The organism is Paenibacillus pabuli NBRC 13638 (genome assembly GCF_001514495.1).
GTDB classification, from domain to species: Bacteria; Bacillota; Bacilli; order Paenibacillales; family Paenibacillaceae; genus Paenibacillus; species Paenibacillus pabuli.
Genome location: NZ_BCNM01000001.1, coordinates 57,672 through 115,342, shown reverse-complemented (window position 1 = coordinate 115,342; position 57,671 = coordinate 57,672). Strand labels below are relative to the sequence as shown.

The following is a 57,671-nucleotide window of genomic DNA, read 5'->3' as shown; positions in this document are numbered from 1 at the left end:
GCTTTGCCTTCCAACTTCTTAGGGAACCCTGATGGGGAATAAGGAAATTCGAAGACAGCTTCTGTTGCATATAGCTCCATCCACTCGTCCAGGTCTCCATCCAGTAGCAATTGAGTAAATCCGTGCATAATACGTTGTGGCATATCATTACCATCTTCCATCTGATAAGAATGCGTCATATTCACTTCCTCCTTCGGTTTGCTCTGTGTTCATTTTCCAGACTGATCAGTCTAAAATAGTGAAAAAATAAACGCCCTAAGCGTTCATTTTCAAAAATCCACACGAATCCTTGCACATATCCTGCCATCATTTCATAACACTTAATGTTGTACGCACCAGCTCCCGCAGCACTTCTGTACTGGCACCGCTCTTGGCCGTGAAGGTCAATGACAGGCGGGAATAATTCAGAAAACGGGCAATACCGGGCAATTCATCCTCGGCATGGTTAAATTCACCGTTTTCATGCCCATGGATAAGCGCCGCAAGAAAAATATCTTCCATTCGCTTGTTGTTGGCTTGAATAAAGTCGGCAATTTCATGATTTTGAGGTGCCTGTTCAACGGCGCTATTGATGATAAAACATTCGTTGCGACGCTCCTCGTCCGTCAATACATTAACGGCTTCGTTGAAAAGCTGTTCCATCCCCTGCCGCACATTGGTGCATTCATTCAACAGCCGAATACTCGCCTCTGTTTTCTGCAGAATATAAAATTTAAGGGCAGAGACAAATAAATCATGCTTGGTTCCATACGTGTCGTACAAACTTTGTCGTGCAATACCAAGCTCATTCAGCAGGACGGTCAACGAGGTACCCTCATAACCGTAGGCTCCGAATACAGCCGTGGCTTTCCTTAACACACTTTCGGTGTCAAACTCCTTGGCTCTTCCCAATTGAAGACCTCACCTCCCTCTGGATTAAGAAAAGAATACACTTTCCAGACTGATCAGTCAAGAAAATAAATGCTTTGATTTTTGGCAAAGTGGTATAATGACAATAGAAACTGAATGATACCATTCAACATGAAGATCATGCCAACATATATAAGGAGTGGAGCGATATGTATATTCAAATTACAGATTTGGCTGCTGCCAGATTGACTAAAAGCCTGAATGATCAGCCCGGTTATTTCAAAGTGATCTATGATCTGGAAGGCTGCGGCTGTAACGGAATTATTGCCATTTTGATCGTGGATCAACCCGAAGCTCTGGATGTACAAATGGAAACCAATCTGGTGCCGTTCTACGTTGATCCGAAGCAACAGTTAAACCTGGAGCAGCACATGAAGCTGGACACGGAACCCAACTATCCTTCCTTCAAATTAAGCAGTGACTCCGGTGTACTCAGCAGTAATATTCGCGTTCGGGATGCACGTGCAGTGACTGCTGGAAGTTCTGATCAATCTGTTACATGCGAGCTGTAATCCGCAGTTTCGTAGTTTTGAAATGCTGAAGATTTGATTTGCTCTAGGTACACACGAAGACTTTGCACAAAGGTTGCAGAGTCTTTTTTCATTCTCTTTTTCATGTTCTTTTCCTCGACATACCATCAAAGCTATGAATCTCGCAAACTTTGTTTACAACTCGGAAACAATTGGAGAACCTATGGATATAATCCTCTAGTATACTCGGTATATAACAAAGCACGAGATTGATATAATCCGAGGAGGAACATCCATCATGAAATCTTTTACACGCAAATCCATCGTATCGACGATACTTATAGGTTCAGTTGTAGCGGGCTCAGCATTTACAACACTGCCCTTTACGATGAATATGAACCCGGTCGCATCCGCAGCTGCCAACTCCAGTTTCACTCAATTTCTGCATGAAAATGCTCCAGGTCGTACGATTAAAACGAGTGGCGGTCTGGCAACGGTAACAAATCTATCAAGCACGGTTGTGCTTGTGAATAAAAAGAGAAACTTGCCTTCTACCTATGCCCCTCAGGATCTGGTTGTTCCTAACATTCCATTTAGCTTCTCCGGCTCCAGTCCGAAAAAGCAAATGCGTAAAGTGGCTGCAACAGCGATTGAGAAATTGTTCGCGGCTGCCAAAAAAGATGGTATTGATCTCAAAGCCGTGTCTGGCTATCGCTCGTATGCTACACAAAAATCTATTTTTGACCGTAATGCAAGTATTAAAGGCGAAGCTGTTGCCAACAAAACCAGTGCTCGTCCTGGTCAAAGTGAACATCAAACCGGTCTTGCCATGGATATCTCCAGTGCATCGGCAGGATATGATTTACAGCAAAGCTTTGGAAACACCAAGGAAGGCAAATGGCTGAAAGCCAATGCGCCTAAATACGGATTTATCATTCGTTATGGCAAGGATCAAGAGAAATTGACAGGATACTCCTATGAGCCATGGCATGTGCGTTATGTCGGTGTATATATTGCTGGCGAAATTACGAGCCAGAAACTTACCCTCGAACAATACCTGGAGCGCGCCAAATAATAACAGGAATCTGTAATACCAAAACCATTCTTCTGTTCTGATGACCATAGTATTTAAAAAAAGCAAACTGAACGATACAGGACGGGGCCCAATGTCGGATCCCGTCCTGTATCGTTCATATCTACAACAGTTGCAGCGGCGGCAGCAATGGACATCCGTTTTTACAGCCTGCCCAATCTCCACAACAATGTAGTGGTTTTCCAAATCGAGAAGATTAGGATCAGCTCAAACACGTTGGTTAATGCTCCACTTTCAAACGGCAGTGGGATTAACTGCCCGACAAATAACAGTGTAGTCCCAACAAACATCCATTTCCCTTTTAGTTTTAAAAATATGATTAAGCCCACGAACAAGAGTATCATTCCAACAATGATAACCATAATAGGCGGACCTTGATGACCTTCTGCCATATATCTCAGCACCCCATACTCTTCTATTGGCGTGAGATGTTTCACCTCGTATAAAGTAAAGCTTATAATCTGGTAAATAACAAGGCCTACCGTTATCAGCCATGCTGCCACATTCGTTATATTGTTCTTTGCAAACTTGATACCTGAGCTCCGCAAGATCTGGTAGCTAACAAGGACAAGGAGAGGGGTAGCAAAAGCATGTAGCCAGAACCGAAGACTACTGAGGGCCAATAGCCGTTCTCCCTCCCCGATCAGATGACCCGCAGCAATAATTCCATTATCATAGGCTAGGCTGAGCGATACGATAAGCTGAAAAACGGAATATGGGAGCCACTGCTTCCTTTGGGTTACATCGACGCTCATCCGAATGACAAGGATCAGATAAACAAGAGTAAGAGCGAAATATATCCATACATCCAAGTTACTCCACCATCCCAATATCCAGCCCTAAAAGGCGGTTGATAAGAAAGCACACAGGACTGTTATACTGTATCAACAACTATTGCTCTTTACGTTTTATTTCTTTATAAAATCTACACGAATCGAACTGAAGATCATATATAACAGACTTATTGTTTGCTATTTATCTTTGCGATCCATTTCTCTACAGCAAGAACAACCTTTTTTAATTGCTCCTTCTCTTCAATGGCCGGATCATTATCCCCTTTTTGTTTTCCGTATGAACCGAATTGTCCATGGTTTCCTCCCTCTACACTGACATACAAGGTGTCTGCAGGTAAATTGGTTTTGGCACTTTCCCAAGCTTCTCTATCAAGAACGCCATCTGCTGTACCTGTAATTTGTAAAACAGATAGGTCTGTATCTTTTATTGATCCGGTCTCATCCGCATAAGAAGCCAGGAAAAACACACCCTCAAGCTGCTCACTGTGCTCCGAAGCATATCTTGCTGCAAACGAACCACCTAAAGAGTGTCCCCCAATCACAAATGATTCGTCGGGGTGTTCTTCCAGAAAAGAGTCAGCTTTATTTTGACCAAAAATGGCTAGATTCAGCGGCATTTCTGCAATGTAAACACGATGTCCCCGTTCAGCCAGTTCCCTGGCAAAGGGAGAGTAGCCTTCCGGTTCTACCAGACCCCCAGGATAAAAAATAATATTCGGTTCAATGACCTTCCCGGGTAGAGGCTCAAATTTGTAACCGTTCTTGACCTCTGTTACTTTGACTTGATTATCGCTCTGGAACGCAATCTCCGCCTGATTGGAAGGGCTGTAGGTTATTGAATTGAGATATACGAAAAAGCCAATGATAACAATCACGATGAACAAACATGCCCATAACAGCCGTTTGGTCCATTTATTTTTTCTCTTTGTTTTTTCCAAAGTTATGCCCCCTTTTCAAAAATAAAATAAATCCTATAAAAATTATTATCATTAAATAACTGAGCCGTTTTAATAATGTATATTCTTCAACTCCTATTCATCAGCTCGTTTTTTGTTTATCATTGTACTGTTGCTTCGTTCTTTATAAATTATATTTACCGGTAAGTAAAATTACAAGGCTTATCTTGTTCTATGGATTAATTATCATAAAATATTCACGGGGGTACTGATCATGAATACAGATTCACAACGCTCACCAGGAAGACCGAAACAAGCAGAAGATGATTTACCCGTACAGGAAATCATTCTTCAAACGGCCGCCAAACTGTTCATGGAGCTTGGATATGAGCCCGTGTCACTTCAGCAAATTGCTAAAGCTTGCAATGTATCTAAACCATCCATTTATTATCACTTCACCAGCAAATCGGAACTTTTTAAGATCGCGGTTACGACCATGTTTCAAAATGTGCACCGAGTTACGTCACGTTTATTAAGAGAAGCAGACCATCTGGAAACAGGACTGTTAAATGTGGCAGAAGCCAGATTAGCTAATCCTCACGCGGAGATTGAAACAATGCTCAGAGATGCGGAGAGACATTTAAGCAAGGAACAGATCGAGGAAATTAGAGCAGCGGAAAATAAAATTTATGTAGAGCTGGCTGACTATTTTGAAGATGCGATGGATCATAACATTCTTCGAAGAAAAAATCCCATGCTTCTTGCACAAACTTTCTCAACCATGATGGTCATTGGTCATAAGGAAGATACATTAAGAAAACAGGATTCCACGCTACATTTAGGCAGGGAGATCGTCGAAATTTTTTTACGAGGTACGTTAGAGGAATAACTGGCTTAAAGGCAAAGGAACCTAAGACACGTTATATTGAAATTCAGGGCCGTTATCACGTCTTATTGGGGAGATTCCAGGAAATAACGTGTCTGGGGTCCCTTACAACTTAAAAGAGTCCTAAGGGCCGAATGAGATGTCCTGTGTTCCATAGAAAAGAAAAGAGCATGCTCATGGCCTCTGATTTCTCCTTATTGACCTACGATTTTCTGAATACCATGGGCAGTCTCTTTAAGCTTTCCGTTCCGACCCAGGAACCAGCTCCAGCAAGAAGTGCATTATGAAAAAAATAGAGGGCAACATTGTACGCGATCGTACCGAGGACCATCTCCACGACCAAAAAACGTTTCAGTGTAGAGGATTCAATGACATATACCTGAAATTCCTGCCTGGACTTTCCAGCCCTATACCTTGTGATAAGTGTTTTCATGAATCACCTCTCCTGTTTTATGTTATCGTATGGCAAGGAGATCTTGTCTTATTCAAAAATAATACTTACATAAAGTAACTAAGCGTGTTATAGTCAGTTGATAGAACATACATAAGCGAGGGAAATTACATGAGTGAACTGGAGAACCTGGTCAAAAATCGTAGATCGGCCGTTATTTTCGAAGAAGGCATTGAGATTACGGAGTCGGAACTGCAAGAGATGTTTGCCCTGAACAAATTCGCACCTTCTGCCTTTAATCTGCAACACACCCACTATCTTGTGCTTACCGACGCCAAGCAAAAAGAAAAAGTTTATGAAGCTTCCCAGCAATACAAAGTTAAAACCGCCTCTGCCGTCATTGTCGTATTGGGCGATGTCAACGCTCACCATCATATTCGTACCATTAACGAGGGCCTGCTGAATCTCGGCGCACTTACTCCGTTTCAATACGAACAGGAATCACAAAATGTTACCGAATTTTACGAAACACGTGGAAGGTTCTTCCAACGCGAAGATGCCATTCGTAATGCCAGCCTGTCGGCCATGCAATTGATGCTGATCGCTCAAGATCGTGGTTGGGATACCTGCCCCATGATTGGTTTCGACGCTGAAGAGCTGCAACGAACATTGGATATTCCAGACCATTATGTACCCGCCATGCTGATTACGATCGGCAAAAAGTCGGAAGCCAAGCAGCGTCCACGCGGATACCGCAAACCGATTAACGAATATGTCAGCTTCAACAAAATGCAGGCTGAATAACTGAAAGCTGTAAACCAAAAAGCCACGATTTCGTGGCTTTTTGGTTTGAACAGGTTTATCCTATCCCTTAATACGTTTCATAAATAAGGTCCTCCGATATTTCAAATGTGTTGTCAAACGACGCATACACACATAGTCGTCCGGCAGGCGTATTGCCCGCGTCATACCCTACTCAAAAACGGCCACCTTTCTGAAAATCCACGTCAGCCAAAAGCAATTCATTCACATTACGGGTATCCAGCTCGGTTAGATGATTATGATTGCACCGGATTTCTAGCTATCACTGAAAATAGACTTAAAGTCCTACGATCTCTCTTTTCCCAAAAATACATATGAATATTTTTTTATACCATGATAGCATTCGAGATGTATCCTATAACCGTAACGAAAGGAATGAACACCAATGGAAATTCACATGGAAAACCTGCCAACATCCCGGCTTGCTTATGTACGACAAGTAGGTCCGTACGGTCCCGCCAACAGCCAAGCGATGGAAACATTAAAGTCCTGGGCAAGATCCAAAAGCCTGCTTACAAGGTCGACCATCTTGTTCGGCATTCCGCAGGATAACCCGGAAACCACCCTCCCCTCTCAATGCAGGTATGATGCTTGTATTGTCATATCGGAGGATTACTGCCTGGATAAGTCGACTCCCCAACTTGAAGAAGCTGAACTTCCTGGCGGGCAATATCTGGTTTGCAAAGTCAAACATACAGCAGAAGATGTGAAGCAAGCCTGGACCGAGATTTTCCCGTATTTGCAGAGCAATGGTTATATCCTGGACAACAAACCTATTTTGGAAAGGTATGCAGGTGATCTCCTTCTTCTGGATTTTGCGAAATATGTGTACCCATTAAGCTGCTATAATCATTCAAAGTCAAAGTTGTGGATGCCAAACACAAAAAAGGTGACTTCAACGTTGAAGTCACCTTTTTTTTGCTTGTTGCCTTGTTTTTACCAATTAAAATGTCCAGTTTCCTTTGCGGAATACAGGTTCGACTGTACCATCCTGCAGTTCACCATCGATGTCCAGCTCAGCGGAACCGATCATGAAGTCCACATGGGTCAGGCTGACATTGCATTCATGTTTCAGCAATTCCTCGTTAGACATCGTTGTACCATCCTTCATGTTGAATGGATATGCACTACCGACGGCCAAATGGCAGGATGCATTCTCGTCAATACCGGTATTATAGAAAATACGATTCAAGTTGGAAATTGGGGAATCATGCGGCACCAAAGCCACTTCACCAAGATAACGCGCCCCTTCATCGGTGGCAAACAGGTTTTTCAGATGCTCTTCACCCGAAGCTGCTGTAAAAGCAACGACCTGTCCATCCTTGAACGTAATTCTCATCTGGTCTACGAGCTGTCCATTCAGGTTCAGCGGCATCGTGCTGCTGACGAATCCGTTGACTCCGCTGCGCTTCGGCATCGTAAATACTTCTTCTGTCGGCATGTTCGCAACGGTATACACACCTTGCTTGTTTTCTCCACCGCCGCCACCCCAGATATGGTTGTTCACGAGTTCGATTTTTAAATCAGTTCCGGGTGCACGATAGTGCAGGCTTTTATAGTTTTTCTTGTTCAGCAAATCACTCATGGCATTCAGGGTGTCCAGATGTTTTTTCCAGTTCTGTACAGCGTCTCCGCCATCGACACGGTTCATTTTGAAGATGGTTTCCCACATGACGTGAATACGATCTTCCTCTGGAATGTCAGCAAACACTTTGTTCGCCCAGGCCTTGGTTGGCGCTTTGATCAGACACCAGCTAATCTCGTGGTTACGCGTATATTTCGAATATCCGCGTCGTGCATGAGCGGCAGCCTTGGTTGCACGCGAAACGTTGTCGGCATTGATGCCTTTGTATAATTCAGGGTCTGGAACTTTGATTGTCAGGGTTGCGCCGCCCGCTTCTGCAAACTTTTCCATCATGTCCGCCTTCCAGGCTGGATAATAATCGAAGCTGTCATCAGATCCATGTTCAAAACGACTGCGTGTAATATCATCGTCATCGAAATCAACCTGTACATACTTGGCACCAGCTGCATACGCCTTTTGCACGATCAAACGGGTGAATTCCAATGTCTCGATAGGAGCCGTCACGAGCAGATCCTGTCCCTTCTGAATATTTACGCCGACTTTAACAACCAGCTCTGCGTATTGTTCCAACGACTTCTCAAAGGTTTGTTCAAAATTACTCATGATTGTGTTCACTCCTGATTCATATTTAACTGACTATTGCTGCACAAGGATTTGAGATCTGCCGAGTGGCCGTTACAGTGAAGGATCGTTCTTTCGATCGCCGTTGTCTCCAAATTTTCTTGATTGTCTTTTCAAATGTTAAAATTCGGAGACAAATGCGAGCGCTTCGCTGCTACAGAATCGATTCCTTTCCCTTCACTACTTATGCTGATATTTCCAACTATTTGTTTAAACGCAATCATTTAAGCCTTGCGTTTTTCTTGCTCACGCAGCTCAATCCGGCGAATTTTACCGGAGTTTGTTTTCGGCAGATCAGCTACAAACTCGATTTTGCGTGGATATTTGTAAGGTGCCGTCCACGACTTCACATGGCTTTGCAATTCCCGGACCAGTTCTGGTGAAGCCAGAGACCCGTCTCTCAGCACAACAAAAGCTTTCACTACATTACCGCGAATTTCATCGGGACTTGCAACGACGGCACATTCCTTCACGGCAGCGTGCTTCATCAGCGCTTCTTCCACCTCGAACGGTCCAATCGTGTATCCCGAACTAATAATGATATCATCACTGCGACCTTCAAACCAGAAATATCCTTCTTCATCTTTACGTGCGCGGTCACCTGTTACAAAATAATCCCCGCGCTGATTCGCTTCCTTTCGGCCCTCATCCTGATAATAAGCACGGAACAAGGCTGGCATGTCCTTATGCACTGCGATATCTCCTACTTCACCAGCAGGTACAGGTTGTCCTTCTTCGTTGATGATCTCTATGAGGCCCGGTGTAATCGACTGCCCCATCGATCCGATTCGTACAGGAGCATCTTTCAAGCTGCCAATCAGCAGCGTGCTCTCGGTTTGTCCATATCCGTCCCGGATCGTTAGGTCGAAGTGACGCTGGAAAATTTCAATCACTTCCTGATTCAACGGCTCACCGGCAGACACAGCGCTGCGCAGTGCAGACAGATCATGCTGACCAAGATCGTCTGCTTTGGCCATTAAACGATACTCCGTTGGCGTACAGCATAGAACGTTGATCTGGTGCTCCTGCATCAGTTCCAGATAACGTTTGGGTTGGAATGATCCATTATAAACGAGTCCAGTCGCCCCTCTTCCAAGTACGGACAGAAAGGGACTCCAGATCCATTTTTGCCATCCAGGCGCTGCCGTGGCCCAGACCGTATCCGATGGCTGAATATCCAGCCACAACGATGATGCAATCCGCAAATGGGCATATCCCCACCCATGGCTATGTACTACCCCTTTTGGATTCCCGGTCGTACCGGAGGTATATGCGAGAATGGCCATATCGTCTCGATGTGTTTCCACCGCAGCCATCTCATCGGATTGGCCTTGCATTAACTGTTGTACGTTGATCCAGTCTTCTCCAGGTACACTATCATCACCATTTGGTGATGCAACGATGCGGTGTGCCAATGCTGGCAGATCTGCATCTATTTTTTCAACTTCAGCGGTTGTCTCGGACCAGACAATGACAGCCCGTGCCTCGGAATGCCGAAGACGATACTCCAAATCTTTCGCACGCAGCATCTCGGAAGAAGGAATAACCGCAATGCCCAGTTTTAGGCAGGCAATATAAATAACGTAGGCAATAATCCGGCGTGGTACCATGACCAGCACCCGGTCGCCCTTCACCAAACCAAGATCACGCAAGCCTCCCGCAAGACGATTTGCCTGCTTGAATAACTCACCATATGTGATCTCTTCCAATTCTTTATGATCGCTCAGCCATCGAAGTGCAACCCGATCCGACGGATGATTCTCCATCTCGGATGTCAGGTTGTAGGTTTCAGGCGAAATCCACTGTTGGAAATTCAAATGGAGCCTCTCCTTCATATTTCAAATGTAAAGCATCTATATATTATACCCTAAATCCTAGGACCTGGTGCTATGATATAAAATTGTTTACGAAAAAAATAAACATCGGTCAATAAAAATGACCTCATCAGGAATGCCTTATTATATATAGGACTTGATATATTCAACAAAAAAAAGATGTCTTCCCCACGATCAGGAAGACACCTTTTAATTTTTCTACTATCTATAACCGATTAATTTCAACTCAACATGCTATAAAGTTCACTGTACGTTCCCAAATCGTATTCCTCTAATTACAAGTTACCAAGCATAGTTCCCTATACCCTCCAAAATGCTTTCGATCTCATTAAGCTCGTCCGTCGTTAGTTCGGGGGCCTGAAGGGCAGCTACGTTTTCTTCGATCTGGGACACACGGCTTGCGCCGATCAGAGCAGAAGTAACTCGGTTACCACGCAAAATCCAGTTTAGCGCCAATTGGGAGATCGTTTGACCTCTTCGCTCGGCAACCGACTGAAGTGCTTCGAACTTTGCGATCCGTTCGTCCGAATAAGCTTCTTTTTTCAGATTGCCTGTTGGATTGGTGCGCTCTTCCTTGATCTTGTCCACATATTTATTCGTCAACTGACCGCGGCCAAGCGGACAAAATGCAATCGATCCTACACCGTGCTCATCCAGCACTTCTTGCAGCCCATCTTCGATCCAGCGATGCAGCATCGAGTAGTTGGGTTGATGAACCAGACAAGGTGTCCCTAGACCACGTAAAATAGTAACGGCTTCTTTGGTCTGTGCGGCATCATAGTTAGATAAACCTACATACAGAGCTTTGCCCTGTCTAACGATATGATCCAGCGCAGTCATCGTTTCTTCGAGCGGTGTCTCCGGATCTGGACGATGATGATAGAAAATATCTACGTAATCCAGTCCCATACGACTGAGACTTTGGTCCAGACTGGCAATCAGGTTTTTGCGGGAACCCCATTCGCCGTAAGGACCGTTCCACATATGATACCCTGCCTTGGTTGAGATGAGCAATTCATCACGGTAAGGACGCAGATGTTTTTTGAGAATGACACCGAAATTCTCTTCGGCTGATCCTGGAGGTGGCCCATAATTGTTGGCCAGATCGAAATGGTTAATCCCCAGATCAAATGCGCGCAGGATCATCTCTTCCTGGATATCCAGATTGCGGTTTCCACCGAAGTTCTGCCATAAGCCAAGCGCAATTTGCGGCAGCTTGATTCCGGTTTTGCCAGAGCGTGCATACTTCATTTCACTGTATCGTTGTTCACGCGCAGTATAGGGCATCGTTAATCTCTCTTTTCCTGTAAAGTTATTGAACACCCTTTCATCTTAGACATTTTCCATACAAAACGATATGGCATTTCACTATAACGATATGGAAAAATGATTGTTATCTTTATCAGCCTATATTCATAAAACGATTCCTTTTTCGCTTTTATATGTTAAAATGCAAGATGAAACAACTTCATAACAGGAGTGAATAACCTTGATTACGTATATGTGCAAAAACAATCACTCTCAGGAACTGCAGCTCCTTCATTACGGTACAGAAGCTTGTGCGCCCGGTCACCACTTCGGTCCGGCCATGCGGGACTATTACAAAATCCATTACATTTTGGACGGCAAAGGTACCTTCGAAGTCGGAGGCAAAAAAGTTACGCTGCGCAAAGGACAGGGATTCCTCATCGTCCCCCATTCAGTTGTTCATTATGAAGCCGATCAGAATGACCCGTGGGAGTATAGCTGGGTTGCTTTCCAAGGAAGTAACTGCCCTTCGTTATTGCAGCAGGCTTGTCTATCTGAGCACCATCCGATCTTTGAGCTGGGTAATGATGATGAGATGCGCTCCTGTCTGCATCGTATGATCAACTCTCGCAATACGCATAAAGGCTGGGAGGTCAGCATGACAGGATTGCTGTTTCAGTTTTTCTCCATCTTGATTGATCAGGCCAATGAGGACAGCCCCATATCAGTCCAGGACTACACGAAAGAAACCTATGTCACTCAGGTGATGGACTTCATTGAGATCAATTATGCCAATACCATAACGGTACAGTCCATTGCATCTCATGTTGGGTTGCAGCGAAGTTACCTGTGCTCCCTCTTCAAAGACAAAATGGGTACCAGTATTCAGTCTTATCTGGTCAATTATCGAATGCGCAGGGCGGCTGAATTGACGCTGGACCCGGCCCTGACCATTGGGGATATCTCCCGTTCCGTTGGATATGCCGATCAGCTGCTCTTCTCCAAAATGTTCAAAAAGGTGATGGGCGAAGCCCCCACCTATTATCGCAAACACAAAACAGCACCCTCCCATTTATGCAGCTAATGGGAAAGTGCTGTTTTTGTATTTTGTCATACAGAATATAATGGACTGTAGATCTCAGGGTTCATTCTGTTCTGCTTTTCTTTTCTTTTCCGCATTATACCTGCTCCTGCATAGTCACGCCTACCACCTGTACTTTAATTTCATTCACCATTATACCGGTCAATTGTTCCACAGCTTGCTGCACATTATGTTGAAGTTCCTGGCAGACTTCATGCATTTTGCTGCCATACTGAACATTGATACGCAGCTGGATGGATGCCTGATCATCTTTAATCGCTACGTCAATCCCTTTTTGCAGGCTCTTTCCGCTGATGCTCTTGGCAATGCCTTCGGTTAAACCAACGGACATGGAAGATATCCCTTCGGTAGCCTGGGCTGCCATGCCGACAATTTTGGATACGACATCATTGGAAATATGAATGGTGCCCATTTGAACAGATTGTGGCTCAATATACTCAGGTTCAGTGTATGGTTGTGGGATGATTTCAGACATGATCTCCACTCCTTTTATATATGTTATAAATGTTTAAGCGTTCTGCCATTTGTCCTTGAAGAACAGCTGGTAGATTCGAACCAAAATAATTTTAACGATCATGTAGACAGGGATGATAATCAGAATGGCAATAATACCGCCCAGATCCCCTGCACCCAGCACCAATATAATGGTGGTAAGCGGGTGAATATCGAGTTTTTTGCCGAAGACATACGGAGCAACCAGATTATCCTGAATTTGCTGTGCTACCAGAATAATAATGAGTGACCAGATCGCAACAGAAGGGGATACCACCAGTCCCATAATGACAATAGGAACCGAAGACAGGATCGCCCCGATAAACGGAACAAAGTTCATAATGACCGCAATTAGGGTTAACAGCAGTGCATATGGGAGACCGATGATCAGGAAACCGATATACATCAGCAAGCCCAGAGCCAGATTTACGAGAACTCGCCCCACGATAAAGCCGCTTAACGCCTGATCCATTTCAAGCACCACTTCACGGCTGTCTTTTTGGAAACGTTTTGGTGCAATATGAACGAGCTTACGACCGAATTTCTCTCCTTGCTTCAGCATATAGAACAAAATGATCGGGAAAGTGAACAGGACGATCGCAAAGCTTGATATGATGGAGAAGAATCCACTCACATAGTTTGTTACAAAGGTGAAGCCTTTGTTAATGTAATCTGTAATCTGCGAAAACGGGGTCGATCCTTCCGGGAACAAAGCTGTAATGGCACCGTTCTGTTCCAGTTCTTTGAGCTGTACACTCAGTGAATTGATCAGATTCGGAGCGTTATCGACCAGGTTAATCACCTGTTCACGTAAAGAAGGCCATAATCCTATAATAAACAGGGCAAACAGTACACCAAACACCAGATAGATCAGTAAAATGCTCAGTGTGCGATTGAGCTTCTTTTTCTCCATATAATTGACGAGCGGGCGTAGCAGGTAATAAAAAAATACGGACAGCATCATCGGCACGGTAATAACCGTAAGCATGGTCACGATCGGTTGGAAAATAAAGCTGATACGTGATAATAGATAGATATTGATCAATACCAGTGCCAGCGCAATGCTGAAACGTACAAACGAATTTACTTTGAACAAAAAGTTTCCCCTCCACTTAACCTCTTCTATGTCAACCTTATCTCTTATGTCGGTTCTTTATTTCGGAATCTGTATAGTGAATACGGTTGTCTCTCGCCCGCTCCGGGAAAGCGTTAATCGTCCACCCATCTTCTCGGTGTTCCGCCGCGCAATCGCAAGTCCAAGTCCAGTTCCTCCGGTTCCCGTCCGTGCCTCATCCCCTCGAACAAATGGATCAAAGATGGTTGACCACAGCTCCTGAGGAATACCCACCCCGGTATCAGCGACCTCAATGTTCACATGGGTGTCCAGTGGAATTAATTCCACGCGAAGCTCCGTACCCCGCGGGTTGTAGGACAAAGCATTGGTAATCAGGTTCTGAATCACTCTGGACAAGAGCTCCGGGTCATACCTTGCGTAGATCTCCTCATCTGGGACAAGTACATGAAGGGCAAAATGGTTTTGCTCAATCTCCCCATACGTATCGGCCATGATCTCACGTACAAACTCGCCAATTTCCCGCTGCTGAATATGCATTCGGAAATCAGGTGAATCCACTTTGAGTAATTCCAGCATATTCTGAATCATGCGTGCGACCTGAACGGATTTGTTGTAGATATACCCCAGATATCGCTGCTGCCTGTCCTTGTCTTCCCCGCGCCCTTCCACTAAAGCCTGGGCGTATCCCTGAATACTGGTGATCGGAGTCTTGAGGTCATGTGACAGGTCCACAATCAATCGCTGTTTGCTTTCTTCGGCGTATCGTTTCTCCGCAGATGTATTCTCAATGACGTCCGCCATATAATTAAACGTTTCGCCAATCTGGACAAATTCCCTCTCTGCCGAGATGGACATACGGGTGCTATAATTCCCCTGGATCATCTGGGTAAGACCTGACGAGAGAATACTGAGCGGCTTTTTGATTCGCCGGGCAACCCAATAGCTATATACGAATATCAGCAGCAAGACCAATCCAATTCCCATCATAATGTAATAGGATAACGGATGCTTCAAATTGGTAATCAGCTGATTATCATTAATCCGCACACTGACCAGGTCACGCGGAATCTTTAGTAGAACGTACTCCCCACTTCCCTCTGTCGCAAGCGGACTAATAGAGTAATAGTATGGCTGGTCATTACGGTTTTCGAGTCCCGCATATAGCTCGGCTTCAGTATATTGAGTGAACGTATCCTGCTTATCCCCGATATAACGAATGACCCTACGATCCGCATTCAGCACTTCAATCCAACCTCCGCTGTCCTTGAGCCGCTGGATTTCGGTATTATCGGCCCCACGGGAGCTGCCGGATAGCCATTCGTTCTCCAGTTCTGTCACATACACATGTGCCTCCACATTCAGATCGGGATCAACCACCTGATCCGAGATTCGAAAATCGACCACATCCAGATTAATGATAATGTACACGATCAATACCAGTAGCAACAAAAAGAAGTTGAACAGCAAAAAGTCCAGGGTCAGGGACGTTTGCAACAGTCGCTTTTCTCTAGCTTTCCATGGGCGCTTCAATTTTGTATCCCAGTCCCCTTATCGTTTTTAAATATTCCGGTTGCCTGGAGTCACGCTCGATCTTCTCCCGAATGTTGCTGATATGTACCATTATCGTGCTGTCCTCATGCGCGTAATAATCACCCCAGACGGCTTCGTATATTTTTTTGCGAGTGAAGACCCGACCTGGCTGCTCCAGCAGAAGCTCCACGATTTTATATTCTGTAGAGGTCAACGTCACAGGCCTCCCCGAGCGAAAAAGAATGCATTGGGATCGATCAAGCACAAGCTCACCCAGAGTCAAATGTACCTCTTGGGCAGCAGGCACTTCCGGTGCGTCGAATTGATTCACCCTTCTGAGCAAAGCTTCCACTCTGGCGACAATCTCCAACGGATTAAATGGCTTGGAGATATAATCATCAGCACCCAGTCCAAGTCCAAGGATTTTGTCATGATCCTGGCTCTTGGCTGACAGGAACAGAACAGGCATATGGTGTGTGGACCTGATTTGTTTGATTAACTGAAGTCCATCCATCACAGGCATCATAATATCCAGTATGACCAGATCGATCTGGCTCGAACGGATACACTCTAGTGCATCTACTCCATTAACGGCTGTCACAATGTTATAATCCTTCTCCAGATACAGCTGGAGCAGTTCCACAATTTCGGGTTCGTCATCTGCAATTAGTAGTGTGTATCTCATGCGAATCCTCTCATTCCTGTTTCAATCATTCCGTTTGCTATTGTTCACATCTCTATACGTTACTACTATATACTACGTCTCTTAATTCAATCTAAATCATTTCTAAAGATAACCTAAATAAAAAGCCCGGGCATCAGGCCAGAGCTTTAAATCCGAACCCCAATAAACAACGTTTCATACGTTTATTCATGGCTCGCTGCGTAACCATGGTTCAACCCGTGCATATAGTCGGTCCTTGTCATATTGCACATACTGACTCGCCCGGTTGCGTACCGGATCACCGGCATAGAAACGTTCATACAGATCATGTCTGGCTCCGAGCGGACTTCCCGTAAGCTCCCAGGCGAGTTGGAATAATCGAATCTTCTCCGGTGCCTGCATCGTTACGCCTCCAAGATATTTGTTCATCATGGAGCTGAGACTTCCTTCAAGCTCGAGCTTCCCGGAAGGGATCTGAATAAGGCCACCTGCGGCAATGGTCTTCAAAATCTCTACAGCGCGTGGGTAATAACGGTTTCCCAGATTCCGGGCTGTTTCGATATATTTGAAGGATGGAAGCCAGTTACCATGAACATCCGGTGCAGCTTGTGCCTCGGAAGCGATGATGAGTCCTTCAATCGTCTGCATCTGACTGATCATCTCCCCTAGCTGTTCCTGGACGTTAAGGAAGGAATCTACTCCAATTTCCTTGGCGATCGAAGACGTAATGGCTGTAATGAATTCCAGCTTCGAATGCAGCCGTATAATGCTCTGATGATAGGCCAGGCTGGAAGATGCTGCGTTGCAGCGGATCTGCCATACCGCTTCCGGATTATTATGTAACAGTACACGCTCCCAAGGTACGAATACGTCGTCAAAAAATAAAACGGCATCCATCTCATCATACTGCATACTGAGCGGATGAGCGGTAGCTGAATCCGGTGTCGCAAAAGATTCTCTACATATCATATGTAATCCTGGACTTCCCGCTGCAACAATAACCATATGCGCCAGCTCCGGGCGATGCCCAGGAATACGCTGGATCGGATATGCAATGATATCATCCGCATATGGAGCAGCAGTTGCCACCATCTTGGCACCACGGATCACAACGCCCTCTGTATTCGTGCTAATGATTCGAAGCATCGCATCTTCATCTTCCCCTACAGGAAGAGAGCGATTGATCTGCGGATCACGCTGGACAATGGTCAGGAACGCATCCTTTCGTTTTGCTTCATCATAATAGGCAGCGATCTTGCCCGCATATGCCGGGTCATGTGCTGCCATCTCGTCCCGTGTGGCGTACCAACCCGTCAGACGGGAGCGGGCGTAATCCGAGAGACGGCTCATTACCCCGTAGGTGCGATCAGACCACAATCGAAAGGCTGCTGCCCTGTTGCTGATCTCCTGAGCATTGCGGGGTACTCGAAAGGCTTGGTGTGCATATCCACCCGTCGGCTCATCCCAATATGCAACAATTTCTCTCGTGTCCGAATCATCCACCAGATTGAACAAACGTTCAACCGTTTGCAAGGTTCCCCGGAAGGCAGGATGCTCCGTTACGCGAATAATTTCTCCATCAAGCCATACCTTCCGTTCGTCATTCAACCGTTGCAGATACGCTTGTCCACGAGACATCGTTATGCTCAAAGTAATCCTCCTTCTCGGCTAACAGGCTATGAAGTTCAATATACTAATCTTTTAAAACGAAAGTCATGTCACAACGATACAGATTGTATCTATTGAAATAGTACTTTGCTTTGGAGGAAAAAGTCAACAAACACCGAACCCCCGGTTCGGTGTTTGTATATTAGACCAATTTGGCATACATATTGCGCAGATAGCGCCAGCGTACCAACAGGAAGAACAGAATCTGCATCGATGCAAATACCAGGAATATGCGCAAAGTATAGCCCATGACAGAGAAATCAACCAATTGTTGCAATGCGACAAATGCAACGGAGCTGTGGATAATAGCTAATGCTATTGGCAGGAAAAACATTAATACCAACTGTCTGGTCACGATGTTGCGAAGCTCCGGTCGACTCAGTCCCATCTTGCCAATCATGCGGTACTGCTCTTCGTCCCGTTCCAGATCCGCATATAATCGGAAGTAGGTAAAACTTGCAGCAAAGGTAAAAAAGACGATGCCAATCAATCCACTCAGAATAAGGATAATTCCATTGGTTTGTTTGGAATTAAGCCAATCCAGCACGAGAGCGCTGATCGTGAAGTAGCCCTTATTTCTCGAGTCATTTTGAATGGATTCGATCAGATCAGGTGCAAAACGACGCGTCCCCATCCAATCGGCCACAACAAATTGGGTCATTTTATTGAAATAAAAATTTTCATCCGCTTCGATTTCATTCTTAAATTGTTGATTCATCTTATCGTACAGGTCATTGGACACCACATAAACGTCCGTTCTTGACTCAACCGGTATGACGATATCGGTTCCAGGTGTCGTTAATCGCACCTTTTCTTGAGTTTCTCCAACCCACAATTCGATATCTTCCTGAGGGGAACCCTGCCCGGCCTGTGCACGTAACGCCTTGCGACTCGTCAGATTACCCGGGCTCATAAATGAGTCGTTGCCATTCTCCAAAGTCCGCTCTTTGTAACCAAGTGCCTTGGCAAGATGATTATACTCGCTGAGTTTGATGATATAGTTGCCCTCGTTATCAAACAGCGGAATGTAACTTCCTTTCTGGTAAGGAACTTCGTTATCAATCAAGGTCTCTTCGATTTCCCTGATATTACGTTCTGTACTTGGCGAACTCCATGAATTTTGATAAGTAAACGCATATGGATTCGCCATGGATGACAAGCCCGGATCAGCAATCGCCAGCATTGTGCCAATTCCCGTAAAGGCGGAGGCCGAGATCACACTTACCATAAAAAACATGACCGCATTATCTTTCATTCGATAGGCAAGTTCGGACAGGAACAGCAGATTCGTTTTTCGAAAAAACAAACGCTCACTTCTTTTGAGTGCCCGAATGACATACACACTGAGCTGGGTAAACAACAGATAGGTACCCACAATGACCACAACAACGCTGCCCAACAGCAGCGGGAAGGAAAATGCCACCCATACAAAGGCAAAGACGCCCGCATACCCACCTCCAATGAGTATGACGGAGAGCAGTGCTAATAGACGAGAAGCCTTAGGCTCCGGTTTCGGTTTTTCTTCCGATTTCACAAGGTCAATCAATGATCCTTTTCGCATTAAAAGGGATGACGACAGTGCAACCACAACAAACAGCAGCAAAAATGCACCGACAGTAAGTGCGATAGCCTTTACTGGAAAATAAAATCGGAGGCTGTTTTCCACAGCCAGCATGGAACCGCAGATCAGCAAGATGAGCTTGGCAAAGATCAGTCCCAATCCGACCCCTGCCACAATGGCAGCAAGTCCGATACACATGTTTTCCATAAATAAGAGGCGGTTCATCTGTTTACGGGTCATGCCGATGATTTGAAATATGCCAAATTCTTTTTTACGTGTCTTGAGAAATGAACCTACGGAATAGAGCAGAAACAGGAACGAAAAGATAAAAATAATGATCTCCGCAATCAGAAACCCCTGATTCGCAAGCAAGGTCACTGTACTGCTTGAACCTTTCAGTCCCTCCTTCAGATCCGGGTGGAACAAGAGCAGCGCATACGTAAAAAAGATCATGACCGAAAACGTACTGCTCAGAAAATGGGCCAGATAAATGCGTTTGTTCCGAACGACATTATTAATGGCGAACTGGCGAAAATTCATGTCCCGATCCTCCCATCAGGGATAACACGTTGATGATCCGCTGATAGAACGTCGATCGGCTATCTCCATAATGAATTTCGTTGTACAGTCTTCCATCCTTAATAAATACAACCCGGCTGCAATAACTCGCAGCAACAGCATCATGAGTGACCAGCAGCATGGTGGCCCGATCTTCCTGGTTACGGCGTTCCAGTATCTCCATCACATCACGGGCTGCCTTCGAATCAAGATTTCCTGTAGGTTCATCCGCCAGCACCAGCTTGGGGGAATGGATCAGGGCCCGTGCGATTGCTGTCCGCTGAGCTTGCCCTCCGGAGATTTCATAGGTGCGTTTATCCAGAAGAGCTGCGATGCCAAGCTTCTCAGCCAGTCGGCCAACCCGATCATTCATCTCCTCAACAGATACTCCGTCGAGGGTAAGTGGCAGGACAATATTTTCTTTTACCGTGAGTGTATTCAGCAAGTTAAAGGACTGAAACACAAACCCCAGCTCTCTCCGTCTGAACAAGGCCAGTTCATCATGATTCAGTTCAAACGGGTTCTTTCCTGCAATCTGCAATTCACCGGAAGTAGGGTGGTCAATGGTCGAAATCATGTTCAGCAACGTGGTTTTGCCGCTGCCGGATGGACCCATGATGCCAACGAATTCTCCCTCCTGAATACTGAGATCAATACCTGACAAGGCTTCGTAAGACACGACTCCTTTATAAATTTTGCTAATCTGTTTCACTGAACATATCTCCATAGATAGATGACTCCTTTTAGGCTTCGAATTTGAATTAAAATAAGTTTGGATGAATTCCTCTGCAAATGGATGATGCTGCTTCCTTCCTTACTTTCTGACTTCATTCTATCGAAGTTTCGACTGTTCTCCTATGGATTAACCTTTCATCTTCATGACATTATTGTAAGGTTGCCAAAGTTTACATCCTCTCGTTGACCATGTCTTATTCTTGTATGTAGAAAATGAGAAAGACGCTGATCCCTGTCAAAGGAACCAGACGTCTTCTCATTCCGCCCCGCATTATGCTGCTTTATGTTCAGGTTTCAAATGTAATGGTTACGGTTGTACCTTCTCCATGAATCGATGTTAGATCAATGCGGTGGTTCATTCGTGTAAGTACATCCTTCACAATGTACAAGCCCATGCCCGTGGATTCCTTAAAGTGACGTCCATTCTCCCCGGTGAAAAAAGGCTGGAAGACGCGGTTGAGATCCGACTTGGGAATGCCTACCCCATGGTCTTTCACTTCAAGGATGATCGACCGTGCGGATTCGTAAGCCTGAATGTGGACCTTTTGTCCATCCCCTCCGGAAGAGTACTTGATTGCATTGGACAGCAGCTGTACGAGGACAAAACGAATCCACTTGGCATCCGACTGTACCGTTAACGCAGAGTCAATCCGCATCTCGGGATATACGTGATTACGAATGAAGAAACGTTTCAGTTCATGAATTGCTTCTTCCCCAGCAAGCTTGAGCGATACTGGTTCCACACTGAAATCCTGTTCAAATGTTTCCAGCCTCGCCATGTACAACACGGTTTCCAGTCCTCGTCTCATCTGGTCTGCTTCCTCTCGAATACTGATGAAACGAGGGTCTTCATCTTCCTGATCTTCCACCGTCAGTTCAATGACGGACAATGGCGTCTTCATCTGATGAACCCATTGATTCATAAATGTCAGGTATTCCTGTTGACGCTGTTCCAGACGATGCAAATGACCATGATAATGACCATACTGTGAATCCAGCAGTTTTGCCAATGCCTGCGGTAAGGGCGCGGGCTCATTCAGTGGAACGAATTCTTTGAGATCATTCATTCGCTGGGACATCCGCGCATAAAACATGCGATGGGACAAATACCGATAAACGAGATACCCTGCGTACAGACATAACCCCAGTGATACAGCATAGGCGGCCGTTAACCAGTGATCATAGCCATCGTACCAGAAGACCGCAACAACAGTAAGCAGCACTACGATCACCCAACAGGTCAATACGACATGTTCCTTGATAAACAATTTCATGCCTGTGACGAAGCCTTCCAATTGCTGTTGAGTCGATAACCGGAACCTCGAACCGTTTCCAGTGCATCCGTAATTCCCAACTCAGTCAGTCGTTTACGCACTCGGGTTACATTAACGCTAAGTGTATTGTCATCTACAAAGGAATCATCCCACAGCTTTTCCAAAATGGTTTCACGGCTGACAAGCTTCGGACTGCGACGCAGCAGCGTCTCCAGCAAAATGGTTTCTTTCTTGGTTAGCTGTATCTTGCGGTCACCCAGCTCCATCTCCAATCTTTCCAGATAAACCGTCAGTCCATCCAGTTCAACTTTGCGTTCTTCATGACGTACAGCGTAATCTCCATATACCCGGCGCAGCTGACTTCGGATTTTGGCCATGACAATTTCATGCTCAAACGGCTTTGTGATATAATCGTCCGCACCGTTCTCAAGCGCCATGACCTGATCCATTTTGCCACTACGGGCCGAAATGAATATGATTGGGCATGTGGAGATGGAGCGAATCTGACGACACCAGTAGAATCCATCGTAACTTGGCAAGTTGATATCCAGCAGCACGACATGTGGCTTGATTTGTTCAAACTGTTGAACGACCTGCTCAAAATCTTCAACCGAAACGGCTCTGTCACCATATCGCTCGATATGCGACTTAAGCAGACCTGCAATCTTCGGATCATCTTCTACAATCATTATGGTATACATAAAAAAAGGTCTCACCTCTTACCTGTAATAATGGAATATGCGTTTCTTGTTCCAAAATCATAACACAGGTAGGGACTATCGGGCATCGGCCTGCTTGCGCCAATCCAGAATGTCAGCGTTCAACTGCTTCAGATTTCCTGACGGCTGCTCCTCATCAGACAAGTTATACTTCTGCTTCAAAGCCAGAATTCGATATGCACTTTCATTAATTCGGGATTCCGAAATCTTCCCTGACTTCACCGCGCTCATCAGCGTATCAAAAATGGTCTTGGCACTCTCATAACTGTGAGCTACCAGCAGAATATCGCTCCCGGCCTGTACCGTCGCAACCGCTGCGTCGTCCAGTTTGTAGTTTTTGGCAATGGCGCCCATGCTCAGATCATCTGTGATAACCACACCATCATACTTGAACTTTCCGCGCAAATGCTGACCAATAATGACGTCCGACAAGGAGGCCGGATGATCGGGATCAAGCTTTGGAAACAGAATATGGGCTACCATAACCGCTTCAACCTGTTCCTTGACCGCATCTTCGAACGGAATCCACTCCAGCTGAGCGAGTTGCTTTTCTGTTTTGTTGACGACAGGCAGATCCAAGTGGGAGTCCACTGACGTGTCTCCATGGCCGGGAAAATGTTTCACGACCGGAATTATCCCTTCACTTCGCAGCCCTTTCATCTCGGCTATACCCATTCGGGATACCAGATCGGCTGAACTGCCAAATGAACGATCCCCAATGACCGGGTTTTTCGGATTACTGTTCACATCCAGCACCGGGGCAAAGTCAACGTTAAAACCTACAAGTTTTATCTGACGGGCCAGCAATTCCCCCATCGTTTCAGCCAGATCAGCATCCTTCGTCTTGCCGACTTTTCTATTGGAAGGTATGGTTTCTACCGTTTCAGGCATGCGGCTAACTTTGCCGCCTTCCTGGTCCACACTCATGAAAATTGGAACCGGATTGGAACGATTCGCATCCTTAATGGATTGTACGAACTTTGCAGTCCCTTGAAGGGTCGAGACATTATTCGCATAGAAAATAATCCCTCCCACTTTCTGATCCGTGATCATCTGTTTCGCTTGAGCATCCAAAGTGGTCCCTTGAACACCTGCCAGGATCATCTGTCCAATCTTCTCATCCAAAGACAATTGGTCGAGCTGCGCTTGTAACGAATCTTTCTCTTCCTGCGGAGGCACTGTATTCTGTTGATCATCCTGATCATTAGCTCCTCCGTTTGAACTCGCATCTGTATCCGTTCCGGCTTGATGCTCCCCCTGCTCTGACGTGTGCGACGTGGATGGCCCTGTAGTTGATCCGGCGTTCGAGTCTGCGGATGAGGAAGGCTTTTGTGACGGCCCACATGCGGATAAGAGCAGGACTACTCCCAATAGCAGCAGCAACAATTGAAGCGTGTTTATGTGTTTGTTTTTTGAATGGTGACTATGGATGTACAAGGATGGTCATCCTCCTTAAGCGTTGTTTTCATTCAGGTTGAATGTGGTTCAGGCCTAACCTTATCATAAGGTACTTCATTTTCAAAATGGAGACGGATCGAGTACAACTTCTGAAGGTACAGTCTGAAGTACGAAAAATAATTTCCTTTTTCAGGGTAGAATGTGGTACTTCATGGTGTTATTACACTGGGCGTGTGTGATGGGTTGGGGAAGAGGAAAAAGATTAGCGGTGCGATAAATGATTTTCTATTGTGAATTTTTCATATATTGAAATTATTTCTATAGGGAGGTGAAAAAGCCGCCTTTCGGCGGCCTCAAGTTTGTTTTCAGTTTTCGTTGCCGTTGGCATTTGTTCTTATGAATCGCCCTTAAAGTTCTCTTAATAGAGGTTTTTTAATACCTCTGTTGTGAAAGGAACCAGTTCGGACTGGCGTCCTTCGCGAACTTTGTTCGGCCATTCCGGATCACTCAGGAGCACACGCCCCAATGCGATCAGATCAAATTCGTTATTTTCCATTTTCTCGTTCAATTGATCCAGATGAGCGTCACCCGTTCCCTGGTTCTCGCTTGCTCTGTCAACGAATTCGGCTTCAAGCCCTACCGACCCAACGGAGATTGCTGGTTTTCCACTTATTTTCTGTGTCCAGCCTGCAAGATTCAACTCAGACCCTTCAAATTCCGGCAGCCAGAATCTTCGTGTAGAGCAATGGAAAATATCCACACCGGCAGCCGTCAAGGGAGCAAGGAACTGCTCCAGTTGTTCTGGTGTCTCCACCAGACGTGCGTCATAGTTCCCCATCTTCCATTGGGAGAAACGAAGCACAATTGGGAAATCAGGACCTACAGCAGTGCGACACGCTTCAATCACCTCGACGGCAAAACGCGTGCGCTGTGACAGATCGCCCCCGTATTTATCCGTACGACGATTGGTGTGTTCCCAGAAGAATTGATCAATCAGGTAGCCATGGGCCCCGTGAAGCTCAATACCATCAAACCCGATGCGCTGCGCATCTGCTGCTGCTTGGGCAAACGCCTGGATAAGACCCTTGATCTCGCCTTCCGTCAATGGTTCTCTCTCCGGTTCACCTGCCATGCTTAGTCCCGATGGACCTACCGGCTCAGCTTCTGCATTCGGCAGATCGCCCGAACGACGGGCTGTGCCCACATGCCACAATTGAGGCATGATTTTGCCGCCTGCCTCATGCACTGCCTTGACTACATTCGCCCAACCTTGCAAGGATTCTTCGCCATGGAACAGCGGGATGCTTGCGCCACTAATGGATGAAGGGTGGTTAATGCCCGTTCCTTCCGTAATGATCAGCCCTACACCTCCGGCTGCTCTGCGACGATAATATTCCACGACCTCTGGTCCGGGCACGCCCTCAGGCGAAAATCCACGTGTCATAGGCGCCATGACGATCCGGTTGGACAGGGTAAGCTTGTCCGAGGTAAATGGTTTAAACAAGGCTGACGGTACATTCATTGTGTATTGCTCCTTTACGATTAGAATGTAGAGAACATGTACAGTTTCTAACAACATGCGCTTGTATAAATAACAAAGATGGTATTCAAAAGGATAATTATTCTTACTACCTTTCTATTCTATAGTTTCTGATTTTTATTTTCAAATCTTCGGAGAAAGGCCTTGCTCATCTCTTGAACATAAAAAAACAGAGCAAGCTTGCAGCAGCTTCAACTAGGAATTTCTGCGTAACAACCTGCCCTGCACAACGAATATATACGCTCTCTCTGTAACCAACAATGTGGTTGAAGCATAATATATAATCCGTAATCTTCCTTCCATTTAATTAGAATTGGCAGGGATATTATTGCGGTTAACCCGGAGTAATTTGCCAGAAGAGGTAGACAGAACATCGGGGTCCGTACCCAACCCAAAGTAGAAATCACCTTCATGTTCTTCAAAAGACTTGGCGTACGTGTCCTGATTAAAACGGAGAACTTCATGCCATGTGTTCAGATCGGTGGATTGATACACGCGATTTATATAGAGATTCGCACTTTTCCGTGTGTAGGTAAGCACATAGACTTTACCATCCCGCAAGAGCACATCTGTAGGAAGAGCCAGGGTATCTGGCAAATAGACACGCGATACCTGATTAATGTCAGTCATCACATTCAATGATTTGGGCAACAGCTGTCCATCATTGAACACCCCTCCGGCAATATAGAGCAGCTTATGGTTAAAATTAATATTTTTCCCTATCTTATTATACGGAATAGTACCGGTTTGATAAGAAAGCCCTGGAAGCATTTTACTACCATAGATGGCCACGTCTTTCTTTTCAAGCCTCTCATTAATCTCTAGAATGTTGGTTTTGTCACCCCAGATTTTATTGGCTGGATACATCATGCCCGATGCATATAATTTGCCCTTAATTTCAAACAGCGTATACGCCCGAAAACCAAACGTATTAATCGTCGCAAAGGTTTGCCAGCTCTCTCCCTGATCATGAGAAATAAGTATCGTAGGTTTCTTTTCGGTCCCCAGTGCTGCAAACAGCTTGCCCTGATAGGACGCCAGATCGTATACGTGTACCCCCAGTGGAAGATTGCGATACTTGGTCCACACATCTCCATCCAACCGATAGAAGTTCCCCATATCCCACTGTTCGCTATCGGAATCATTTCCAGGGATGTACAGCTTGTCGTTCAACACCTTGTAGATGTCAATCTGCTCCTCATCCACAAACCCTTTGGTCGAAGGAACGATGCCTGGGTTGTTATTGGTAACAGACTGGGTTATAAACTTGGAAGCGGCTGTGTCGTAATAAATTACAGGAATAGGACCGGCATTGGTTGAAACGCCCATATTGCTGCTGTTCCCATGCCCCATAAATATTTTCCCTCTGTACAGCTGCAGGTCCCAAACATTATTGGCATATGGCGCTTTCTTAAAAGGTCTTCCGAGCAATTCGATCTTGTTCGTCACATCAGCGGATGTGATAGGAGCGTTGGACACCTTGGCAAGTGCACGTTCAGCGATCGGCTGATGAGATGTTGAAGCATTGTTTTTGGGTTTGGAGTTCCCCATCAGCAGCCACCCCACGCCAGCAATGATCGTCAAAATTACGGCAGCCCATTTCGTATTCCTTTGCATGTCCGCATCCTCCTTTATTTTGTGGGACAACTCCTCTACACCAAAGCAAAATGATACAAATTGTATCCTTTTATATTATGTAAAACGAAATCTACTTGCAACAAATTCCGCCCGGACTGCGCAAAAAAAATAGACAACCTCATCCGAAGATGTGTTGTCTATTGTTCATATTTTGATAGCGAATGCCTACTTTATAACAATTCTATTCTGCCTTCACCAGAATTTTAACCTGGTTTTTCTCTTTCAGCAATGCTTCAAATCCATGTTCTACCACTTCGTCCAGGCTGATTCGTTTGGTTACCAGCTTGTCTGCCGGGAAGAAACCTTTGGCCATCAGGCTAATAACAGCCGGGAATACGTCGCGGTATCCGATAATTCCATTGACTGTCCGCTCCTTCATGACAATGGAGTTTGGCAAAATCGGTGCTTCCTGTTCAAAAATACTAACGATCATCAACTCACCGCCAATACGCGTTGAATCAATGGCTTGTTGAAGTACCCGTGGAACACCTGTTACTTCATAAGCTACATTCACACCGCCTTGGGTGCGTTCATGAATTTCTTCCACCACATTGTATTGTGTTGGGTCAATAACAATAGCACCAAGTTCTTTTGCTTTGGCTTTACGCTCCTCGGAAAGTTCAATCACATAAATATCGGATGCGCCAGAAGCTTTCAGCGCTTCAATAACGAGCAGTCCAATCGGGCCTGCTCCAAAAACAGCCGCAGTGTCGCCAACTTTCAGTTTACTTTGGCGCACTGCATGTAGTGCCACAGCGGAAGGCTCAACCAATGCCCCTTGCTCATACGAGATGGAATCAGGAATGGCGTGCACCATATATTCCTCAGCCGTTACGTATTCGGAGAAACCTCCGCCTCCGCCTGCTAGACCCAAGAATCCCATCTGATCACAAAGGTTATATTTTCCCTGTTTGCAAGCTTCACAGTGACCGCACGCATAGATTGGTTCTACCACCACACGATCCCCTGTCTGAAAACGTGTCACGCCTTCGCCTACTTCAACCACTTGCCCTGAAAATTCATGGCCCATCACAACAGGTGCTTTTTCCCCTGTTAGCGGATGCGGAGCTTGAGCCGGAATAAAGATCGGGCCTGCCGTATACTCGTGCAAGTCACTACCGCAGATTCCACACCACTCTACTTTTATTTTTACCTTGCCCTGTGCAGGGCGGGGTTCTTCAATATTTTCGAGACGCAAATCTTTTACTCCGTGCCAACGCAATGCTTTCATTTGTTTCATCTCCCAGATCATAAGTTTTGATATAATCGGAAACGTTTCCGTAAATTAAATATGTCACATTTTGAATAGGCTGTCAAACATAATTTGTCACACTTATGTCCATCTTATGAATTTTACGCCGATAATCCTGTTACCATGCCAGCATTTCAATCCATGGATAAATTCGGCTTCTCGGCTGGTTCTGCTTTGATAATCTCTTTGTTATCCATTCCGTTCTCTTGGAATGCAGCATATCACTGTAACCGTTTCATCGTGTTCATGGGATACTTGTCGGCTTCAATGTTATAATGAAGGCATAGGATCGTCATTCCATTTGTACATATTTTCAATATTCGGAATCGTTTCCGATGAAGTGAGGTTAACTAAACGTGAGTAAAGATCAGAAGATTACCATTAAGGATGTGGCTGAACGTGCAGGTGTAGGCATCGCTACCGTCTCCCGAGCCATTAACAACTCCGAAGGCATTAGCAGCAAAACACGGGATAAAGTCATGCAAGCCATTGATGAACTTGGATTTGTCCCCAATACCTCTGCGCAGAGCCTGAAGATACGCCAAACGCATCAGATTGCGCTGGTTGTGCCCGATATTCGCAACGCCATCATTCCCGAGATCTCCTGGTCTGTTGAGCAAACGGCGAAGCAGCATGGATATCATGTGGTTCAGATCAATACGGCGGGTAATGCAAGAACAGAATTGGAAACCATTCGTAATATCAAAAAATTGCACGTGGATGGGCTCATTTTCATGCCTTTGGCTTATCCCAAAACATTACCAAGTCTGATAGAAAAAGCTCCACTCCCCATCTCCATGATTAACTACGGGAAGAAGCTGGAACCCGGCATGAAAGCAGATGTTGTCTCTCTATCTCAGCCTGAAGGGAAACTGGTGATGGAGCATCTGATTAAAATCGGACGGACCCGGATTGCTTACGCTGGTGCACCTAAAGATATCATCGAAGAACGTTATCGGGCTTACGAGCAGGCATTAGGACATGTGGATATCTCCCTTGTTTATTTTGGTGAAGACTTTTCTCTTCAAACCGGAGCAAATGCTGCGGATTATTTCTATGGGCTGGCTCATATGCCGGATGCGGTCTATGCCATTAATGATATGGTGGCGATTGGCCTGGTGAATCGGTTTAAGGAGCTCGGCGTACGTGTACCCGAAGATGTTGCTGTTGTGGGTGTAGATAATAACCAGTGGACTACCGTATCGTCACCTCAGATCAGTTCAGTCTCCATTATGGGTGAAGAAGTGGCCCGACTGGCTACCGAACTGCTGTTAAAACGAATTCGAGAGATGAGCACTGCTGATTACGAACATATTCAATTTGAGCCTCGGCTCATTGTCCGCGAATCCAGTGTAGCCATGATCCGTTCCTCTGCACGAGGCCCCCACGCTTAAAAAAAGGATCTGGTATCACCGAATTAACGATAACTATTCGATACGATAACTACAAAAAAGGCGCTTCTCCATGAAGAATTCCGATTGGAGAAGCACCTTTTTTATCTTACGTTCCATACTTTTGCAATGCATATCACAGAGAGGATTCACTTATCCGGAAGCAATGGTCTGATTGTTCTCCCTTTCAGAAACGCTTCAATATTCTCTACCGTATGATTGAAATAAATGGCATAGTTATCTTGTGTCACATAACCCAGATGCGGCGTTGCCAGCAGATTGGGCAATGTACGCAGCACATGATTTACAGGAAGAGGCTCCTGTTCATATACGTCCAGCCCAGCCCCGGCAATCCACTCATTCTGTATGGCTTCAACCATCGCATCTTGGTCCACAATGCTTGCACGAGACGTATTGATCAACAAAGCTGTATTTTTCATACGTTGTAGCTCAGCTCGTCCAATTAAATTACGGGTACGATCACTAAGCACCAGATGGATGGACACAATATCACTTTGCTCAAGCAGCTGTTCCTTCGTATCTGCACGCTGGACTCCTTGTTGCTCTGCTCGTTCCTGTGTCAAATTCTCACTCCAAGCGATCACTTTCATGCCAAAGGCTTGTGCTATAACTGCCATTCGACTGCCAATCTTGCCTAAACCGAGCAGCCCCAAAGTTTTTCCGTATAAATCCATGCCAACGGTACTTTGCCAATTCCGATTCGAACGCAATGCGTTATTTTCAGTTACCAGCTTCCTTGAGAGGCCAAGAATCAGCGCCCATGTCAGTTCTGTTGGGGGATTTGAGCTGCCTTCCGTACCACAGACAATCACGCCTCTTTCTTCCGCAGCCCTGAGGTCAATAGCCGCGTTACGCATGCCGCTTGTAATCAGAAGCTTAAGCTTGGGCAATTGAGCGATTACCGTTTCAGGAAAAGGTGTACGTTCACGCATCAAGACAATCATTTCAAAATCCTGCAGTTCCTGTACAACTTTATCCTCTGACCCCATGTAATGATTGAACGTCTGAATCTCAACCCGATCCAGGATGGGAGACCAATCCGCCGAAGACAAGGCAACATTCTGGTAATCATCCAATATGGCACAACGCAATTTCGTCTGCATGATTGAATCTCCTCCTCATATATCTCAAATCAACGCCCTGGCGTTATCCTTCAAAAAATCATCCTGCCTATGTAAACCAATGGTACACATCCCTAATTTAATCTATACCCTATCCGCATTGTATCAACTCAGCCCCCATCTGCCTAATGCCTTTAGACACAAAAAAGCGCAGGAAAGAGTTCCCACTTCCTGCAATCCCACTAAAACAGTTTGAAAAGCAGCGATGTAATGAGGATCGCCAATGCCACTTGAAACAAGGACCGCATTTTCCAAAAAATCGTATCTAATTTCGATTGATCATTCTCTGTCAGACCCTTTTCTAAAAGATGAAGTCTTCCCCTCATACCTCAAACAACGATAACGTAACCTTAATGCTCTGCTGCACAAACGAGCGATCAGGCTCCGATTTCATCATTACGGTCAGTCCAACCATGGATACAACCAGAGAATTTGCGAGTGCATTCGCATTAAGATCAACGGGTAATTCGCCGGATTGCTGCCCCCGTTCAATCGTCTCCTGGAAAATCGCCGCCAGATACATCTGATGCTCCCGGGTAAGAACCGCAAATTTGGGATCATGTGGAGCCAATTCAACCATCGTATTAATGCAAAAACAGCCATGACGGGGCTGTGTCACATCCCCTTCTGCTCCAATATGCTCAAATAATGTACGGAAGGCCTCCCTAACAGAAGGGTTATGTTGAAGCATGGACCTGACTTGAGCAGCATGAAGAGTTGTATATTTGCGAAGCGCCGCCTCAAACAATTCCTTTTTGTCTCCAAAAGCAGCATATAGACTGGGCCGCTGAATGCCCATGGCTGTTGTCAAATCACTTAAGGATGCTGCCTCAAATCCTTTATCCCAAAAAATCTGCATCGCTGCATCCAGTGCCTTATCCGTATCGAATTCCCGTTGTCTAACCATGCACGCACCCTCTTTATGTATCGATCAGTATATAACCATATTAAACTTCATTTTGTTTTCATGTCAAATTCATTTCACTTTCTTAGAAATGAAAAAACTAATTTTATCATTACTACTTGACATCATTTCGAAGCTTGAAGTATGTTTATTTCGAATCATAATGTACCGATCAGTACATTATGATCAATGATTAATTCTGTTTTCATTACTTACCAACTCGAACACGGAAAGGTGACTCCATCATGCAAAATCCATCTTATCTAACACATGCTCACAGCGAAGGGCGTGCAGGCATTTCACGCCTTGTCGCGCTATTATTTGCGCTGTGCAGCGGACTGGCAGTAGCCAATATTTATTACGCTCAGCCTTTGCTCGACTCCATGGCTGAAGAGTTCCGTATCACTCCTTCATCCATTGGGATGGTTATCACCGTCACCCAAGTCTGTTATGCTCTAGGATTGTTATTACTCGTCCCCCTTGGTGATCTCGTGAATCGACGCAAGCTGATTATCATCCAAATGCTTTTATCCGTAATCGCCCTGATAACCGTTGGTATCTCATCATCCAGCCAGATTTTATTCATAGGAATGGCCGCGATCGGATTGCTTGCCGTGATTACACAAACACTCGTTGCCTTTGCCGCCTCCCTCGCTGCACCTTCGGAACGAGGGCGCATCGTCGGTCTGGTCACAAGTGGGATCGTCATAGGCATATTGCTGGCACGAACGATAGCTGGCACCTTAAACGATTGGATCGGTTGGAGATCGGTTTATCTCTTCTCTGCCACTCTGACATTACTTGGGATAATCACATTATTTCTTGTCCTTCCAAAACGTGAGCCCGATCGTGAGAAACTGAGCTACCCCCAATTGATTGTTTCTGTGCTCCAACTGTACCGCGAGCTGCCGATTCTGCGAGTACGCGGTGTTCTCGCCATGTTGATCTTCACAGCCTTCAGCACCCTGTGGACCTCCATGGTTTTACCGCTAAGCGCTCCGCCGCTTTCCCTCTCACATACCGCTATTGGAGCCTTTGGTCTCGCGGGGGCTGCTGGTGCACTGGCTGCTGCACGCGCAGGAAGGCTGGCTGATCGGGGATTTGGACAAAAGACGACGGGCATCGCCCTTATCATATTGCTTGTATCCTGGCTGCCCATGGGCTATGTTCACCACTCTTTATGGCTGCTTGTGGCAGGGGTGATTATGCTGGACCTTGCCGTGCAGGCGGTACATGTCACCAACCAGAGCCTGATCTACGAAGTTCGCCCTGAAGCGCAGAGTCGCTTAACGGCCGCCTATATGATTTTTTATTCGATAGGCAGTGCGACAGGCTCTATTGCTTCCACTCAAGTATATGCGTGGGCGGGTTGGACAGGTGTTTGCTGGTTGGGTGCAGGCGTTAGTGCGGCGGCACTTCTATTCTGGGCCCTTACTATTAATCGAGCTTATTCCACACCACGATAAATAAGGTTGCCAACGGTCCAAATAACAGGGAAATCAGAAACCAGTTACGTCCACTTCTGTTTTTTCCCTGTGCTAGTCCGGCATTAATAAGGGCAAGTGTGCCCCAACCCACATCGTATTCATTTTCCATCTCGTTATCCTTCCTCTCTTACACATTCTCCGTCCCTTATTGCTCAAGCAGCGCCTTTAACTTAAGGTTACGGCTCTTCAGAAAAGCCAGCATATATCTCTTGAGAAAAGCCCGCTCTGCGACCCAACCCAAAACACCAAGAGGTGCTTCAAATCTCAGCGTGTCTCTCATACAAGTCATCTGCTCATCTATTCTAGTAAAGCTGTGTTCATGCCGCATGCTCTTAAAAGCACCTCTCTCCATTTGATCTACAAAGAGATACGGACGATTGTATTCGATGATCCGGGAAGTCAACTTCTGCCTTATTCCGAAATGTCTTGCTTCGAAAGTTACTGTATCACCTTCGCCGATTCTGCCCGTTGTAACACCAGCTACAGCCTGCTCACGGGTATGTTTCCAGACTGTCCGGGTATGGATATCCATGTCCCGCGCATAGTCGAAGCACCGCTCAATGGGGGCATGTATACTAATCTCGGTTACCACTTCAATCAAGGACTATCTCTCCTTTGCAGTGCATGATATAAATTAAAAACGGGTCCCCTGTTTTATCGCATAGGAGGCCCGCTTTCCGTATGAAATCATTTAATTAATCTAACTCAAATAATTAACTCATTAATGGCAAGCGTGCGTTCTTTGGACAGGTCACGATATTGTTCCGATTCCACCTTAATCAGTGGTTTGAAAATATCCGATGTGTTGTTCATGACAATAACGCCCCGCTCGCCGTTGCTCAGGAGCACTTGTTTACCAATAAAATTGGGAAGCAGATGCTGCATCAATGCTTGAACCGGCTTCTCATTTAATTTGCCAAACCCCATTGCATAGATATCCCGCAGGTTGTTAATCAGGTTCGGATTGCTGCTTCCGTGGTTGCCGGATCTCATCCCGATGTATATGTTAGCAACAGATACGATCTGTGTGTATGGATGAATCTCGTCTTTCTTAAGCTGCATCGGATATCCAGTGCCATCTTCAAGTTCATGATGCTGAAGGGCAACCAGTGCAGTAGCTTCATCCGTCATGGAACTTTTGATAATATCATGTCCATAGATGGTGTGGCGATGCAATTCCAGCTGTTCATCAGCTGTTAACGGTTCCGTCTTGTTACGAATCCGATGGGATACCCTGCATTTGCCGATATCGTGAAGATAGCCGCCGCGACTGATCTGGTAACTCTCTTTCTGAGAATAACCAAGCCAGTTGGCCAGGTAAAATGACAACAATCCAACCTGAATGGAATGTGTATAGTTGTTCACATCATCTCGTTCCAGCATCATCAGAAGATGAACAACATCCTTTTGCTCATCCAGTCCCTCCACCATCGGTTGAAGCGCATCATCCACCATTGTTGCGTTGAATTTGCCTACCGTCAGTGCTTCGAGAAAAGCGGATTGATAATTATGTACAGTTTGTATAAATTGGGATTTCATTTCTTCTTCAGGCGGCTCTTCCTTGGTGCTTGTGCTTGCTCCAGTTGAAAATTTTGCTGCCGCCGCAAAAAATTCGGCTTCCGTGATTTCTTCCTCACGTGGTTCAATATCCACATAATCTACGCGATGCTGCATGAGCAAGGTGATATCTTCACTTTTGATTACAGTACCCTGGCCCAGAACGTGTAATCCTGCTTCGCTGAATGTATCCGCAGTCAGACGGTCTCCATCTTGCAGGTTCATAATATGGATTCTCAAATCGGTATTCCCCCTGAACAATCATTTATAGTCAACAGCACCCGTTACATCGGGTCCCAAAAATCCCTATACTACTTTATATCGATAAATAATCACTTTTTATCCATAGTTCAAACGACCTTAATCACAGAAGGAAATACGAACATATAAGACTTTATCCTCACTCCCATTTTGAAAGAAAGTCCCGGTTTTGAATCCTTCTAAGGACAAGGGGTTCTAACTATAGACATATATAAGCAAAAAGCCCAGAATAATCATTGGGCTTTTGGAAATCCAATTATATTTTAATCGAGCTTAGACTCGCTCCCTGCGCGAAAAAGCGTTCAATGCGTTTCTCAACAGCGGGGTCTGGAATAAGCGGTGGTGCCTGATGCGGCTTCACTCTGGCGTCGATGATAATCTGGTCACAGCCCCAATGTTTATAACTGTAACCGCTGTTCACCCCATACATATCATGGGAAGGGTTACTGCGAGTAAATGTTGCCCATAAGAAATTGCTGAGATTCGCACTCAGGAAAGAGCTGTCATCACATAAGATGATCATTGGACATGAGGACAGATCTCCTTTTTCGCTCAGCAAATCCGTGAATGTCTTCATTTCTTGCTCTGTATCCGCATAACTGGTGAATGGTGCTCCCTGAATGGCAACCATTCCTGGCATCACGAGCTGTGGATTACTATAGCCCCGGATATCCTTCAATGTCTTAGGTACTTCACGGCACAATTCCCGTTTCTTGTCCCCATAGGCTGCAAATACAACCTTACTGCCGCTGTTCAACCCGGTTCCCGAGTAATCCAGTGTATCGATCGTTGTATTGGTATGGAAATGAATGTCCCGTTGCAAATCCATTCGTTCCAGGATATACGTCAGAAATTCCACTTCCCGATGCGTATCCAGCGATTGCTGATCTTCTGCTGTGATAAACAAATACTTCGCCAAGCTGAGCTGGCCGGTACCGAGAATTCGACTTGCGATCGTCAGCAGCTCTGTTGGCTGTTTTACCCTCTGATAGGGCGTATAACGCTCACTTCCAATCGCGAACAGAAGCGGATGCACTCCTGCTGCATCGACTGCGTGGACTTCTTTTACGCCCGGAATCTCCTGTTTAATGGCATCACCCGTAATTTCATGAATCAGATCACCAAATGCCGTATCCTCTTGCGGAGGACGACCCACCACCGTAAATGGCCAGATCGCGTTCGGTTTGGCGTATACTTTATGCACTTTCATTAACGGGAATGGATGAGTCAGACTGTAATATCCAAGATGATCTCCGAATGGTCCCTCAGGCTTCGTTTCATCTGGATAGATATCCCCCGTTATGACAAAATCGGCATCATTGCTGATGCAATATCCATCCTTATAACTGTAACGGAAGCGACGTCCGGCTAGTAATCCGGCAAAGGTCATTTCGCTGAGTCCCTCAGGCAAAGGCATAACCGCAGAGAGCGTATGAGCCGGTGGACCACCAATAAAGATGCTCACTTTCAGAGGTTCTCCCTTTTTGACAGCCTTGGCCTGATGAATACCGATCCCGCGATGAATCTGGTAGTGCAGTCCAATTTCCTTGTTCAATTCGTAATCATTTCCACTTAACTGTACCCGGTACATGCCCAAATTGGAATTCATGATGCCTGGCTTGTCCGGGTCCTCCGAATAGACTTGAGGCAGCGTAACGAATGCTCCCCCATCCATGGGCCAATGCTTGATCAATGGCAGATCGGATATTTGAATTTCTTGGGCGGTTACGGGAAGACTGATCGACTTCTGCTTGGGCAGCGCCTGCCAGGCGGCAAGACCTGTGCTGATATGCTGAAAAGGTGTTTTGAGTGCCTTCATGGGATCATCACGCACGGTCATCACTCGCTGTACACCTTCAAGCGTGCCACGGAACATGAATTTGCTTCGTTCCACGGTGCCAAACAGGTTCGAAACGGCCTGGAACTTCGAACCTTTCACATGTTCGAACAGCAGCGCCGGGCCTTTCGCCTCATGCACTTTCATATGTATCGCTGCCATCTCCAGATGGGGGTCTACTTCTTCCTTCACTCGAATCAAATGTCCGTGCTGCTCCAGATCGTTAATACAATCTTCCATATTGCGATATTTCATTGGATGGCTCCATTCTTTGATTAATAAAATAATATGTTCATATATTCACATAGACAGGCAAAACGAGAGTGCAAACCAAAACACTTACTCTATCACACTCGATTTCCCCATGAATGAATGATTGATCTTCTCGTCTCTTCTATCTTATCAAATGATCTGCCGCTTAACAAAACAATATCTAAAATCTGTCACGCAGTACACCAAAAAGCAATATCCGGTCAACCGGGATCCTGTAATCCTAAGGACACCGCTTGCATAAATATTGCTCTTTGGGCTTATTTAAGCTGTGGGAATCGTAACTGTAAACTGCGTACCTTCTCCAACCCTGCTCTCCACATCTATTGTACAATCATGCAACTTTAAAATTTTTATTACGATGGATAACCCCAATCCATTCCCTTTAAGAGCGCTGCTTCGCGCTTTGTCCACCATATAAAATCGATCAAAGATATGCGGAAGGGCTTCCTCCGGTATGCCTTGTCCTGAGTCTTTGATCGTTACCTTCACGAATGAAGTCGATTTCTTGATCTTGACAAGGATGGTACCCTCAGAATCTGTATATTTTATAGCATTGTTCATTAAATTCTGCCAGACCTGCTCAAACAGATCTTTATCAACCGTGATCTCGCAAGGCATTATCTCTAACTCAATTTTGATATTTTTGTGCGCCCACTGGGGTTCTGCTAATACGATCGTTCTTCTTAATTGCTCATCCAATTGGAATGTGGTGAGATGAAACGGATGATGTTCCGAATCCAGTGAGGCTAACCGGAGTAGATTATCACTAAGCCTGGACAGGCGTAACGTTTCCTCATATATGATATCCAGATGCTCCTTCTGCTCCTCGATTGGAATGGTGCCATCTTGCAGCGCCCTTGTAAATCCTCTGATCGATGTAAGGGGAGACTGCATTTCATGAGAGACGTTACTGACAAAATCATCACGCACCGAGTCTATTTTTTGCAGCTCATGGGCCATATGATTAAAACTCTCCATCAACTCACCAAACTCATCCTGATTATGATGCTTCAACCGGACAGATAGATCCCCGGATGCCATTTTCTTGGCTGCAACTGTAAGCCTCTTGATCGGCTTTACAATATACCCCGACATGAGCAGGATTAATAAGCTTCCAATGACCAAGACTGTAAATAGCGATATGAGGAGCGTTTTTCTCAGATTATGAAAAATGGATGAAAAGTCACTTTGGATCAGAAGCGCTCCAATCTCATCGTTCATTCCGGGAACACCCACAACAGCAGTTCCATCTTTGTTGGATAAAATAACCGCATCGGTTGAACTCGCCTTAAATAACGAATTAACTTTTTCCTTTGGTAAAGAAGTAAGCACTTCACTTTGTTCATTCACGGGAGTAATGTTCAAGCCGTATCGTGCAAAGATATCCAAGCTTGATTTAACTTTCTCCTGATCATCGATCAGGTTTATTATTGCAGCGATATCTTCAGCAACGCTGAGAATAGAATGGTTGGGAGTCTTTTCCTGAGACCGAATATTAAGTATAAAAGAGAGAATCAAACTGGCTAGAACAATACCAATAAATGTAGCTACGATTCGAAGTCGCAGACTTTTCCTCACCATTTTCATGCCAGCTCCAGACGATATCCAAGTCCTCTTACCGTCGAAATCACGAGCTCAGGGATCGACTCCAATCGTTCTCTTAACCGTTTGATATGCACGTCAACTGTGCGCTCATCGCCTTCGTAATCCATTCCCCATACATCTTCAATAAGCTGTGTACGTGTTAATATTTGCCCTGACGAACTCGCCAGAGCAAATAACAATTCACATTCCTTCTTTTTCAATTCAACCGTTCGAGCTGCTGCAACAACTGTCAAATTGCCCAAGTCAATGGTTACACCACCTATGTGAATCACATTCGATGATATCTTGTTGTATCTTTTCAATAACGATTTCACACGCAGGATTAACTCTACAGGGTCAAAAGGTTTTACTAAATAATCGTCTGACCCTGCATTAAATCCTCTGACTTTATCCTTGGATTCTCCTTTGGCAGTGACCATTAGAATCGGCATATCCATATAAGATCGAATATCTGCCGTCAATTCAATACCATTGATACGCGGCATCATCACATCCACAATCGCTAAATCGATTTTGGTATGAGATAAGAGTTCCAGTGCTTCTTGACCATCAGCCGCTTCCACGACGGAAAATTGACTTTTTTCAAGATAGATTCGAATTAGTTTGCGGATATGAGAATCATCATCAACCACAAGAATGGTGTTCATTTATCCATTATCCTTTCTGCAATTTTCATTATTCACAACGGTATTTATTCATATCGTAAGGATTCCATTGGGTCCAGCTTGGCAGCCTTCGATGATGGCATCAAACCAGCGATGATACTAATCACTGTACTTACAACCATTCCGAACACGATATAATATCCGGATAGATTAATCAGTTTTGCTCCAAAAGCGTTATCCAAGAAAATATTTAACACATAACTAATGAGTACGGCAAAGACTACCGCAATGATACCACTAAATACTCCCAACAAAGCAGATTCGGAAAAGAAGATTCGCTTGATATCTTTCTTTCTTGCTCCAATCGCACGAAGAATTCCTATTTCCTTTGTCCGTTCCACTACACTAATGTAGAGCACCACCAATATCATGATACCGGATACGATTAATGAAATTCCTGCAATACCAGAAAGAACAATCGTAGCCATGTCCACATAAGTCGTAATATTCTCCATCACTTTTGCCATCTGGGAGCCTGAGAAGCCTACATCCACAGCTGCTGCATTAATATCATTTACATACTTCATATCGGTTGCATAAGCATTAACTTGAATCGGGCCAATGGTAATCCCTTTGTCCGTATACATCTGCTCAAGTGTCTGTGATGGGAGATATCCTGGGGTCTGCTGCATTGGAGTTCTTTGTCCCGTTGCTTCATACACCCCTGAGATAATAACTTCTTTTTCTAATATGATCGGTTTATGGTTAGCATCCATTTCATTAATATATAGATGGATGGGCTTGCCTATCATAGATTCAGGTTGGTCATTTCCACTGAGTTTAGTCGCTGTTGTCTGCGGTAATAAGATTTGATTGGCTTCTGGTAAAGTTCCTGCTGTAATATTATCTTTATCAAAAGCGTCCGTAAACGTTGTTAACTGTGTGAGTCCCTCCGTTTGTTCTTCATAAACCAGAGTCGATTTTCCATCCACAGAGGTGATCGTCTCCACATGATCCACATTCGGGAAATTACGAATGGTTTCAATATCAGCGTCCGTAAACGCCTGACCTGCTGCCATCAAGGCTTCCGGGCCGCGCATGTCTTTGGCTTCTTCACTTGGTTTTGTGATGTCCACGAGTAATGGGTCCATACTTGCATTGATCTCGTTATTCATGTAACTCGTGATTCCATTGCCTAAAGAGAGCATCAGAAGCACGCTTAAAATACCTATGGACCCCCCCAATGCTACCAATACATTACGCTTGGCATTAAGTTTCATATTTTTGAGAGCCATTTTGAAGGAAGCCAGCAGACCCAGGTTTCGGGAAGGATCTTTATCACCTTGGTAGATCATTAAGGAAGGATCTTTTAAATAAATATCATCCTTAATCCGTCCCTCTTCTACCTTCACAATACGCGTTCCGGAATCGGCCACTTTCTGGGAGTGAGTTACGGTAATGACCAACATCCCTTTTTGTGCTATGCTGTCCAGCAATGCCAGGATTTGATCTCCATTCTCCTTATCCAGAGCACCCGTAGGTTCATCAGCCAATATAATGTCGGGATTGTTTGATAACGCGCGAGCTATGGAAACCCTTTGCTTCTGTCCACCAGACAGCTGGTTGGGACGTTTATTCAGATGATCCTTCAGTCCGACCTCGGTCAGAATATCTATGGCACGCTTATTGCGTTCCTTCTCACTTGTATCCGTCATTTGCATGGCAATTGTAACATTTTCCAGGACAGATAAATGTGGAATGAGATTGAAGTTCTGAAACACAAAGCCAATGTTATTCTTCCGATAATCATCCATTTCCTTCTCCGTCATGGCACTTAAATTCTTACCACGAACGAGAATATCCCCTTCAAAATCAGAATCCATTCCGCCAATAATATTCATAAGGGTCGACTTACCGCAACCCGATTCACCTAGGATCGAGACGAATTCTCCTGTCTCAAAGCTCAAATTCACGTCGTGGAGCACGGCAACCTTTTCTTTACCATACAGCGTGTATGACTTCTTCACATGTTTGACTTCTAGTATTTTCATATGACCTCTTCCTCTCCAAATCAAAAACGCTATCTGTTTATTTAATAGCTCACATTCTAACAAAAGTGTGTGAACTGATAATGAACTGGATAATGAACTTCGGCCTGCCACAAAAAATACACCTGCAATGACTTGAGGTGGTGAACTATGTCAAGCATTGCAGGTGTCGAAAATCAATATGAAGGGAAAGCAAACAGAGCCCTATATTTATTAGGACTCCATTTGCAAAGTTTCCCGCTTTGACATTAAATTCCTTCCACAATACACCTCGCTCGAACCTCAATCTGACGGAAAAGTTCTTCCTCATCAATCGTTAGCAGCTGCCTGCCTCTCATCAGTACACGGCCATTCACAATGGTAGTATCTACATCGGCGCCATTCACGCTGTATGCAAGCAATGATTCCAGCTCGTGAACCGGCTGCAAATGCGGTTTCTTCAGATCAATCAGAATCAGGTCGGCTTTGCATCCAACTTCCAGAACCCCCACATCGTGCTGAATATTTAGGAGCTCTGCACTTCCGCGTGTAGCCATCCGAAGAATTGCTTTTGCAGGCAACCGGGTAGGGTCACCATAATCCAGCTTTTGCAGCCAGGTTGCAGCCTTGATCTCTTCAAACATATCGACGGTTGTCGCACTTCCTGCCCCGTCGGTTCCAAGACCCACGTTAACTCCCTGTGCAATCATCTCGGTAATTGGGGCAATTCCGCAGCCAAGCTTCAGATTGCTGACCGGATTGTGCGCTACTCCACCACGCATACCTTTCAATCTGCCAATATCTCTGCGGTTTAGGTGTACGCCATGGGCAAGCAGTACGTGTGCTTTTTCGAACATGCCCGCCTCTTCCAAATATTCCGTTGGCGTCATGCCATAGCGTTCACGAATCTTCACAACTTCCTCTTTCGTCTCAGCCAAATGAATATGGATGGGCACGTTCTCCTGCTCTGCCATCGCGATTACTTCCCGCAAAGGTTCTACCGGGCAAGTATAGGGAGAATGCGGGCCATACATCGTCGTAATTCGACCCTCAGCCTTACCCGACCAACGCTGTACCAAATCGACCGCTTCCTGTAATCTGCGCCCTCCGTCATCCTCTACGAATACCATTCCGCGTGTGAGCGATGCCCGAATACCGGTTTTCGTTACCGCTTCTGCGATTTCATTCATGTGAATGTACATATCAGCGTAAGCTGTAGTTCCTGAACGGATCATCTCGGCGATCGATAATTGTGCTCCCCAGTATATATCTTCGGGTGTCATCCGGGCTTCTGCAGGCAGCATCTTACGGTCAAGCCAGTCCATCAGCTTCAGATCATCCGAGAATGCTCGTAACAGACTCATCGGTGTATGCTGGTGAGCATTGATCAGGCCCGGCATGGCCAGTTTATGTCGACCGTCCATAATGTCATCACCCGGTTGAGCCTGAATGTGGGGAGCAATCTCTGCGATGCGGTCGCCTACAATACGAATATCCCCCATGAAGGGGGAATCGGTGTCTTTCATCGTTAAGATGGTGGCTTGCTGAATTAATATACTCATTCGTTTCACAACTCCTCTAGGTTTGGATGGCTTTACTTCCAAATCCGAGGATAAGCCTTCACGTAACGGCAAGGTCAAGATTAAGTTAATTTTTGAGTCGTCATTGCTCTGAAACTTTGGATAAAAGGTTTGGGATCTATGTTAACCATATAAGGATAGACTCCGGTGCTGGTATGTAGATAGAAAAAACCACCTTCATTTCCCATTCTCCGAAAGGACATGTCGAACACTTCCGTAATATTAAACTCGCGGTATTTTGTTACAATCTTGTCCGAGTAGAGTATCATGGACCGATCACTCTGCAGTACTTCCTGTGCGAGACCCGTTACTTCTCTCTGTACTTTGTAATAAGGCAATACAGCAATGCAGTTCATGATCTCCCTCCGTTCTAGCCATGATTATTTGTTCCATCATAGCAGATCGGAGAGCCTGAGCAAAAAAATGATCCAACACATATATGATTTACGTGATCTTCGTTGTTACTTTCAATGGATAACGAAGTGCTTCCTGAATATTCTGCAAGGGCTTGATTCATTAATTAAATGTAGCTGATATGTATTATCCGAAAAATCCCCTATCCGTAAACAGGATGGTGAACTCATCACTCTGTTTACGGATAGGGGATTATAACGATTTGGTATAACTTCTTTTTTTATTAATGGATATCTATTTTCTTGAAATAACCGATGGCCAGTCCAAGACAGATGATGGACGTAGCAGCGATCGAAATATATGAATACTCTGGCGGATATTTGGCTTCCAGTGTTCCATTGGCAATATCCAGTGCTGCGGTCCATGGAAATAATCCGCGATGTTCACTTGTAGCGAGCATTACATTCACCAATGTAATAATAATGGTTACGATAATCGCCGGAACAAAACTTTTTAATACGAGCGTAATCAGAATGATTGGGGTCGACAGCAGAAACAATAAAAGACCTGCCACTACATAGTTGCTGAGCGAGTTGAGCACGAACTGTGGAGTAAGACCTGCAAATTGACCCAGCGAACCAAAAATGATCGCCAGCGCCCAAGCGGATAATGTAAGCAGCATAATCCATCCCAGCAGCATAATCCATTTGGACATCAGCAGAGCGACCCTGGAAACGGGAATGGTCAGCAGATTCTTCATTGTATCCTCTGCATATTCCCTGTTATACAGGTAAGCGGTAATAACCCCATACAACGGAACCCCAATGACCAATACAGCATATATGCTTGTGTTGGACATAAGCACACTGAATTGTGCCACAAGGTATGGCTCCTTTGTTTTCATTTGCACAAACATGGCGGCAGCAACCATCAAAGGGGCAACAGCCGCGCCGATGATACTAAGCAGAAACATTTTTGATCGTTTCAGTTTTAGAAGTTCACTGTAAAGCAGATTAACCAATGGTTCCACCTCCAACCAGCTTGGTGAAATAGTCTTCCAACCGATCCTCACTCACCATAATTTTGGTTACATCGATGTCATTCTCCATAAAGAGCCTGTTCAGCTTCCCTTGTTGTCCAAGGTGGGAATAAACCCGGATGTTGCGTTCATCATGAACTTCATATTCAGCCTGATCCAAACCGTCGAGAATTACCGTGGCCTTATTATCATCTGAAACTTGAAATTCGGTGTATTTGCGGTTCCTTTTACGAAGCTGCTCAAATGAAATTTCCTCCAGCAGATTCCCTTCGTGAATAATGCCCATGTAATCAACCAGCTGTTCTATTTCCGACAAAATGTGGCTTGAGATCAAAATGGTAATATTCCTCTCCGCGGCCAGATTTTTGATCAGCCTGCGAATTTCCTTGATCCCAATCGGATCAAGTCCATTGGTAGGTTCATCGAGAATGAGCAATTCAGGATAGTGCAGCAGGGCTCGGGCAATGCCTAACCTTTGTTTCATTCCCAAAGAATATTTGCCAACCAACTTTTTGGTTTCATTTTGCAAACCTACGATTTCAAGCGAGTCCTCAATTGCATTCTTTTTGTATATCCCCATGATTCGAGCGTTGATGGATAAATTCTCGCGGGCAGTCAGATTCTCATAAAATCCGGGTACTTCCACGATCGAGCCGGTTCTTCTTAATATTTCTTTTTGATTGGTAAACAGGTTCTCTCCAAATATCTCAATCTCGCCATGTGTTGGTTTGATTAGACCAAGAAGCATACGGATCGTCGTTGTTTTCCCTGCACCGTTGCGTCCAAGAAAGCCGTATATCCCACCTTGGTGAACAGTCATATTCAGTGAATTGACTGATTTTTGAGTCCCGTATTGTTTGGTAAGATTCGTTGTTTTGATAATTACACTCACGTCCAGCGCACCTTCCTTCCAAGAACTGATAATTTCATTCTAGGTTTCAGATTTTAAATAGCGCTTATCCAAATCTTAACTATCTCTTAATTGTGTTGTGACAGTGACACCCGTGTATACTCGGGGATCGTGAATATAAAGGATGTTTTCACCCCTGGTATGCTCTCTGCCTGCAAATGTCCCTCGTTTTTCTCGGCCAGTGTTCGGGCAATGGAAAGCCCAAGTCCACTTGCCCCAAGGACAGGACTACGTGAATGGTCACTGCGATACATTCGTTCAAACACCAGATTAAGCTCATTTTCCGATATCCCTGGGCCCTGATCCCATACGGTTAATTGAAAATTGTTATGACAACGTGCCATTTCAATACCCAGAACGCCCCCTTCATGCCCATACTGGATGGAATTTTGAATCAGATTACTGATTAAGCGATGGATACTTAGCCGATCTGCCATCACGAAACAAGAGTAATCGGGAAGTTGAATGTTCAGATCCATCTCTGCTTTTTTAAGACTTGGCATAAATTCAATCAAAATCTCCCTGGTCAATTCGGCCAGATCCAACGGCTCAGCCTGCATGGGCATCTCGTCTGCATCCAGTTTGGCCATGGTGAACATCTCATCTATCATTTTTTTCAAGTCCTTGGACTTTCTCGATAAAATATCCATATAATCGCTTCTCTCTTCTTCTGTTGAAGCAATATCATCCTTGAGCGCATCCACATAACCAATCATCGAAGTCAGCGGTGTACGAATATCATGAGAAATACTGGAAAGCAAACTTTTTCTCGCTGCCTGGGAACGCTGGGCATCGATCTTTACGTTTTCAAGCTGCTCCATCAGGTCATTCGCTGCAAAAACGATCTCATCCAGCAGTACATTCCCTTTGCTTAACATTCTTCTTTTCCCTTCTCCATTGACCGCCCGATGCAGTTCAGAAGCAATCGATTTCTGCTTGCTTCGAATCTGATATTGATTAACGAGTACCAAGATGCTGGTGAAAACGAACGCTGCAAACAACCACATTCGTGAACCATGCGACAAGCTAGTGTAGTATTCCAGGGCAAGTGCCCCAGCTCCGATAATCAACTGTAGACCGGATAACATCAAGACGGCATCTCTATTCATCCCGTTCACCTACAAATTTATAACCGATACCCCAGACGGTTTTTATAAATTGCGGATTCGAAGGATCGGATTCAATCTTCATTCGCAGCTTTCGAATATGTACCATAATGGTATTGTCATCATCCAAATACCCGTTATCCCATACATTTCTGAATAATTGGGCTTTGGTGAATACCTGACCAGGATTGGACATCATAAATTTGAGCAATTCCGTCTCTTTGCCTGTCAAATCAATCTCTTTGCCTTGAACATCAACCGTGTATGTTTTCAAATTCATCATCAATCCTTTGAAGCGAATAAACTCACTGTGGTCAGGGACCTCAGTACCAAGAACCATAAATCTGCGCATAAGCGCCTTAATTCTCGCAACCAGCTCATGAATGCTAAATGGTTTGGTAATATAATCATCCGCACCAATGCCAAGACCTATAATTTTGTCTGTTTCGTGATCTTTGGCAGTCACCATCATGATGGGGACGTTGCTGGTGCTGCGAATTCTTCGACAAGCTTCCATACCATCCATTTGAGGCATCATCAGGTCAAGAATGACCATATTATATTTGTGCTGTTGAAACAGCTGCAGCGCTTGTTCCCCATCTGCGGCAGTGTCTACGATATACATCTCCCGCTCCAAATATTTTCGGATCAGGTCTCGAATCTCCTTATCGTCATCCGCAATAAGTACACGAATATTTTGCATCATTTCAACCTTCTTTCCTGTCAGCATTTTGCATAATTCGATTCAACTCGCTACCGTGTATAAGATCTAGACGAATAGAAGCATTTCGATCTAAATCTTGGTGATTGAAAGACGCTCTTTGGATTTATGCAAAATGCTCATGTGTAAAAAAAAGGTTGGCGTTTCTGACTCACGAAACGCCAACCTTGAAATGTTATTTAGTACTTGTCAGCAGGAGTTCGTTGATGAGCGTTGCATTCTGTTTCACAATTTCCGGATAGTTTTTGTCGATCATCTCCATATGTTTGCCGTAACCTTTCACTTCTCGGAATTGTCCTGTGGTGGATTGGGCCCACAATGCAATTGAAGCATTGGCATCGGAAAGCCCTGAAGTCACATAACTGATGTTACCATCAATCGTACCAAAGGTTATGGCTTCATGAACATACAGGTAAGACTTTGTAATCAGCTCCAGCAAATAGTCATTAGCCAATTTCTCAAGGTCTTGATATTGACTCATGTTGAACTTTTGCTGAATCTCCTGCCTGATCTGTTCTTCAGTCAGACGATGTTCTTCCACTTCTATTCGGTATTTTGAGTCCAGTATAATCAGGTCACGCACTTCATATCCTCTGCGGTTAAGCTCCTTGGCGACATCGAAGGCCAGTACTCCACCCGAGGAATAACCCATTAGCGTGAACGGACCCTCCTTTTGAACATCAATCATCATTTGGGCGTACCGAGCAATCCGATCTTCTGAAGTAATGAAATTAAAGCTGTAAACTCCGAACGAGTCCAGATGCTGAGCAAGTGTCATGTAGGCAATACCCATCGAAGCAGCGGGAGGAAAACAGAAAACCATCCGATTTTTCTCGCTTGTCCGGGTTAGCTGCATGCAATCTTCGGTGTAGTCCTCCAAGAGATCTTTGGCTTTCTCAACAAAGTTCGCCAGATCAGCAATGGTTGGTTTCTCAAAAATATCTTTAAACGGAATTCTAAAATTCAGCAGACTGTACAAACGGGATACAAAAGACATCACATTTAACGAATTTGCACCCATCTCAAACAGATTTGCGTGTATACTGATTGGCTTTACGGGAAGAATGTCCTCCCAGATATTTGCCATGTGGCGTTCCAGTTCCGTTTCAGGTGGTGTGTAGGCTTGCTGAGCTGTCACACTGCCCTCTGGCTCAGGCAATGCCTTCAAGTCCACTTTCCCGTTCACTGTCAACGGGAGCTGATCCACCACAATGAAGAATGCAGGGATCATATATGCGGGAAGCTCGTCATGCAAGCCCTGTTTTAGTTGAACGATGTCCATCGCTCTACTCGGGTCCGCAGGCACGATGTACGCACAGAGATAGCTCTGCTGAGCATCATCTTTCCGCGGGGTCACAATGACATCTTTAACCTCCGGTTGTTGCAGCAAACGATACTCAATTTCTCCCGGCTCAATGCGATATCCCCTAATTTTCACCTGATGGTCGATTCGTCCGAGGAATTCCATGTCGCCGTTTGGCAGCCATTGCACCAGATCACCTGTCCGGTATAAGGTAGTCCCTTCTTTGAACGGATTGGGTACAAACTTCTGCATCGTTAGTTCCGGACGTCCGAAGTATCCTCGGGATACTCCATCCCCTCCAATGTAAAGTTCCCCTGGTGAACCAGCCGGAAGCAGTTGCTGATGTTGATTCAGCACATATAACTGCACATTTGCAGCAGGTTTCCCAATAGGTACTGAGATTCTCGTGTCCGTCTCGGGATTGTACGGATGGATCATGCAGCCTACAACCGTTTCCGTTGGCCCATATTCATTAAAGATCTGAACCTTGCCTCCAAAACTTTCGTACACTTCCCGAGCCAATTCCGATTTCAGGTCCTCACCACCTACAATCAGGCACTTGATACTGGATCGGGTATTGTCCATATCCTTAATCAGATTCAGATGTGATGGTGTCAATTTAACTACGCCTGCTTGCCGATCCCTGAATACATTCAGGATCACCGGTTCATCTCCACTGGTTGGATATACCACTATTTTATTTCCAGTAACCAATGGTGTAAAGATCGAAGTGATCGTCAAATCAAACGCAAAGGAGGAGTACAGGGCAAAATCAAGCTCCTGATTCTGTAAATAAACGTCCTTCGCCCAGAAAATATAATTGATCAGACCGCTGTGCGGAATCATTGTGCCTTTTGGCTTCCCGGTCGATCCTGAGGTGTAGATCATATACGCTACATCCTCCGGCCCAGCTTGCTGCTCCAGTGGTTCTGCTGAATAATGGCTATAATCTCCATCAATGGCCACGGATGTTCTGCCTGGCCCGGTATGGCCTTCTCCCATTTCCAATAGGATCGGTGAACCGCTATCCTCCAGAATCAATGCAATCCGCTCTGCGGGATATTCCGGGTCAATGGGCACATATGCTCCGCCTGCCTTCATAATTGCGAGAATGCCAACAATCATCTCGGGTGAGCGCTCAACCATAATGCCTACCATGGAACCTGGACCAACATGGATAGCCTTTAAATGTCTTGCCAATTGATTCGATTTTATGTCGAGCTGCCTGTAAGTCAGCACATCATCGCCCAACGCTACGGCAATATGTTCAGGGGTTTTGGCGGCCTGTTCACTGACCAACTGATGCATCGTCTTGCTCTTTGGATAGACTGATGCCGTATCGTTGTACTGATGCAACAGGGTAACCTGCTCTTGTTTCGTCATGATTTGTATGTCATCGACCCGCATGTTTTCATCTGTCACGATTTGTTTCAACAACGTAAGCATATGGTCTTCCATGACTTTCATCAGAGCTTCATCATATTTGCCCGAATCATAAGCAAACTTGATTACTAGCTCTTCACCAGGTATTGCAATCAGATTGAATCCATAATTCGTCTGTTCCTGACTATGGACGTCCTCAATGACAAACCCAATATCATTCGTGCCCTGTTCCACAAGACTTGAATCCACCGAGTAATTTTCAAAAACCATGATATGATCGATCAAATCTCTTTTCAGACTGCTCAAAGATGCAATTTCAGCCAGACCCAGATGGTGATGCTGACTTCCTTCAATGGATAAGGCCTGCATATCTCCAATCAGTTGTTTGAAGGTATGTCCCTCATCCCATTGAATCCGTGCAGGAATGGTGTTGATAAATAAACCAACCATGTTTTCGATCCCTCTTACTTGCGCTTCTCTCCCGGATACCACCGTTCCAAATACGACATCCGAAGTATCGTTGTACTTGGCAAGCATGATTCCCCAGACACACTGCATAACCGTATAAAATGTGACATGGTTTCGGTTGGCAAGATCATTCATTTGTTTCGTGAGCTGTCTGGAAATGCGGAATTGATGCTCCTGTGGAGTGGCCCCCTCGTTCAATGAACGAGAAGTTCCTGCAGGCAGCTGAACCTTGTTCTCATATCCGCCCAGATAATTCTTCCAGTACGAGACGGCTTCATCCTTGTTCAACGCCTGCAACCATTCCACATATTCACTGTAAGGTACAGGCTCGTGGAGCTGAATGTTTTTCCCAGTACGTTTGCATTCATAGAGTTGAACCAACTCTGCAAGAATGATGCCTCTTGCCCAGCCATCAAGCAAGATATGATGGTTACTCCAGATTAACGAGTATTGCTCCTTATCGGTCTGCAGCAGTTCGAATCGAACCAGTGTATCTTTGCCAAGATCAAAGCCTTTTCTTTTATCCTCCCTAGCAATTGACAATACATGAGTACCTCTGTCCTGTTCCGGCACTCCTCGAAGATCCCGGTATACAAAAGCAGCTTCTCGGTTTTGACAAATAATATTCCGCGGCTCTTCTGTAACTTGGTATTCAATGGACGCACGAAGCATTTCGTGACGCTGCATCAACAGGTTCAGACTCTCTTGAAACCGGTCAATGTCAAGATTACCTCTGATGTTCATGATCAGCTGCTCAAAATAAACCCTGTCTCCGCGATTCTCAAGTGCATGGTACAGCATCCCGCGCTGCATGTTAGCCAAAGGATATATTTTCTCAATTCGCTCTGGGCCGAACTTTTGCGTAATCACTTTCAAATTTTGCAGCGTTACATACGGATCTCCATAATCGGATGGCGTTTTTTCGGGCTGCTGCTGCACACAATGTTCAATGACCAGCTGGAGCATTTTTTGGTAGGTTGTCGCCAAGTTCTCAACAATGGATTCATCAAACAACTTGTGGTTATAGGTGATGTTAATCTCCAATTGACCTTCGGCCACATATGCAATAACTTCCATTGGATTGGCACGAATGACATCATCGCCAACCGAATTGCCCGCTGATAACCAGGAAGAACGAAACAGGCCGCTGTTGATATCCTGATCCATTTGTCCCAAATAATTAAACAACAGGAGTGGTGTCTGCTCTTTCAACTTTGGCAATTCAGTAGTCATATATTTCAATATTCCGTAACCAATTCCTTTGGCTGGAACCCTTCTTAGCTGCTCTTTTACCTCCTTGATGGTTGTACCGAGCCCTTCCTCATTCCCGAGATCGATACATACCGGATATTTACTTGTAAACCAGCCAACCGTACGACTGATATCCAATTCGTCTCCCATAAGCTCGCGACCGTGACCTTCCATCGTTACCTTAACTTTATTCGCTCCTGCACATTCCTTGATGGAGAGAGCTAGAGCAGCCAGCAGAATGTCATTAATTTCGGTATAGTAGGCCTGGTTTGTCTCTCGCAAAAGTTGAGCAGTCCTCTCTCGGTCCAGCGATACGCTGCTCATTCGATTGTCTCCGTATCGGTACTCACTCAGATGAACTTCATTCCTAGGAAGAAATCCGGCTTCTTCTTGATCCGCCTTGATCCAATACGCACGCTCCTTTGCGAGACGACCTCCCTTCGCATATTCGCTCAGGAAAGCGGCATAGTACGGGTAAGAATCCGTAACCGGATAAAAAGAAAGATCTTGTCCTTCCAGAAGCTGCTGATATCCTATGGCCAAATCTTCCAGCAGAATTTTCCAAGATACCCCATCAATCAGCATGTGATGGATTACAATGAGCAGATGATCTCCCTGATCGGTTCTAAAAATGACGGCTCGCACCAGAGGTCCCTCGAAAATTTCGATGGATTCCTGTATGTTGGAGGCTGCCTGCTGCACCCTGATAAACAATTCCTGCTCATCAAGACCAATCATGTCCTGTACATCCAGTTGGAAAAGACCTGCTTCATAATCAAGATGGGTCTGCACCACCTTGCCTTGTTCCTCACGATAGGACATCCGCAAGACATCGTGATGCATCATTAACCCTTCCATAACCTGCCGGACTGTCTCCGGATTGAATCCCTTCTCCCGGTACAACATCAGGGATTGATTAAAGTGGTTCATTCCTGTACGTTGATGCTGCAAGAAATAAGACTTCTGGATAGGTGTAAGATCAATCGGACCCCTCATACGCTGCTTCATCCGGTCTACACGGGAATCTTCTCTAACATAACGCCCCAGCAACTTGATCTGTGGATTAGCAAATAGTTCTTTCATGGTCAGCTTTTTGCCAGCTCTGGACAGTCTGGATATAATTTGCAAGGCTTTGATGGAATCCCCACCGGAAGCAAAGAAGTGATGGTTAATGCCGATTGGCTTGAAGCCAAGCACCTCTTCCCATATTGAAACGAGCAAGATCTCCGCTTCGTTTCTTGCGGCCTCATAGACCGTCTCTCCACCCATGCTTGCATCCGGTTCGGGAAGTGCACGTACATCCAGTTTCCCATTGCCGGTCAGAGGCAGGGTATCCAATTGCATAAAATGCGTAGGAATCATATATTCAGGCAATTCGACACCCAGATGAACGCGAATTTCGTCCAATGGTATCGATCTGTTTGCGGTGAAGTAGGCACAGAGCACGGTATCCTGTTCCTGGTTTGCTCCAGGTACGATAACGGCCTCTCGTACACCTTCGAGAAGCAGCATTTGTTTTTTGATTTCATCCAGTTCAATCCGATAACCACGCACTTTCACCTGATTATCCTTCCGACCTGCCAGTTCCAGCTTACCATCATGAGTCCAACGGGCAAGATCTCCTGTTCTGTACATGATCCGCCCCGGCTGGAATGGATCTTCAACAAACTTCTCCCGGGTCATTTCTGCCTGATTGAAATACCCACTGGACACTGCTTCACCCGAAACACAAATTTCACCAAATACACCCTGGGGCACCAGATGGTCATGCTTATCAAGCACGTATACCACAGTGTTATCAATCGGTCTGCCAATAACCGGATGATCTATAAAGGAACGAACATTCACAGACGACAGGTTATGAAAAACCACACCAATCGTCGTTTCAGTTGGACCATAATGATTCATAATTCGGCTGTTTGGATACTCCCCAAGATACTTTTTCACATCGGTTGTATTTATCTTCTCCCCGCCAAGCACAACAAGCCTCAGCACAAGCTGCCATTCTGCAAAGGCAGGGTCATGGAGCAGCAGATTGAACAATGAAGGGGTCAGTTTAATAAATGTGATACGCTGCTGAGCCATCATTTGTAATGCTCTGGCCGGATTGGTGTAGTCTTCCTTGCTTGGAACGTGAAGCTCGCCTCCTTGCAGCAGGGATGAAAATACACCTGTGTATCCCAGATCAAAAGCACTCGAAGACATCAGCATCGTTCGATCTGCCGCTGAGATTCCCGCTTCGCGGATAAACCATTGAACGTAATTAACAATATTTCTGTTCCGAACCATAACCCCTTTCGGAGTACCTGTTGACCCAGAAGTATAGATCATATAGACCTGCTGTTCAGGCGAAGTCGGCAGAGATAGATCTGTGGAGTCAAAGTGCTCGATACTGCCGTCGTTAACCTGACAGACATCGCCACTGAAAGATAACCCCTTGGACAACGGATGATCCGTCAACAGAAGGATAGCCTGACTGTCTTGCAAAATAACATTTGTCCTGTTCACGGTCTGCTCAGGATCAATCGGTAAATAGATGGCTCCCGTTTTAAGAACGGCCAGCATGCTTGTAATCAAATCCACAGATGGACTAACGCATACAGCGATAACCGAATTCGGCGCAGCTCCTCTTGCTCTTAGCGAGCGGGCCAGTTGATTAGCTCTGCGATTCAACTCTTCATAAGATAACTCGTTTTCCCCCGACACCACTGCCCGTTGCCCGGATGATCTCCTCACTTGCTCCTCGAACAGTTCGATCAGGGCTGTATCTGTTCTGTATTGCACAGACTGACCACAGGATAGCTGCATAATGGAACGGGTTTCTACTGAGGTGATGAATGGAATATCCTGCAGCCTCAACGCGGCATCGTTACTGATATTATCCAGCAATTCAACCAAGTGGCCTGCCATCCGCTCTATTGTTTCAGGCTTAAACAATTCCGTAGAGTACGTGAACACACATTTGATCCGGCCCTCAGCCTCCATTGCGGTTAAGGTGATATCAAATTTGGATCGGATGTTGGTTGGAGGAAGTGAAGTGAACTGCACACCCTCCAATGCAAGCTCCTCACTGTCATAATTCTGGAATACCAGCATCGTATCAAACAAGGCGCTTCGGCTCATATCTCTTGCCAAGGCAAGCTGTTCAACCAGTTCATCGAAAGCATAATCCTGGTTTTCATAGGCCTGAAGTGTATTCTCCTTGATCTCGTTAAGATATTCCCTGAACGTAAACGTGCCTACCGGACGATTCCGAAGTGCCAGTGTATTAATGAACAAACCGATTACATTTTGCAGTTCCGGCTGGGAATTGCCTGCTACCGGCGTTCCCACGATAATATCCTCTTGCCCGGTGTATCGATGTAACAGTGTTGTATAACCAGCTAGCAGAAGCATAAATAAGGTTACACCCTCTGTTTGAGCCAATTGAGACAGCCGCTGCGACACACTCTCAGATAACTCAAAGGGAAACAGTTCGCCTTCATAATTACGATGTTGCGGTCTTGCATAATCGATAGGCAGATCCAGGAGCGGAACTTCCCCTTTATAGGTACTGAGCCAGTAGTCCTGCTGTGCCTGCATCACATCCGTTGTTCTGGACCGTGCTTGCCACTCGGCATAATCCCTGTATTGCAATTGTAGTGGTTCAAGCGTTTGTCCTTCATACAGGGCGCTCAGCTCCCTGGTCAAGACGCCCATGGATACACCGTCCGCAATAATGTGATGCATATCCATAATCAGACTGTATTCCGCAGGCCCCATCTGCATAAGTTCAACCCGCAGCAACGGAGCCTGAGTCAGATTGAACGGACGTACAAATCCCGCCTGCCACGCTTCTAAAGTCTGTTCACCCAGCTCGCGAGAGGTGATCCTGAATTCCACCTGTTGATCAATTCGTTGAACAGGCTGTCCATCAACCATATGGAAAGAAGTCCTGAACGATTCATGACGCTTGATCAGACCCTGAAAAGCTCTTTCCAATTGGCGTACATCCAGATTGCCAGATATTTTCATAGCATAAGGCATATTGTAGGCCAGGCTCGAATCTTCCAGCTGATGCATAATAAAAAGTCTTTTTTGTGCGGAGGAGAGCGGGTAGAACTCCTTCGTTTCCGCTTTGGTTATGGTCTCATAGCTGCTGGAACGAGCAGACTCAATCCACTGGGACAAGGCTCTGACAGTAGGCGTTGCAAATACTTGTCTCAATGGTAAGGCAACACCGAATGCCTTGTGGACACGAGAAACGAGAGCCGAAGCTTTCAGTGAATGCCCTCCAACTTCAAAGAAATTGTGGCTTACGCCAATATGGTCATTGTTTAGCAGCTGATGCCAGAGTGCAAGCAATTCCGCTTCCACCCTGCTACCCGGAGCTTCATAACCCCCAAGTGCAGACACGCCCGCTTCCGGGGCTGGCAGCGCTTTGCGATCCACTTTCCCGTTGGAGGTCAGTGGCAATTGATCCATCTTCACAATGTAGGCTGGCATCATATAATCCGGCAATTGAAGAGACAACTGTTGTCTGATTTGTTGCGTAACCGCATCATCTGCTACCTCGTTCAGGGTGATATATGCACAGATATATTGTGTATGCTCTTCATCCGCCCTGGCTACAACGAATGCATCCTTGACGATATGAAGCTGAAGCAATTGATGTTCAATTTCACCCAATTCAATTCGATATCCCCGGATTTTAACTTGATGATCCATTCGACCCAGGTACTCCATGCTGCCATCTGCACGCCATCTGGCCAAGTCGCCTGAACGATACATTTTCTCACCAGGATAGAACGGATCTTCGACAAATCGTTCTTCCGTAAGACTGGATCGATTGAGGTATCCTCTGGCAAGCCCTTCCCCTGCAACGTATAACTCACCTGCACATCCTACAGGCTGCAATTGGCGATACTGGTTCAGAATATATGCCCTGAGTGTAGGGATGGGCTGACCTATATTACTTCTGCCCATTTGCATATCAGACAGGGTAATCTCCTTATAGGTAACATGAACCGTAGTCTCCGTAATGCCGTACATATTAATTAACTTTGTAGATGGATAACGCTCATGCCATGCTGCCAATAAGGACGGACTTAGCGCTTCTCCACCAAAAATGACTTTTCGCAAAGACAATTCCTTCTGTGGAAGCTTCGCCTCTTCATGCATCAATCGGTAGAAGTAAGATGGCGTCTGATTCAGAATGGTTACCTTTTCACGGATTAATAATTGCAGGAATTCTCCAGGCTGTTGGGCGACCAGATGTGGAACGATAAGTAAGGTACCGCCGTACAACAGTGCTCCATACATCTCCCACACCGAAAAATCAAAACAGAAGGAATGGAACATCGTCCATACATCGTTCTCGCTGAAATTAAATCGATTACGGTCATTGATCAACAAACGCACGACATTTTTATGCTCAATCAGCGTTCCCTTCGGATTCCCAGTCGTACCTGAGGTATAAATGACATAGGCGAGATCATGTGACTGAACGGATGTCTCCAGATTTCCTGCATCCTCATGATACGAGTCCTCTTCCTCCAGCACAACGCATGAACCACGGTGAAGACCACGATCCATTCCTTTTTCAGAAACCACCAGCAGGTGGATCCCCGAATCCTCCAGCATATAGCTGATACGGTCATCCGGATAGGTGGGATCAACAGGTATATATGCAGCTCCCGCTTTTAACACTGCCATGATGCCAACGATCATAT

Annotated in this window: 44 protein-coding genes and 1 pseudogene (2 of these 45 cut by a window edge); 8 read left to right on the top strand and 37 right to left on the bottom strand. The window is 45.4% G+C overall.

Going from position 1 to position 57,671, the window contains the following annotated elements:
- Both PPA03S_RS00240 and PPA03S_RS00235 read right to left on the bottom strand, forming a co-directional pair.
- On the bottom strand, positions 1–179 hold the start of the coding sequence (locus tag PPA03S_RS00240; RefSeq protein ID WP_062318771.1) for a nuclear transport factor 2 family protein. 271 nt of this gene lie to the left of the window's left edge; the window shows 179 of its 450 coding nt (coding positions 1–179); it begins with the start codon at positions 177–179; the stop codon falls past the left edge of the window.
- A 127-nt stretch (positions 180–306) separates the two neighbouring features.
- Positions 307–891 carry a TetR/AcrR family transcriptional regulator gene (locus PPA03S_RS00235; RefSeq protein WP_062318770.1) on the bottom strand — a complete coding sequence of 195 codons (585 nt, stop codon included), beginning with the start codon at positions 889–891 and terminating at the stop codon, positions 307–309.
- A gap of 167 nt (positions 892–1,058) precedes the next feature.
- Between PPA03S_RS00235 and PPA03S_RS00230 the strand changes: the two genes are divergently transcribed.
- Complete coding sequence (locus PPA03S_RS00230) at positions 1,059–1,421, top strand: iron-sulfur cluster biosynthesis family protein (protein WP_062318769.1); 363 nt, start codon at positions 1,059–1,061, stop codon at positions 1,419–1,421.
- Positions 1,422–1,677: 256 nt separating this feature from the next.
- Positions 1,678–2,454, top strand: coding sequence for a M15 family metallopeptidase (locus PPA03S_RS00225; RefSeq protein WP_062318768.1), 777 nt, complete (start codon positions 1,678–1,680; stop codon positions 2,452–2,454).
- Between the two features lie 161 nt (positions 2,455–2,615).
- Here the strand turns inward: PPA03S_RS00225 and PPA03S_RS00220 are convergent, their stop codons facing one another.
- Both PPA03S_RS00220 and PPA03S_RS00215 read right to left on the bottom strand, forming a co-directional pair.
- Positions 2,616–3,284: a hypothetical protein gene (locus PPA03S_RS00220; RefSeq protein WP_062318767.1), complete on the bottom strand. Its 669-nt coding sequence runs from the start codon at positions 3,282–3,284 to the stop codon at positions 2,616–2,618.
- 149 nt (positions 3,285–3,433) lie between these two features.
- Positions 3,434–4,204 (bottom strand): alpha/beta fold hydrolase, encoded by a 771-nt coding sequence (locus PPA03S_RS00215; RefSeq protein WP_062318766.1) that lies wholly within the window; start codon positions 4,202–4,204, stop codon positions 3,434–3,436.
- Between the two features lie 232 nt (positions 4,205–4,436).
- On the opposite strand from PPA03S_RS00215, the gene PPA03S_RS00210 reads away from it, so the two are divergent.
- Positions 4,437–5,051 (top strand): TetR/AcrR family transcriptional regulator, encoded by a 615-nt coding sequence (locus tag PPA03S_RS00210; RefSeq protein WP_062318765.1) that lies wholly within the window; start codon positions 4,437–4,439, stop codon positions 5,049–5,051.
- A 199-nt stretch (positions 5,052–5,250) separates the two neighbouring features.
- Here the strand turns inward: PPA03S_RS00210 and PPA03S_RS00205 are convergent, their stop codons facing one another.
- Entirely contained in the window at positions 5,251–5,481 is a 231-nt protein-coding gene (locus tag PPA03S_RS00205) for a hypothetical protein (protein WP_062318764.1), read from the bottom strand.
- A gap of 129 nt (positions 5,482–5,610) precedes the next feature.
- Between PPA03S_RS00205 and PPA03S_RS00200 the strand changes: the two genes are divergently transcribed.
- Positions 5,611–6,243, top strand: a complete 633-nt coding sequence (locus PPA03S_RS00200) for a nitroreductase family protein (protein ID WP_062318763.1) — start codon at positions 5,611–5,613, stop codon at positions 6,241–6,243.
- 403 nt (positions 6,244–6,646) lie between these two features.
- Positions 6,647–7,009, top strand: a pseudogene (locus PPA03S_RS32115) (AraC family transcriptional regulator); the annotation flags it as partial.
- Positions 7,010–7,204: 195 nt separating this feature from the next.
- Here the strand turns inward: PPA03S_RS32115 and PPA03S_RS00195 are convergent.
- From PPA03S_RS00195 to PPA03S_RS00185, 3 genes are all read right to left on the bottom strand, one after another.
- Complete coding sequence (locus tag PPA03S_RS00195) at positions 7,205–8,449, bottom strand: aminopeptidase (protein ID WP_062318762.1); 1,245 nt, start codon at positions 8,447–8,449, stop codon at positions 7,205–7,207.
- 242 nt (positions 8,450–8,691) lie between these two features.
- Complete coding sequence (locus PPA03S_RS00190; protein ID WP_245683498.1) at positions 8,692–10,233, bottom strand: acetate--CoA ligase; 1,542 nt, start codon at positions 10,231–10,233, stop codon at positions 8,692–8,694.
- A 351-nt stretch (positions 10,234–10,584) separates the two neighbouring features.
- Entirely contained in the window at positions 10,585–11,589 is a 1,005-nt protein-coding gene (locus PPA03S_RS00185) for an aldo/keto reductase (RefSeq protein ID WP_062318760.1), read from the bottom strand.
- 202 nt (positions 11,590–11,791) lie between these two features.
- On the opposite strand from PPA03S_RS00185, the gene PPA03S_RS00180 reads away from it, so the two are divergent.
- Positions 11,792–12,634: an AraC family transcriptional regulator gene (locus PPA03S_RS00180; RefSeq protein ID WP_062318759.1), complete on the top strand. Its 843-nt coding sequence runs from the start codon at positions 11,792–11,794 to the stop codon at positions 12,632–12,634.
- A 94-nt stretch (positions 12,635–12,728) separates the two neighbouring features.
- On the opposite strand, the gene PPA03S_RS00175 is transcribed toward PPA03S_RS00180, so the two are convergent.
- From PPA03S_RS00175 to PPA03S_RS00115, 13 genes are all read right to left on the bottom strand, one after another.
- Positions 12,729–13,127, bottom strand: coding sequence for an Asp23/Gls24 family envelope stress response protein (locus PPA03S_RS00175; protein ID WP_062318758.1), 399 nt, complete (start codon positions 13,125–13,127; stop codon positions 12,729–12,731).
- Positions 13,128–13,160: 33 nt separating this feature from the next.
- Positions 13,161–14,240, bottom strand: coding sequence for an AI-2E family transporter (locus PPA03S_RS00170; protein ID WP_062318757.1), 1,080 nt, complete (start codon positions 14,238–14,240; stop codon positions 13,161–13,163).
- 57 nt (positions 14,241–14,297) lie between these two features.
- Positions 14,298–15,749 (bottom strand): HAMP domain-containing sensor histidine kinase, encoded by a 1,452-nt coding sequence (locus PPA03S_RS00165; protein WP_062318756.1) that lies wholly within the window; start codon positions 15,747–15,749, stop codon positions 14,298–14,300.
- Positions 15,727–16,434: a response regulator transcription factor gene (locus PPA03S_RS00160; RefSeq protein WP_062318755.1), complete on the bottom strand. Its 708-nt coding sequence runs from the start codon at positions 16,432–16,434 to the stop codon at positions 15,727–15,729. The genes PPA03S_RS00165 and PPA03S_RS00160 overlap by 23 nt, the downstream gene beginning before the upstream one ends.
- Before the next feature lie 186 nt (positions 16,435–16,620).
- Positions 16,621–18,051, bottom strand: coding sequence for a 4-hydroxyphenylacetate 3-hydroxylase family protein (locus tag PPA03S_RS00155; protein ID WP_062319836.1), 1,431 nt, complete (start codon positions 18,049–18,051; stop codon positions 16,621–16,623).
- Positions 18,052–18,223: 172 nt separating this feature from the next.
- Entirely contained in the window at positions 18,224–20,182 is a 1,959-nt protein-coding gene (locus PPA03S_RS00150; protein ID WP_062318754.1) for an ABC transporter permease, read from the bottom strand.
- Positions 20,157–20,927, bottom strand: coding sequence for an ABC transporter ATP-binding protein (locus PPA03S_RS00145; protein WP_062318753.1), 771 nt, complete (start codon positions 20,925–20,927; stop codon positions 20,157–20,159). The genes PPA03S_RS00150 and PPA03S_RS00145 overlap by 26 nt, the downstream gene beginning before the upstream one ends.
- A 295-nt stretch (positions 20,928–21,222) precedes the next feature.
- Positions 21,223–22,209 carry a sensor histidine kinase gene (locus PPA03S_RS00140; protein ID WP_062318752.1) on the bottom strand — a complete coding sequence of 329 codons (987 nt, stop codon included), beginning with the start codon at positions 22,207–22,209 and terminating at the stop codon, positions 21,223–21,225.
- Positions 22,206–22,910, bottom strand: a complete 705-nt coding sequence (locus PPA03S_RS00135; protein ID WP_062318751.1) for a response regulator transcription factor — start codon at positions 22,908–22,910, stop codon at positions 22,206–22,208. Before PPA03S_RS00135 ends, PPA03S_RS00140 begins: the two co-directional genes overlap by 4 nt.
- 75 nt (positions 22,911–22,985) lie before the next feature.
- On the bottom strand, positions 22,986–24,365 hold the full coding sequence (nagZ, locus tag PPA03S_RS00130; protein ID WP_245683475.1) for a beta-N-acetylhexosaminidase: 1,380 nt from the start codon (positions 24,363–24,365) through the stop codon (positions 22,986–22,988).
- Positions 24,366–24,744: 379 nt separating this feature from the next.
- Positions 24,745–25,848, bottom strand: a complete 1,104-nt coding sequence (locus tag PPA03S_RS00125) for an NADH:flavin oxidoreductase (protein WP_062318750.1) — start codon at positions 25,846–25,848, stop codon at positions 24,745–24,747.
- Between the two features lie 321 nt (positions 25,849–26,169).
- The gene (locus PPA03S_RS00120; RefSeq protein ID WP_062318749.1) at positions 26,170–27,483 is read right to left on the bottom strand and encodes a hypothetical protein; all 1,314 of its coding nucleotides are present in this window, start codon (positions 27,481–27,483) and stop codon (positions 26,170–26,172) included.
- 202 nt (positions 27,484–27,685) lie between these two features.
- Positions 27,686–28,735, bottom strand: coding sequence for a 2,3-butanediol dehydrogenase (locus tag PPA03S_RS00115; protein WP_062318748.1), 1,050 nt, complete (start codon positions 28,733–28,735; stop codon positions 27,686–27,688).
- A gap of 377 nt (positions 28,736–29,112) precedes the next feature.
- Here PPA03S_RS00115 and PPA03S_RS00110 point away from each other — a divergent pair, with 377 nt between their 5' ends.
- A complete protein-coding gene (locus tag PPA03S_RS00110; RefSeq protein ID WP_062318747.1) occupies positions 29,113–30,150 on the top strand; it encodes a LacI family DNA-binding transcriptional regulator in 1,038 nt (345 codons plus the stop codon).
- 146 nt (positions 30,151–30,296) lie between these two features.
- On the opposite strand, the gene PPA03S_RS00105 is transcribed toward PPA03S_RS00110, so the two are convergent.
- Together PPA03S_RS00105 and PPA03S_RS00100 are read right to left on the bottom strand one after the other, a co-directional pair.
- Positions 30,297–31,271, bottom strand: coding sequence for a D-2-hydroxyacid dehydrogenase family protein (locus PPA03S_RS00105; protein ID WP_062318746.1), 975 nt, complete (start codon positions 31,269–31,271; stop codon positions 30,297–30,299).
- Between the two features lie 340 nt (positions 31,272–31,611).
- Positions 31,612–32,196 (bottom strand): TetR/AcrR family transcriptional regulator, encoded by a 585-nt coding sequence (locus PPA03S_RS00100; protein ID WP_062318745.1) that lies wholly within the window; start codon positions 32,194–32,196, stop codon positions 31,612–31,614.
- 242 nt (positions 32,197–32,438) lie between these two features.
- On the opposite strand from PPA03S_RS00100, the gene PPA03S_RS00095 reads away from it, so the two are divergent.
- Positions 32,439–33,659 (top strand): MFS transporter, encoded by a 1,221-nt coding sequence (locus PPA03S_RS00095; RefSeq protein WP_062318744.1) that lies wholly within the window; start codon positions 32,439–32,441, stop codon positions 33,657–33,659.
- Here PPA03S_RS00095 and PPA03S_RS33160 read toward each other — a convergent pair.
- The 14 genes from PPA03S_RS33160 to PPA03S_RS00030 all read right to left on the bottom strand — a co-directional run.
- The gene (locus tag PPA03S_RS33160; RefSeq protein WP_167665954.1) at positions 33,631–33,789 is read right to left on the bottom strand and encodes a hypothetical protein; all 159 of its coding nucleotides are present in this window, start codon (positions 33,787–33,789) and stop codon (positions 33,631–33,633) included. The genes PPA03S_RS00095 and PPA03S_RS33160 overlap by 29 nt on opposite strands.
- A gap of 36 nt (positions 33,790–33,825) precedes the next feature.
- Positions 33,826–34,272 carry an SRPBCC family protein gene (locus tag PPA03S_RS00090; RefSeq protein ID WP_326099807.1) on the bottom strand — a complete coding sequence of 149 codons (447 nt, stop codon included), beginning with the start codon at positions 34,270–34,272 and terminating at the stop codon, positions 33,826–33,828.
- A gap of 113 nt (positions 34,273–34,385) precedes the next feature.
- The gene (locus PPA03S_RS00085) at positions 34,386–35,477 is read right to left on the bottom strand and encodes an HD-GYP domain-containing protein (RefSeq protein ID WP_062318742.1); all 1,092 of its coding nucleotides are present in this window, start codon (positions 35,475–35,477) and stop codon (positions 34,386–34,388) included.
- Positions 35,478–35,754: 277 nt separating this feature from the next.
- Positions 35,755–37,590 (bottom strand): UbiD family decarboxylase, encoded by a 1,836-nt coding sequence (locus tag PPA03S_RS00080; RefSeq protein ID WP_062318741.1) that lies wholly within the window; start codon positions 37,588–37,590, stop codon positions 35,755–35,757.
- Between the two features lie 279 nt (positions 37,591–37,869).
- Positions 37,870–39,189: a sensor histidine kinase gene (locus PPA03S_RS00075; RefSeq protein WP_062318740.1), complete on the bottom strand. Its 1,320-nt coding sequence runs from the start codon at positions 39,187–39,189 to the stop codon at positions 37,870–37,872.
- 2 nt (positions 39,190–39,191) lie between these two features.
- Positions 39,192–39,860, bottom strand: coding sequence for a response regulator transcription factor (locus PPA03S_RS00070; RefSeq protein ID WP_062318739.1), 669 nt, complete (start codon positions 39,858–39,860; stop codon positions 39,192–39,194).
- 44 nt (positions 39,861–39,904) lie between these two features.
- The gene (locus PPA03S_RS00065; RefSeq protein ID WP_062318738.1) at positions 39,905–41,869 is read right to left on the bottom strand and encodes an ABC transporter ATP-binding protein/permease; all 1,965 of its coding nucleotides are present in this window, start codon (positions 41,867–41,869) and stop codon (positions 39,905–39,907) included.
- Between the two features lie 245 nt (positions 41,870–42,114).
- On the bottom strand, positions 42,115–43,407 hold the full coding sequence (locus tag PPA03S_RS00060; RefSeq protein ID WP_062318737.1) for an amidohydrolase: 1,293 nt from the start codon (positions 43,405–43,407) through the stop codon (positions 42,115–42,117).
- An 80-nt stretch (positions 43,408–43,487) separates the two neighbouring features.
- Complete coding sequence (locus PPA03S_RS00055) at positions 43,488–43,781, bottom strand: hypothetical protein (protein ID WP_062318736.1); 294 nt, start codon at positions 43,779–43,781, stop codon at positions 43,488–43,490.
- Between the two features lie 281 nt (positions 43,782–44,062).
- On the bottom strand, positions 44,063–44,800 hold the full coding sequence (locus tag PPA03S_RS00050) for an ABC transporter permease (RefSeq protein WP_062318735.1): 738 nt from the start codon (positions 44,798–44,800) through the stop codon (positions 44,063–44,065).
- A complete protein-coding gene (locus PPA03S_RS00045; protein WP_062318734.1) occupies positions 44,793–45,710 on the bottom strand; it encodes an ABC transporter ATP-binding protein in 918 nt (305 codons plus the stop codon). Before PPA03S_RS00045 ends, PPA03S_RS00050 begins: the two co-directional genes overlap by 8 nt.
- An 86-nt stretch (positions 45,711–45,796) precedes the next feature.
- Complete coding sequence (locus tag PPA03S_RS00040) at positions 45,797–46,837, bottom strand: sensor histidine kinase (RefSeq protein WP_062318733.1); 1,041 nt, start codon at positions 46,835–46,837, stop codon at positions 45,797–45,799.
- On the bottom strand, positions 46,830–47,537 hold the full coding sequence (locus PPA03S_RS00035) for a response regulator transcription factor (protein WP_062318732.1): 708 nt from the start codon (positions 47,535–47,537) through the stop codon (positions 46,830–46,832). Before PPA03S_RS00035 ends, PPA03S_RS00040 begins: the two co-directional genes overlap by 8 nt.
- A gap of 193 nt (positions 47,538–47,730) precedes the next feature.
- A protein-coding gene (locus PPA03S_RS00030; protein WP_062318731.1) for a non-ribosomal peptide synthetase crosses the window boundary here: on the bottom strand, positions 47,731–57,671 show its 3' portion. Its footprint extends 9,289 nt past the window's final position; only the last 9,941 of its 19,230 coding nucleotides appear in the window; the start codon falls outside the window, past its right edge — the gene reads right to left on this strand; its stop codon occupies positions 47,731–47,733.

What these genes read in the sequence shown, in the direction of transcription:
- PPA03S_RS00230 (WP_062318769.1), top strand. Translation starts at nt 1,059, where the DNA reads ATGTATATTCAAATTACAGATTTGGCTGCTGCCAGATTGACTAAAAGC.
- PPA03S_RS00225 (WP_062318768.1), top strand. Translation starts at nt 1,678, where the DNA reads ATGAAATCTTTTACACGCAAATCCATCGTATCGACGATACTTATAGGT.
- PPA03S_RS00210 (WP_062318765.1), top strand. Translation starts at nt 4,437, where the DNA reads ATGAATACAGATTCACAACGCTCACCAGGAAGACCGAAACAAGCAGAA.
- PPA03S_RS00205 (WP_062318764.1), bottom strand. Translation starts at nt 5,481, where the DNA reads ATGAAAACACTTATCACAAGGTATAGGGCTGGAAAGTCCAGGCAGGAA.
- PPA03S_RS00200 (WP_062318763.1), top strand. Translation starts at nt 5,611, where the DNA reads ATGAGTGAACTGGAGAACCTGGTCAAAAATCGTAGATCGGCCGTTATT.
- PPA03S_RS00195 (WP_062318762.1), bottom strand. Translation starts at nt 8,449, where the DNA reads ATGAGTAATTTTGAACAAACCTTTGAGAAGTCGTTGGAACAATACGCA.
- PPA03S_RS00190 (WP_245683498.1), bottom strand. Translation starts at nt 10,233, where the DNA reads ATGGAGAATCATCCGTCGGATCGGGTTGCACTTCGATGGCTGAGCGAT.
- PPA03S_RS00185 (WP_062318760.1), bottom strand. Translation starts at nt 11,589, where the DNA reads ATGCCCTATACTGCGCGTGAACAACGATACAGTGAAATGAAGTATGCA.
- PPA03S_RS00175 (WP_062318758.1), bottom strand. Translation starts at nt 13,127, where the DNA reads ATGTCTGAAATCATCCCACAACCATACACTGAACCTGAGTATATTGAG.
- PPA03S_RS00160 (WP_062318755.1), bottom strand. Translation starts at nt 16,434, where the DNA reads ATGAGATACACACTACTAATTGCAGATGACGAACCCGAAATTGTGGAA.
- PPA03S_RS00155 (WP_062319836.1), bottom strand. Translation starts at nt 18,051, where the DNA reads ATGTCTCGTGGACAAGCGTATCTGCAACGGTTGAATGACGAACGGAAG.
- PPA03S_RS00150 (WP_062318754.1), bottom strand. Translation starts at nt 20,182, where the DNA reads ATGAATTTTCGCCAGTTCGCCATTAATAATGTCGTTCGGAACAAACGC.
- PPA03S_RS00145 (WP_062318753.1), bottom strand. Translation starts at nt 20,927, where the DNA reads ATGGAGATATGTTCAGTGAAACAGATTAGCAAAATTTATAAAGGAGTC.
- PPA03S_RS00140 (WP_062318752.1), bottom strand. Translation starts at nt 22,209, where the DNA reads ATGAAATTGTTTATCAAGGAACATGTCGTATTGACCTGTTGGGTGATC.
- PPA03S_RS00135 (WP_062318751.1), bottom strand. Translation starts at nt 22,910, where the DNA reads ATGTATACCATAATGATTGTAGAAGATGATCCGAAGATTGCAGGTCTG.
- PPA03S_RS00125 (WP_062318750.1), bottom strand. Translation starts at nt 25,848, where the DNA reads ATGAATGTACCGTCAGCCTTGTTTAAACCATTTACCTCGGACAAGCTT.
- PPA03S_RS00120 (WP_062318749.1), bottom strand. Translation starts at nt 27,483, where the DNA reads ATGCAAAGGAATACGAAATGGGCTGCCGTAATTTTGACGATCATTGCT.
- PPA03S_RS00115 (WP_062318748.1), bottom strand. Translation starts at nt 28,735, where the DNA reads ATGAAAGCATTGCGTTGGCACGGAGTAAAAGATTTGCGTCTCGAAAAT.
- PPA03S_RS00105 (WP_062318746.1), bottom strand. Translation starts at nt 31,271, where the DNA reads ATGCAGACGAAATTGCGTTGTGCCATATTGGATGATTACCAGAATGTT.
- PPA03S_RS00100 (WP_062318745.1), bottom strand. Translation starts at nt 32,196, where the DNA reads ATGGTTAGACAACGGGAATTCGATACGGATAAGGCACTGGATGCAGCG.
- PPA03S_RS00095 (WP_062318744.1), top strand. Translation starts at nt 32,439, where the DNA reads ATGCAAAATCCATCTTATCTAACACATGCTCACAGCGAAGGGCGTGCA.
- PPA03S_RS33160 (WP_167665954.1), bottom strand. Translation starts at nt 33,789, where the DNA reads ATGGAAAATGAATACGATGTGGGTTGGGGCACACTTGCCCTTATTAAT.
- PPA03S_RS00080 (WP_062318741.1), bottom strand. Translation starts at nt 37,590, where the DNA reads ATGAAATATCGCAATATGGAAGATTGTATTAACGATCTGGAGCAGCAC.
- PPA03S_RS00075 (WP_062318740.1), bottom strand. Translation starts at nt 39,189, where the DNA reads ATGGTGAGGAAAAGTCTGCGACTTCGAATCGTAGCTACATTTATTGGT.
- PPA03S_RS00070 (WP_062318739.1), bottom strand. Translation starts at nt 39,860, where the DNA reads ATGAACACCATTCTTGTGGTTGATGATGATTCTCATATCCGCAAACTA.
- PPA03S_RS00065 (WP_062318738.1), bottom strand. Translation starts at nt 41,869, where the DNA reads ATGAAAATACTAGAAGTCAAACATGTGAAGAAGTCATACACGCTGTAT.
- PPA03S_RS00060 (WP_062318737.1), bottom strand. Translation starts at nt 43,407, where the DNA reads ATGAGTATATTAATTCAGCAAGCCACCATCTTAACGATGAAAGACACC.
- PPA03S_RS00055 (WP_062318736.1), bottom strand. Translation starts at nt 43,781, where the DNA reads ATGAACTGCATTGCTGTATTGCCTTATTACAAAGTACAGAGAGAAGTA.
- PPA03S_RS00040 (WP_062318733.1), bottom strand. Translation starts at nt 46,837, where the DNA reads ATGAATAGAGATGCCGTCTTGATGTTATCCGGTCTACAGTTGATTATC.
- PPA03S_RS00035 (WP_062318732.1), bottom strand. Translation starts at nt 47,537, where the DNA reads ATGCAAAATATTCGTGTACTTATTGCGGATGACGATAAGGAGATTCGA.